Annotated in this window: 51 protein-coding genes (1 of these 51 running past the window's edge); 16 read left to right on the forward strand and 35 right to left on the reverse strand. The window is 39.2% G+C overall.

The features are described from left to right. Positions 1-543: 543 nt before the first annotated feature. Both BM015_RS19930 and BM015_RS19935 read right to left on the reverse strand, forming a co-directional pair. A complete protein-coding gene (locus tag BM015_RS19930; protein WP_090662893.1) occupies positions 544-1,122 on the reverse strand; it encodes a hypothetical protein in 579 nt (192 codons plus the stop codon). Between the two features lie 139 nt (positions 1,123-1,261). Then, a complete protein-coding gene (locus BM015_RS19935) occupies positions 1,262-2,530 on the reverse strand; it encodes a DUF4263 domain-containing protein (RefSeq protein WP_090662895.1) in 1,269 nt (422 codons plus the stop codon). A 232-nt stretch (positions 2,531-2,762) separates the two neighbouring features. Between BM015_RS19935 and BM015_RS19940 the strand changes: the two genes are divergently transcribed. From BM015_RS19940 to BM015_RS19950, 3 genes are all read left to right on the forward strand, one after another. Then, on the forward strand, positions 2,763-3,245 hold the full coding sequence (locus BM015_RS19940) for an Lrp/AsnC family transcriptional regulator (RefSeq protein WP_090662896.1): 483 nt from the start codon (positions 2,763-2,765) through the stop codon (positions 3,243-3,245). A gap of 55 nt (positions 3,246-3,300) precedes the next feature. Then, complete coding sequence (locus BM015_RS19945) at positions 3,301-4,269, forward strand: EamA family transporter (protein WP_090663006.1); 969 nt, start codon at positions 3,301-3,303, stop codon at positions 4,267-4,269. 253 nt (positions 4,270-4,522) lie between these two features. Further along, the gene (locus tag BM015_RS19950) at positions 4,523-5,719 is read left to right on the forward strand and encodes an MFS transporter (protein ID WP_177191976.1); all 1,197 of its coding nucleotides are present in this window, start codon (positions 4,523-4,525) and stop codon (positions 5,717-5,719) included. 256 nt (positions 5,720-5,975) lie between these two features. Here the strand turns inward: BM015_RS19950 and BM015_RS19955 are convergent, their stop codons facing one another. The 18 genes from BM015_RS19955 to mraZ form a co-directional block, all read right to left on the reverse strand. Continuing rightward, on the reverse strand, positions 5,976-6,740 hold the full coding sequence (locus tag BM015_RS19955; protein WP_090662900.1) for a hypothetical protein: 765 nt from the start codon (positions 6,738-6,740) through the stop codon (positions 5,976-5,978). Positions 6,741-6,762: 22 nt separating this feature from the next. Beyond that, entirely contained in the window at positions 6,763-7,197 is a 435-nt protein-coding gene (locus tag BM015_RS19960) for an ABA4-like family protein (protein ID WP_090662902.1), read from the reverse strand. 121 nt (positions 7,198-7,318) lie between these two features. Then, on the reverse strand, positions 7,319-7,888 hold the full coding sequence (locus BM015_RS19965) for a Crp/Fnr family transcriptional regulator (protein WP_090662904.1): 570 nt from the start codon (positions 7,886-7,888) through the stop codon (positions 7,319-7,321). Between the two features lie 133 nt (positions 7,889-8,021). After that, entirely contained in the window at positions 8,022-8,882 is an 861-nt protein-coding gene (locus BM015_RS19970; RefSeq protein ID WP_090662906.1) for a serine hydrolase, read from the reverse strand. 77 nt (positions 8,883-8,959) lie between these two features. Beyond that, a complete protein-coding gene (locus BM015_RS19975) occupies positions 8,960-9,478 on the reverse strand; it encodes an ExbD/TolR family protein (RefSeq protein ID WP_090662908.1) in 519 nt (172 codons plus the stop codon). 399 nt (positions 9,479-9,877) lie between these two features. Continuing rightward, entirely contained in the window at positions 9,878-11,689 is a 1,812-nt protein-coding gene (gene ftsZ / locus BM015_RS19980) for a cell division protein FtsZ (protein ID WP_090663008.1), read from the reverse strand. A gap of 120 nt (positions 11,690-11,809) precedes the next feature. Beyond that, the gene (ftsA, locus tag BM015_RS19985; RefSeq protein WP_245751518.1) at positions 11,810-13,216 is read right to left on the reverse strand and encodes a cell division protein FtsA; all 1,407 of its coding nucleotides are present in this window, start codon (positions 13,214-13,216) and stop codon (positions 11,810-11,812) included. A gap of 196 nt (positions 13,217-13,412) precedes the next feature. Continuing rightward, complete coding sequence (locus BM015_RS19990) at positions 13,413-14,465, reverse strand: cell division protein FtsQ/DivIB (protein ID WP_090662910.1); 1,053 nt, start codon at positions 14,463-14,465, stop codon at positions 13,413-13,415. A 55-nt stretch (positions 14,466-14,520) separates the two neighbouring features. Continuing rightward, positions 14,521-15,918, reverse strand: a complete 1,398-nt coding sequence (murC, locus tag BM015_RS19995; protein WP_090662912.1) for a UDP-N-acetylmuramate--L-alanine ligase — start codon at positions 15,916-15,918, stop codon at positions 14,521-14,523. Positions 15,919-15,922: 4 nt separating this feature from the next. Then, the gene (gene murG, locus BM015_RS20000) at positions 15,923-17,068 is read right to left on the reverse strand and encodes an undecaprenyldiphospho-muramoylpentapeptide beta-N-acetylglucosaminyltransferase (protein ID WP_090662914.1); all 1,146 of its coding nucleotides are present in this window, start codon (positions 17,066-17,068) and stop codon (positions 15,923-15,925) included. Beyond that, positions 17,065-18,411, reverse strand: a complete 1,347-nt coding sequence (locus tag BM015_RS20005; protein WP_245751520.1) for an FtsW/RodA/SpoVE family cell cycle protein — start codon at positions 18,409-18,411, stop codon at positions 17,065-17,067. The genes murG and BM015_RS20005 overlap by 4 nt, the downstream gene beginning before the upstream one ends. A gap of 38 nt (positions 18,412-18,449) precedes the next feature. Further along, positions 18,450-19,790, reverse strand: a complete 1,341-nt coding sequence (gene murD / locus BM015_RS20010; RefSeq protein ID WP_090662916.1) for a UDP-N-acetylmuramoyl-L-alanine--D-glutamate ligase — start codon at positions 19,788-19,790, stop codon at positions 18,450-18,452. Positions 19,791-19,936: 146 nt separating this feature from the next. Continuing rightward, the gene (mraY, locus tag BM015_RS20015) at positions 19,937-21,253 is read right to left on the reverse strand and encodes a phospho-N-acetylmuramoyl-pentapeptide-transferase (protein ID WP_090662918.1); all 1,317 of its coding nucleotides are present in this window, start codon (positions 21,251-21,253) and stop codon (positions 19,937-19,939) included. A gap of 39 nt (positions 21,254-21,292) precedes the next feature. Next, positions 21,293-22,756, reverse strand: coding sequence for a UDP-N-acetylmuramoyl-L-alanyl-D-glutamate--2,6-diaminopimelate ligase (locus BM015_RS20020; RefSeq protein WP_090662919.1), 1,464 nt, complete (start codon positions 22,754-22,756; stop codon positions 21,293-21,295). After that, positions 22,756-24,867, reverse strand: coding sequence for a penicillin-binding transpeptidase domain-containing protein (locus BM015_RS20025; protein ID WP_090662921.1), 2,112 nt, complete (start codon positions 24,865-24,867; stop codon positions 22,756-22,758). Before BM015_RS20025 ends, BM015_RS20020 begins: the two co-directional genes overlap by 1 nt. Positions 24,868-24,902: 35 nt before the next feature. Beyond that, the gene (locus BM015_RS20030) at positions 24,903-25,250 is read right to left on the reverse strand and encodes an FtsL-like putative cell division protein (RefSeq protein WP_245751522.1); all 348 of its coding nucleotides are present in this window, start codon (positions 25,248-25,250) and stop codon (positions 24,903-24,905) included. A 157-nt stretch (positions 25,251-25,407) separates the two neighbouring features. Next, complete coding sequence (gene rsmH, locus BM015_RS20035) at positions 25,408-26,319, reverse strand: 16S rRNA (cytosine(1402)-N(4))-methyltransferase RsmH (RefSeq protein ID WP_090662923.1); 912 nt, start codon at positions 26,317-26,319, stop codon at positions 25,408-25,410. Positions 26,320-26,328: 9 nt separating this feature from the next. Beyond that, positions 26,329-26,781, reverse strand: coding sequence for a division/cell wall cluster transcriptional repressor MraZ (gene mraZ, locus BM015_RS20040; RefSeq protein ID WP_090662925.1), 453 nt, complete (start codon positions 26,779-26,781; stop codon positions 26,329-26,331). A gap of 351 nt (positions 26,782-27,132) precedes the next feature. Here mraZ and BM015_RS20045 point away from each other — a divergent pair, with 351 nt between their 5' ends. Then, positions 27,133-28,383 carry an S-adenosylmethionine:tRNA ribosyltransferase-isomerase gene (locus BM015_RS20045; protein WP_090662927.1) on the forward strand — a complete coding sequence of 417 codons (1,251 nt, stop codon included), beginning with the start codon at positions 27,133-27,135 and terminating at the stop codon, positions 28,381-28,383. On the opposite strand, the gene BM015_RS20050 is transcribed toward BM015_RS20045, so the two are convergent. The 4 genes from BM015_RS20050 to BM015_RS20065 all read right to left on the reverse strand — a co-directional run bounded on the left by BM015_RS20050 (position 28,378) and on the right by BM015_RS20065 (position 32,144). Continuing rightward, positions 28,378-29,253: a lysophospholipid acyltransferase family protein gene (locus tag BM015_RS20050; protein WP_090662929.1), complete on the reverse strand. Its 876-nt coding sequence runs from the start codon at positions 29,251-29,253 to the stop codon at positions 28,378-28,380. The genes BM015_RS20045 and BM015_RS20050 overlap by 6 nt on opposite strands. 16 nt (positions 29,254-29,269) lie before the next feature. After that, complete coding sequence (nadB, locus tag BM015_RS20055; RefSeq protein WP_090662931.1) at positions 29,270-30,877, reverse strand: L-aspartate oxidase; 1,608 nt, start codon at positions 30,875-30,877, stop codon at positions 29,270-29,272. Between the two features lie 144 nt (positions 30,878-31,021). Beyond that, entirely contained in the window at positions 31,022-31,189 is a 168-nt protein-coding gene (locus BM015_RS20060) for a DUF1328 family protein (protein WP_090662933.1), read from the reverse strand. A gap of 142 nt (positions 31,190-31,331) precedes the next feature. Further along, positions 31,332-32,144 (reverse strand): enoyl-ACP reductase FabI, encoded by an 813-nt coding sequence (locus BM015_RS20065; protein WP_090662935.1) that lies wholly within the window; start codon positions 32,142-32,144, stop codon positions 31,332-31,334. Between the two features lie 228 nt (positions 32,145-32,372). On the opposite strand from BM015_RS20065, the gene BM015_RS20070 reads away from it, so the two are divergent. Beyond that, complete coding sequence (locus tag BM015_RS20070; RefSeq protein WP_090662937.1) at positions 32,373-33,083, forward strand: LolA-like protein; 711 nt, start codon at positions 32,373-32,375, stop codon at positions 33,081-33,083. Positions 33,084-33,192: 109 nt separating this feature from the next. Here BM015_RS20070 and BM015_RS20075 read toward each other — a convergent pair whose 3' ends face one another. From BM015_RS20075 to BM015_RS20095, 5 genes are all read right to left on the reverse strand, one after another. Beyond that, on the reverse strand, positions 33,193-34,470 hold the full coding sequence (locus tag BM015_RS20075) for an amidohydrolase family protein (RefSeq protein WP_090662939.1): 1,278 nt from the start codon (positions 34,468-34,470) through the stop codon (positions 33,193-33,195). Between the two features lie 51 nt (positions 34,471-34,521). Continuing rightward, the gene (locus BM015_RS20080; protein WP_090662940.1) at positions 34,522-34,920 is read right to left on the reverse strand and encodes a four helix bundle protein; all 399 of its coding nucleotides are present in this window, start codon (positions 34,918-34,920) and stop codon (positions 34,522-34,524) included. Between the two features lie 72 nt (positions 34,921-34,992). Beyond that, positions 34,993-38,004, reverse strand: a complete 3,012-nt coding sequence (locus tag BM015_RS20085; RefSeq protein ID WP_090662942.1) for an amidohydrolase family protein — start codon at positions 38,002-38,004, stop codon at positions 34,993-34,995. A 225-nt stretch (positions 38,005-38,229) separates the two neighbouring features. Then, positions 38,230-38,727, reverse strand: a complete 498-nt coding sequence (locus tag BM015_RS20090; RefSeq protein WP_090662944.1) for a GNAT family N-acetyltransferase — start codon at positions 38,725-38,727, stop codon at positions 38,230-38,232. A gap of 165 nt (positions 38,728-38,892) precedes the next feature. Then, the gene (locus BM015_RS20095) at positions 38,893-40,008 is read right to left on the reverse strand and encodes a Gfo/Idh/MocA family protein (RefSeq protein WP_090662946.1); all 1,116 of its coding nucleotides are present in this window, start codon (positions 40,006-40,008) and stop codon (positions 38,893-38,895) included. A 180-nt stretch (positions 40,009-40,188) separates the two neighbouring features. On the opposite strand from BM015_RS20095, the gene BM015_RS20100 reads away from it, so the two are divergent. The 6 genes from BM015_RS20100 to murB all read left to right on the forward strand — a co-directional run bounded on the left by BM015_RS20100 (position 40,189) and on the right by murB (position 49,065). Continuing rightward, positions 40,189-40,860: a peptidase M10 gene (locus BM015_RS20100; RefSeq protein WP_090662948.1), complete on the forward strand. Its 672-nt coding sequence runs from the start codon at positions 40,189-40,191 to the stop codon at positions 40,858-40,860. 70 nt (positions 40,861-40,930) lie between these two features. Further along, positions 40,931-41,341 carry a hypothetical protein gene (locus BM015_RS20105; RefSeq protein ID WP_143075931.1) on the forward strand — a complete coding sequence of 137 codons (411 nt, stop codon included), beginning with the start codon at positions 40,931-40,933 and terminating at the stop codon, positions 41,339-41,341. A gap of 181 nt (positions 41,342-41,522) precedes the next feature. Next, on the forward strand, positions 41,523-46,331 hold the full coding sequence (locus BM015_RS20110; protein ID WP_090662952.1) for a PKD domain-containing protein: 4,809 nt from the start codon (positions 41,523-41,525) through the stop codon (positions 46,329-46,331). A gap of 110 nt (positions 46,332-46,441) precedes the next feature. After that, positions 46,442-47,458, forward strand: a complete 1,017-nt coding sequence (locus tag BM015_RS20115; RefSeq protein WP_090662954.1) for a PorP/SprF family type IX secretion system membrane protein — start codon at positions 46,442-46,444, stop codon at positions 47,456-47,458. A 110-nt stretch (positions 47,459-47,568) separates the two neighbouring features. Next, positions 47,569-47,958, forward strand: coding sequence for a T9SS type A sorting domain-containing protein (locus tag BM015_RS20120; protein ID WP_090662956.1), 390 nt, complete (start codon positions 47,569-47,571; stop codon positions 47,956-47,958). Between the two features lie 84 nt (positions 47,959-48,042). After that, positions 48,043-49,065: a UDP-N-acetylmuramate dehydrogenase gene (murB, locus tag BM015_RS20125; protein WP_090662957.1), complete on the forward strand. Its 1,023-nt coding sequence runs from the start codon at positions 48,043-48,045 to the stop codon at positions 49,063-49,065. A gap of 13 nt (positions 49,066-49,078) precedes the next feature. Here the strand turns inward: murB and BM015_RS20130 are convergent, their stop codons facing one another. From BM015_RS20130 to BM015_RS20150, 5 genes are all read right to left on the reverse strand, one after another. Next, complete coding sequence (locus BM015_RS20130) at positions 49,079-49,264, reverse strand: hypothetical protein (protein ID WP_090662959.1); 186 nt, start codon at positions 49,262-49,264, stop codon at positions 49,079-49,081. 86 nt (positions 49,265-49,350) lie between these two features. Further along, entirely contained in the window at positions 49,351-50,073 is a 723-nt protein-coding gene (locus BM015_RS20135) for a DUF4290 domain-containing protein (RefSeq protein WP_090662961.1), read from the reverse strand. Positions 50,074-50,244: 171 nt separating this feature from the next. After that, the gene (locus BM015_RS21995) at positions 50,245-51,036 is read right to left on the reverse strand and encodes a TPM domain-containing protein (protein ID WP_262497268.1); all 792 of its coding nucleotides are present in this window, start codon (positions 51,034-51,036) and stop codon (positions 50,245-50,247) included. 112 nt (positions 51,037-51,148) lie between these two features. Next, positions 51,149-51,610, reverse strand: a complete 462-nt coding sequence (locus BM015_RS20145; RefSeq protein WP_090662962.1) for a TPM domain-containing protein — start codon at positions 51,608-51,610, stop codon at positions 51,149-51,151. Between the two features lie 9 nt (positions 51,611-51,619). Next, complete coding sequence (locus tag BM015_RS20150; RefSeq protein ID WP_090662964.1) at positions 51,620-52,231, reverse strand: LemA family protein; 612 nt, start codon at positions 52,229-52,231, stop codon at positions 51,620-51,622. A gap of 367 nt (positions 52,232-52,598) precedes the next feature. Between BM015_RS20150 and eno the strand changes: the two genes are divergently transcribed. From eno to nth, 4 genes are all read left to right on the forward strand, one after another. After that, on the forward strand, positions 52,599-53,885 hold the full coding sequence (gene eno / locus BM015_RS20155; protein ID WP_090662966.1) for a phosphopyruvate hydratase: 1,287 nt from the start codon (positions 52,599-52,601) through the stop codon (positions 53,883-53,885). 74 nt (positions 53,886-53,959) lie between these two features. Continuing rightward, positions 53,960-54,292, forward strand: a complete 333-nt coding sequence (locus BM015_RS20160) for an FtsB family cell division protein (RefSeq protein ID WP_090662968.1) — start codon at positions 53,960-53,962, stop codon at positions 54,290-54,292. 85 nt (positions 54,293-54,377) lie between these two features. Further along, entirely contained in the window at positions 54,378-54,608 is a 231-nt protein-coding gene (locus BM015_RS20165; protein ID WP_090662969.1) for a hypothetical protein, read from the forward strand. 60 nt (positions 54,609-54,668) lie between these two features. After that, positions 54,669-55,337: an endonuclease III gene (gene nth / locus BM015_RS20170; protein WP_090662971.1), complete on the forward strand. Its 669-nt coding sequence runs from the start codon at positions 54,669-54,671 to the stop codon at positions 55,335-55,337. A gap of 11 nt (positions 55,338-55,348) precedes the next feature. On the opposite strand, the gene BM015_RS20175 is transcribed toward nth, so the two are convergent. Further along, positions 55,349-56,443 carry a histidine kinase gene (locus BM015_RS20175; protein ID WP_090662973.1) on the reverse strand — a complete coding sequence of 365 codons (1,095 nt, stop codon included), beginning with the start codon at positions 56,441-56,443 and terminating at the stop codon, positions 55,349-55,351. Positions 56,444-56,763: 320 nt separating this feature from the next. Here BM015_RS20175 and BM015_RS20180 point away from each other — a divergent pair, with 320 nt between their 5' ends. Next, positions 56,764-57,671, forward strand: partial view of a sensor histidine kinase gene (locus BM015_RS20180; protein ID WP_090662975.1) — the 5' portion only. 166 nt of this gene lie beyond the right edge of the window; 908 of the gene's 1,074 nt are visible here — the first part of the coding sequence; it begins with the start codon at positions 56,764-56,766; its stop codon lies beyond the right edge, outside the window.

Here is a 57,671-nt window from a genome sequence, read left to right on the forward strand (position 1 = left end):
GCGCAGGACTGAATGTGCTTTTTTTCATTTCTTACGTTTTAAAATTAAACTTTACTGTCTACTTTCAAAACGTACTGTTTTTGGGGAAGCTTACAATCCCAACCCTTCTCCAAAGGAAAAGGGCAAGAAAAAAACATAATGTTTTGCATGTTTTATTGCAATTTATGGTCATCATTTTTTCTTTTGGCCGGGCAAGTTTACCTGAGAAAAAATAGTTTCATATTCATCAAAGCGGTGTTTACGAACAGGTTTCACATAAGGTTCAGTAGAGAAATACAGTAATAAGCAGGGGGAAATACCTTTATAGTTCTCAACATATTCGTACCGAACAAGTTCCCCGCTTTTTATTCTCTGCTTAATTTTATTATGATATGGATACACTTATCTCTTTTTTTATTATTGTTTTTAAGTCTTATGTTCTCTCTGCAATTAATAGTTCGCCAAATGTTGCAGTTACACAAAGTAAGAAGCCTCCGCAAAACCAACTGCCGAAACCGGTCTTATTGTGCTGTATGGCACTCTGCATTTAAGTAAACGTCACTTTTAATGTTTTCTCAAATTTTCATCACCCCAAATTCCAAGTCTATTATCGTAAGCGTATTTTTCATCAGCTTTTATTTGTTCAAGAAACATGTCATAAGATTTCTTATCAATAAGTATTTCTGTCGTTCCGTGGTCAATTTTATTGTTTGTGTAAAATTTCTTCATTTCTTCTGACATCTCATTCCATGCCTGCGGCCGGAGCATTGTACTTCCGGGAAAGCAACCGTTTTTAACTAAAGAGTTATTAAGCGTATCTTGGTTGTCAACAACCCAACAATATATTTGTCTGGAGTCAGGATTATTTTGCATTACAGGTCCATCAGATGAAACAGGAATTACAGTTGCATTCGGATGTTTGTTTATCCAATCTGAAATTACGCTGTCCGAATTATCAGTGTGTGGTGTTCTGAAAAAGCCTGACCCAAGTAAGCAATAAGTAACGTGCCTATTTGTATCCTTGGTATTAACTCCAAACATTGAAAAAAAATGAAAATCAGCAAGTTTTAAATCGGAATTATCCTGTCCGAAAGAACTTGTGAAAAAAACAAAAACTGAAAAAATTAATGCTGTTAGTTTCATAAACGTTTAGATTGCAACTCCATAATGTAACACCGGCAACCGCAGAGCTTGTCCGCCGTGGCGGATTCCGTTCAACAGCGCTTTCATTGTTCGTCCTGCGGACGCAACGAATCTTAATTATTGGCGGTAGTACTTTGTCCTAAATGATTTTTAAAATTTTTGTTCGCTCAAAATACTTCACTTGATAATCTAATAACTCGTCATAAGTTATGAAATTAATATGCGTTGCATTCATTTGTTTCATTCGTTTATTAAACACACTAAAATTATTTGTTTTGTCATTCAATCTTCCAATTAAAATATTGTATTCAATGCTGTCGGGAACAAAACCAAAAACTTTTTCAATAGTTGAAAAATATTCATCACTTTCCAAATATTCTTTATAGTCGTTGACTTGAAATATATGAGCAATAATATTGTTATAGGGCTTTGGATGAAATTTTGTTTTTTTTATAAATGCTTCATTTGGAAGTTTTACTTCTAAAATACTTAAATCTGTTTGATGATTAAAATTCGGTTTCAAGCTATAATCTGGCTCAAAATATTCAGCTTCGTTATAGTAAAGTTTTGGTTCATGCCAATGTTTACTATAGTTATCTCTTTTGATTAGAAATGGATACTTATTAAATAACTTATGGAATTTCTTTTCTTCTTTTTTCTTATTGAAACGAACTGATTTTTTCAACTCTTTAATAAATTCATCAATTGCTTTCTCAATTTGTTTGTCATTGTCACTAAGCCAATCGTATTCAAGTTTTCTACAAAATCTTTTAAAGTTTTCAGATAAAATGTTTGTACTTATATCTCTTTTTCGCTCTTCAGAGAAGTAAAAGGTATAATCTATAATTCCTGAATTAAATTTAATTCCTAAGTTGTCAAGTTCATCTAAAACTTTTTTTCTCCACGATTTTACTGCGCTTCTAAAATTTGAAATGGATAAGTGTAATTTATCTAAACCAATATTGTCAACTACATCATAAAAACCATAGTTTGTATAAGCATTCTTGTTTTCATCCTTGTCAACAATTAAAACCATCGGAATAGTACAAAACCGAAAATCAAAATTAGAATATGTTCGTTCTTTGTCTTTAGTGATTGACTGATAAAAATCTGTTGCCTTTTGATTCCAAATGTTATTTTCAGAAATAATTAAGTCAAGCGGAAGTTGATTTCTAATAATTTGATTGTTGATGAAATCTTGTGCCTCGTCATAGGAATAAAAAAAGGCAATGCTGTCTTTCTCGCAAAGTTCTTTAAGATTGTTAGTAATTATCTGGTCGTAATATTTGTTTTTTGAAATGAATATAAGTCTCACATGATGGTGTCTTTGAGTATTACCGTCAACGCAAAGATTTACAAATATTCCACGCAGTTCCAAAAAAAATTCCGCTTGATTTTCAATACTCACCCCTTTCGTTTTTTTGTATTGTCGTTGCGGCAATTAATTTCTATCCTAAAAAATCAGGATGCCATTTTCCAGTTGGAAAACCCTATCCTGAAAATTCAGGATGCTATTCCACAATACCGGCGCCTTATTCCATCAATCTTTTACATTAAATTATTCAGAATATAATTCTAATTTAGAAAAATATATCGAATTTTATTCTGAATATTATTAGCTTTACAGAAAATTTGTCTGAATGGAAGTAATACTGGATGATACCGACATTAAAATACTTAACCTCATCCAGGGCAACGCCCGCATTTCAAACGCCGATCTTGCAAGGGAAGTGAATATGGCGCCGTCGGCAGTATTGGAAAGGGTGAAAAAACTGGAACAGAAAAAGGTGATTAAGCAGTACAATGCAGTTATTAATCCTGTTGCTGTACAGCAAAAATTACTGGCATTTATTTTCATCAAATCCAAAGAAGGGTTTACCTGCTCCACAGAAACGGCTAACAGCCTGGCGGCTATTCCTGAAGTGCAGGAAGTGCACCATATAGCCGGTGAAGATTGTTTCCTGGTTAAGGTGCGTACGGCCGATTCTGCGGGGCTGATGGAACTGATGCGCAACAGCCTGCGGAAAATACCAAACATCCTCTCAACAAAAACTACTATTGTATTGGAAACGGTAAAAGAAGACCACCAGCTTGTAATACAGCAAAAGAATAAAACAGGATAGCAGCGGTATTATGCAGAGCGAGCAATTATATTCATTAACCGAAAGAAGCATTGTTATGAATGCAACCGTAAAAAAAGAAGCATCAACCCTGATGGTTATTATTGCCTTTGCCACGGTTTACCTGGTATGGGGCTCCACTTATTTCTTTATTCAAAAGGCCGTGCACGATATTCCACCATTTATTATGGGCGGCATGCGTTTTTTAATTGCAGGCCTGCTGATGATGGCCTGGTGCATCTATAAAAAAGAAAACCTCGGAAATTTTCATCAAATTAAAATTGCAGCCATAAGCGGCCTTTTATTGTTATTTATAGGCAATGGGGCTGTTATATGGGCTGAACAAAACCTGGCAAGTTCCCTCGTGGCGGTACTGGTGTCTGCAGCGCCAATATGGTTTGTATTGCTCGATAAACCTAAATGGCATGAGAACCTGCGCAGTAAAGAAATCATTATTGGATTGGTGGTAGGTTTCGCAGGCGTTATCCTGCTTTTTAGTGAGCGTGTGTCTGCAGCGCTTTCAACACCGGGCAGCCTCATACAGGTGGCAGGCCTTGCTGTTTTGATTATCGGGTCAATGTGCTGGGCCGGCGGTTCTTTATATGCAAAATATAAAAGCAGCGGCGCTGTAACTGTAAATACTATGTGGCAATTAATTGCTGCCGGTATTGCCTTCTTTATTTTCAGTATTACTACCAATGAATGGAAGGCCTTTGAATGGCAGGAAGTAAGCACGGGCGCATGGCTGTCTGTATTATATCTTATAACAATGGGTTCGTTAGCCGGGTACAGCGCTTATGTTTGGCTACTGGACGTAAGGCCGGCAACGCAGGTGAGCACTTATGCTTATGTGAACCCGGTGGTAGCAGTATTGCTGGGCGTATTATTTGCAGGTGAACATGTAAGCCTGCTGCAGCTTGCAGGCCTTGCTATAATATTAACCAGTGTATTGCTGATTAATCTCGCCAAACAAAAGAAAGAAAAAAAGAAATTAATGCAGCCGCCCCTGGAAGTGAAGGCAGCATGATGTTTCGGCGCCGGGCTTATTAGTTGCCGCGTATTTATTTGCAAGGGCCTTAGTAATATAAAACCCACAAATATCTTACCTGCTAATGGTTATGTTTAACAAAAGCATCTAACAGGAAAATGCTAAATCCACCGGCACACTTGAACATATCTTTTATTTTTTACGTTGCAAAGCACAATTATACTGTACACCATTTCTTTGCTGCACTGGAGCCGGCAATAAGAAAATGGCAGCGTATCATTATTATATTTTTATGCAGAAAGTTCAATACATCAAAGAGCATCATAAACTAAAAGCAACCGTTCTCTCTTACATTTTGGTATCACTGGCAGGCCTGGCTACAGATATTTATTTGCCTTCCATGCCGCACATGGCTACCAGCTTGCATGTTAGCGATCAGCAGGTGCAATTAACCTTATCATCATTTTTAATAAGCTACGGCATTTCCCAGTTCTTTGTTGGCAGCCTGCTGGATATGTATGGGCGATATGTTTTGTCTATGATCTCGCTTGTATTATTTTCAGCCAGTTCCTTTTTAATTGCCGCATCAAACAGCATAGATATAATTATTCTGCTGCGCGTTATTCAAGGCATCACTATTGGGTTTATAGCCGTGGCAAAAAGGGCATTCTTTGTGGATGTGTATGAAGGGGATAAACGCAAATATTATATCAGCATTATTACCATTGTATGGAGCGTGGCGCCGATTGTGGCGCCTTATATAGGCGGCTACCTTGAACATTTTTTTAGCTGGCGTGCCAATTTTTATTTTCTTGGAATATACAGCGGCCTGATATTTATCTGCGAGATTTTTTATTCCGGTGAAACACTGGGCAGTTTCTCAAAATTTAAAATAAAAAACGTGCTCTCTTCTTATAAAGTACTGCTTACTACACCCGCATTCCTCGTGGGAATGGGTATGGCTGGCATTTCCTTTGGCGTAGTAATGATATACGGTTTAAGCGGTGCTTTTATATTGGAGCACAACATGGGTTACAGCCCCGTTGCCGCCGGTTATGCGGCGCTTGTTTTAGGCCTTGCCTGGATGTGCGGCGGCTTTCTTGCCAAAGCCAATCTTCATAAACCATTATTCAAAAAAACGCTCATTGCCACCCTCGTACAAATAATAATGGTGATACTGATGATTGCTGCAGCTTATTTTGGCACCAATATTTATACATTAATTGCTTTTGCCGGGATAATTCATTTTATGAGCGGGTTTAATTTCACCAACTATTTTACCCGTAACCTTACGATGTTCCCAAATATGGCCGGGCTTGCGGCAGGCGTTACTTCAGGCGGCAATTACATTATTACTTCACTGCTTACTTACACAATTGCATGGGTAATACAGGCGCAAAACCAGGAGCAATTGGGTTTCAGCTATGCTATTGCAATAGCTTTAATAATGTTGATATTTATCATTTTTCAAAAAAGGAAGGGAGTGTGATGTTGCAAAACAATGAATGCAACCCATAATTTTTAAATAGCAAATGATAAGTATTAAAAAAGCATATTAAAATAACGTGAGTTCTGGATAATAAGTTTAATTTATTTTGAATATAAAGTTGTTCAATTTTTATTATGAAGGTGAGCCGGCACCTCAACGATAGGAAAGGTGTCACGATTTTCCTGATGGTTGCTATCCGGGAGATTTCTCCTATCGTCGAAATGACGTGCACCTCGTTCCTTATCCCGAACCCACGTTAAAATAATAAAGGAATGCCCATTGCCGCCTGTATAAAAAGTAAAGTTGTAAGAAGGAAATACACAGCCGCAAAAAGCTGAACGCCGCGTTTATTTTTGGCTATAAAAAAACCAAACAGCGGTAATACCTGCAAGGCATGCATGCCGGCAAAATGGGCTATGCGCAAATCTCCATATCGTTTACTCCAGTTTATTACCGGCAAGCCTTCTCCTCCATCGGGCGCACCAACTGTGTGAGCAAGATGCATACCCATTACGCCGCCTTCAAAAGAAAAAATCACAAACAATATTATACCTAAACGAATGCCCCATATATAAGCATTTGAAATAGTAAATTTTTTCTGTTTGAAAAACATGTAACCTATATAACCCGTCCAGGCTGCCAATACAGAAATAGCAGCGCCCATTAATATAAATAACAGCCTGTAAAATATAGTGGTGGTATTAAAATGCGAGAGCCTGCCATTGGCCGCTTGCCAGGTAATTACAAAAAGTTCATACGTCATTACAAGCAGCACCATTTTTGAAAACCTGGTTACTTTATGCTGTGCTATTAAATAGTGCATAATCCACGCCATTGTCCAGCAATAAACAGCAACTGAGATAAAAAATTTGGCCGGCTTTATCCATGCACTTATGCCCAGCACAACAGTACCTGATAACTGTGTCATCAATATGCATATAAATGCCCCGGTAAAAGAAAGTACGCCATACCAATACAATAAAGTATTACGCCTTTTTAGTTCTGCTAAAAACGCTTTCATTTTTATATATTTTTAAAATGATCTAAAAATTCCCCGTGAAGTAGTGCTTTGTCTTTATCAATCTTATGATGAGATATAACAGTAACCCGGCAGGGCCGAACAAGAATGTAAGCAGCATGCAGGGCGCCAACAACCAGTGATTGATATGATAACGAACGCCGTTGCTTTTAATAAACAAGCCTGCAAGCAGGTCAAAAGCCAGGTAATGAACCCAGCCTGCAACAACCAGCTTATCACTTTCAAAAAGTTTCTTTACACCGCTCAGGGAACCAAAGCTTTCTATATCTGCAGGTTTAAACGCTGTAAACATCAGCCAGGTATAAACAAGCCCCATCAGTGTTATGATTATACCCGTTATAAACTTATCGGAAGCCTGCCAGGAAGGAAGAAAAATAAGAATAATCCATCCTGCCATTGCAAGCGTATTTGCTGCTGTAAATATTTGTTCCGGGTGCATAGCTGTAATTTGTTCTACAAATTTCTTTTACATGCAGCTCGTTTTCGTTAACATTTATCAATAAATAACAGCCTGCCAAAAATTTTGCAAATACGATGGAGACACATTGATGCCCGTGATCTCAGCGCTTATTTCTTATGCGGCTTAAATGTTCAGGCGTAATGCCGATAAAGGAAGCAATCATATATTGGGGAACACGCTGAATTAACTGAGGTTCTTCATCAAGCAGGAACTGGTAACGCTGCTCAGGTGTGTGGGCGCGTAAAATGGTGTTGTGTTTTGAAAGCAATAAGTAAAGATATTCAGCAATCTTTCTTCCGAATATTTCAAAAACAGGATATTGTTTATACAGGTTTTGCATGTTGGTAAAAGAAAGGTTTACCAGTTCGCAATCCTCCAAAGCTTCCATGTATTGTGCAGCCGGGGCATTGGTTAAGAAGCTTGCATATTCGCTTATAAATTTATTTTCCGTTATAAAAGCGGTGCATATTTCTTTACCATCTTCAAGGTAAAACAGGCGCATCAGCCCTGTATTAACAAAACATACATGCCGGCATATATCACCCTTTCTTATAAAGAAATCTCCTTTCTTTAAATGCTGAACGGTAAGGCGCTCCTCCATTGCATTCCAGCTTTCATCTGTAATAGCCGGAACAAGTGTTTTGTAATAGGTTTTTATTTGCTGAAACATTTTTCAAAAGATTTGAATTAGCTGTTCCTTCCTGCTTCACTTAAAGAAACGGATCGTTTATACTTTTCTTAACCACATAGGAACATAGCAACAACTTAAGAAAATATATTTAGTATTATGATTTGCTTTAACCTTAATTAAAATGTTTCCATAAAAGTGCGGATAATTTTCTTGTAAGCACCCATGCTTCATTATCGGCATTCCAGCTTGTGTCTTTATTGTTCTTTGTGAAAATAGAAAAGATGTAAGGGTTTTTACAGTTCACATAAAGCACTTCATTGCGGCTTTCATCAACGGCGCCATTTTTATCCGCAGTGAAAATGCCTGCCGGTATTTGGCTAAGCGCTTCTTCATCCCAGTATTGCCTACCGAGCAAACGAAGCATTTTTTCGCTTGCTTCCGTGCTTATGATTTTCTTGTCAACAATATCATTCATAATGGTTGCAATTTCACGCGGCGTGGTTTGTCCCCAGCCATATTGTGAACGGTAAGTTTCCCTGCCCGGTGTTCTGCTGTTTACCCGTGTATTTTTATATCCCAAACTATCAAGCAATGCATTTATGGTTAAGCCGCCCCCGGCAAGGCCCTGCAGCCAAAGGCTTGCACAGTTATCGCTTATGGTCAGCATCAGCATCATTACTTTGCTCAATTCAATGGTGCTGCTGTCTTTAAAGTTTGAAAGAATATCATCGCCTTCACTGTAATATAAAGAGTCGGTATATAACAAGCGTTGATGATAATCCAGTTCACCATGCTGAATCTTGTTCATAATGCCGGCGAGAATTGAAATTTTTACAATGCTGGCGGTTGGGAAAACAGTATCAGCATTTATGCTCACGGTTTTATGATGCTTCAGGTCGTGCACATAAATACCTATATCACCATGAAAATCTTTTATGAGTTCAGTGATTTGTTGCTGCAGCTTAACATCTGTTTTTTGCGCATTTGAAATAAGGCATGTTAATACGAGGGCTAATACAAATATCTTTTTCATGCAAAACGTTTAGATATATCAAATATATAATCCAACGTTTAATTGCAGTGGTTGTAAACGATGCTTTCCTTTATGTTTTATTCATTTACCTTTTTTAATTCTTCATCACTCGCATCCATCAATACATAGGTTCTTATATTGCAGATAAGCATTTCATCAAGAGCACGTACAACATCTGCGTAAGTTGATGCGGGCGTAGGTTTTATTAAAACTACCATACCCGAATCTGTTCCATAATCTTTTCTTACAGCAGCTTTTTTATCAAGAATAGCATCACGCAATACAGTGGTACCGCTGCCAATACTTCTTTCATTATTAAGCTCTGTTCCATTATAAACATACACATCGTTGTTTGCGCCTAACAGTATATTCAATGTTTTATTTTCAGGAATCAATGATGGCGGTGCAGGTTTTGTATCATCAGGCAAAGCAAGTTTCATTGAGGTTGATTGCTGAATGGTTGTTGTAAAAACAAAGAAGGCAATCAACAGGAAACCAAGGTCAACCATGGGTGTAAGATCAACGCGTAAGGAAGTTTTTTTTGTTTTGCGAACACCGGCTTTATGCAGATGTTGAGCGGGTAAAATATCAGCCATAAATTTTTTATTATTGAGATGAAGTTTTTGCAGCTTTCCATAATGAGGTAGATATTATTTGATATGAGGTCAGCATAAGTATACGCCAGATGGCATGGTATGAATGAAACTAATTACAAAATACAAAACGCTTCGGTCGTCATTTCAACGCAGAAGAAATCTCCTGGTATTCAGCCAGCATGAATTTCAGGAGATGTCTCGTTACCTCTACATGACGATGCAAGCCTCTATTTTTATTCTGCACTCACGTTATTTATCATATAACCTTTTGAACTACCAAGGCACAAAGGCTCGAAGCTGCATCAGGTAATCATGCACAGAAACATAGTGATGGGTTAACACATAAAAAAATCCCCCGAAAAATCGGGGGAAGTACAACTAAAACTCTATGCCAATCGCTTAGTCTGGCTTCTTTCCATCAAGAAAAGTATTGATGGTTGAAATTTGTGTGTTATTGTTATCGTCTTTCTTAACTGCTACCTTGCTGTAAAAATCTTCTACCGTAGTAAGCTTATTGTTGCCGAATAATTCAAGGTTGCGGCGCACATAAGCCGGAACATTTTCATATTCATTATTGCCATCCATAGAATTCATATTGTAAGAAAGATTGCGCAGTTTATGTATGCGTTCTTCAGCACGGCGTTTCTGCTCTTCTTCTTCATCATTTGCAGGCAGGTTGAATACAGCCGCCGGTGTTGATTTTACAGGCGTTTCATCTTTTATCACCACATCAAACTCAATTGTTTCTTCTTCAAATAAAGGTTGCTGCTTCGGCTTTTTAACCTCTTCTTTTTTTGGCTCCTCTTTCTTTGCTTCTGCGCGTGTTTCATTCGGCTGCGCATAGATTGAAGCTGGCTTATTTAAGAAACTTGTGGAAGGCTTTGGTTCTTCTGCATGCTTTTCTTCGTACAGCATATTGAGAATGGAAGGCGTTTCTTCCGCTTCTTCTTTTTCCTCGGCTACAGGTTTTACTTCTTCCGTTTTTGTTTCCGGAATTTCAAGTTCAAAATGCAGAGGCGTTTCATCTTTCACATCAAGCACAGGAGATGGCACTACCACGGGCGCCTCATTAACAGGCTCAGATAAAGTGGGTGCATACACGTCTTTTTCCTGAACAGGTTGCGGCTTTGGCGTTTCGGCTTTCTTTTGTCCTTCAACATCCAGCGTTAATATGATCTTTTCTTCTTTCGGTTTCTCCATCTTTTTTGCAGGCATTGTTTCCCTGTGCAATGCAGCCACGGGATCTTTTTGTTCAAAGCCAGTTGCAATTAATGTGATACCGATTTTTCTTTCAAGTGAAGGATCGTAACCCATACCAACAATAACATCAGTTGCTTCACCTGCCTGCATGCGTAAATAACTATTGATGATCTCGAGCTCATCCATTGTGCATTCAAATTCACCTTCAGCACTGTTGATGTTAATCAATATCCATTTAGCGCCACGTATATCATTATCGTTTAATAACGGAGAATTCAATGCTTCTTCAATTGCTTTCTGCGCACGGTTTTCGCCCTCTACAGCAGAACTGCCAAGGATAGCAACACCGCCATTTTTCATTACAGTGCACACATCGGCAAAGTCAACAATAATATGGCCCCGGCTGTTGATAATATCTGTGATACATTTAGCAGCAGTTGCCAATACATTATCAGCTTTGCTAAATGCTTCCTTCATTTTTAGGTTGCCGTATTGCATGCGCAGTTTATCATTGCTGATGATGAGCAATGTGTCAACATAAGGCTGTAATCTTTTAATACCTTCTTCTGCCTGCAATAACCTGCGCGGTCCTTCAAAACCAAACGGCGTTGTAACTATACCAACGGTTAAAATGTTCATATCGCGGCAAACCTGTGCAATGATCGGTGCACCACCGGTTCCTGTTCCGCCACCCATACCAGCGCATATAAATGCCATCTTGGTATTTACTTCAAGAATGCGTTTTATTTCTTCCAGGCTTTCTTCTGTTGCATTGCGGCCAACTTCAGGATTGGCGCCTGCACCAAGGCCTTGTGTTAAATGCGGCCCGAGCTGCACTTTATTTGGCACTTCGCTTTGTTCCAAAGCTTTTGCATCTGTATTACATATAATGAAGTCTGTGCCTTCAATATTTTGGGCATACATAAAATTTACTGCATTGCTGCCGCCGCCTCCAACGCCAAGCACTTTTATAATGGATGATTTTTGCTTTGGCAAATCAAAATGTATCATACGTTTTCGTTTTTTGTGGTTAGTAAGTTTTTTTAAGCTGTAAGCTTTTAGCTGCACGCTGCAAGCTTTTTGAATTTAAATGGTTTGTTTTCGGTTAACGGTTAACGGTCAACTGTCAACTTATTTTATCTCCTTATCATCTTCTTCTTTAAACATATCAATCAAACTGTCTTTGAATTTATCCCAGAAGTTATTTAATCCTTTGCGTTTTGAAGTATCTACTTTTTCTTTCTTCTCTTCTTTTCCATTCACCGGCATATCTTCTTTTTTCAATACTTCAGGCACTTCAACTTTCTTAAAACGGTTATCAAACTCCTTGCGTTTATGTTCATAATCATTATACCCTTTCAGTATTAAACCAATACAGGTTGCATACATTGGTTTCTTTAATTCATCAATATGATTTGGTGCAAGATGCTCGTTGGGATAACCAATACGTGCGCTTATGCCGGTGCAGTATTCTGTAAGCTGAATGAGATGTTTGAGCTGTGAACCGCCGCCCGTTAAAATAATACCACCATTCAATGCACGTGCATCCAATCCAATCTGCTTTATATGATACGTTACAAAATCCAGTATCTCACCCATTCTTGCCTGTATGATAGCCGCAAGGTTCTTCACGCTTATTTCTTTTGGCGCCATACCTTTTATACCAGGAATAGTAATGTAGGCATTAGCCTTTGCTTCGTCGGCCAGAGCAGTGCCGAACTGCACTTTCATAGCTTCAGCCTGCGCCTTCAACACACCCAAACCCATGCGTATATCATTCGTTATATTTTCACCACCAAACGGTATAACGGCAGTGTGTTTTAAAATGCCATCATAAAAAACTGCAAGGTCGCTTGTGCCGCCGCCAATATCCAATATGGCAACACCCGCTTCCATATCAATATCGCTCATTACCGCGCTTGATGAAGCTAATGGCTGCAGCACCAGGTCTTTTGTTTTTAAACTGCTGCGGTCAACAGCGCGATAGATATTGCGTATCGCATTCCTGTCGCCGGTAATGATGTGAAAGTTGGCACCAACTTTCACGCCATTATAACCAACAGGGTCTTTAATGTTTTGATAATTATCCACATGAAAATCCTGTGGTATAACATCAATGATCTGGTCGCCTGCAGGAATAAAAGTCTTGCGCTGGTTTTCTACCAACTGGTCAATTTCCCAGCGGGCAATTTCTGTTTCTGCGTTCTGTCGAACAATGTCGCCGCGTGTTTGCAAACTCTTGATGTGATGGCCCGCAACGCCCACATACACATCACGGATTTCAAGGTCCGGATTGCTTTTTGCGCAGTTGGCCAGCGCCTGCTGAATGGCTTTAATCGTTTGATCAATATTCAGCACCTGGCCATGCTGAACACCGTTACTGTCAGCGCGCCCAAACCCGAGTATTTCCAGCTTGCCATACTCGTTTTTGCGACCAGCGATTGCAGCAATTTTTGTAGTGCCTATATCAAGGCCTACAATAATCGGCATGCCTGTATCGTCGTACGCAGTTTGTGTGCCGCTTGCATTTTGGTTCATAGATTTTGTTTTAGTTGTTTGTTGTTATTAGAAAAAACATCACCCTCGTTCCCACTCCGCAAGTGGAGAAGAATGCCTCTGCTTAAAAGCCATCATTAACCACATTGCAGGTGCCTGAACATCAGGGTATATAAATATTTTTTTAAAGAACTTAATTATATAATGCTTCCAATCCGTTAATCTTTGTCAATGCCGTTCAGCCTTTCTTCTTCATTACAGCTTTAGGCTTTCTTTCCTGTTGTTTTTTACTGCTATTATTGCTGTTTGTTTTCTTCTCTGTTTTTTTATTTGCTTTGACAACCGGCTTCTTTGCCACAGGTTTTCTTTCCGCAACTTTTGAAGCTGTTATTGCAGCAGGTGCATCAACCTTTACAGGCTTTGATATTGGCGCTGTATAAGCTGGATCGCTTAAAGCATTACTAAGTTTTACGTCGCTCTGTTTTAACTGCCACATGGCCCTGGCTGTATCAGAAGGCACAGTATAACCTTCCCCTTTTCTAACTGCCACCACCTGGTCTTTATACTGCACATCAACAACACTGTATTTTTCAAAACCAACCTTGCTGAATACCTGTTTATAAAAAGCCATAAGCCTTATAAACTTTTCATCAAGGTTTTCCGCATTACCGATTTTTATAACCTGGCTGCCAACCACAGGTATGATTTCATAAGTGCGCTGTGATGTAATGTTTATCTGTGCGGTTTGCGCATTCATAAAACTATCGGCAGATATGTGCAATGCGATCTGCTTCACATCATCCAGCACAAGGCTGTCTGGTTTCGATAATATTTTTTTATCGGAAGGGAAAGATGTAAAAACAATCAGCCTTGCCATTGCATTGGCATTTACCGGCAGGCGCATGCCTGAGCTGTCTATATAAAAAGAACTTCCGTTTACTGTAAACACACGTGCCACAGGCTCACGTTCCGTAATTCTAACATGCAGTGTTTGATGGTTATCGAAGAACAGTTCAGCGTCTTTTGTCCATGCATTTTTTTCAAGCGCTGTTTCTGCTGCTTTTAAATCAATATCATCCAAAGCCTTACCTGCATTAATGCCATTGTTGTTAAGCACTTCAACCACATCGGCCTTTTTAATGAATATATTTTTTGTTGCCCCGTCAATACTAATTTCAATATTGCTGCAACCTTTTGAATCTTTTGCTTTCATGGCAGCAACAAGCAGCACTACGCAGCATAAACCCAGCAGCGACCAGCTAATTGTTTTTATTTTCGTTTTTACACTCATTACTGCGTTTATATAAACCTATAAGGTTTTAGAAACCTTATAGGTTTTTTGTTTGTTATAATTCCAAAATTTTTTTTACCGGCTGCACCAATGCATCAATATCCCCGGCGCCGAGCATTATTACCAGTTGTGGTTTATACAACTTTACCCAGTCCAGCATAGCATTTTTATCCAGCAACTGCTTTTGCGGCAACTGCATTTTATCTAATATCAACTGGCTGGTGACACCTTCCATTGGCTTTTCCCGCGCAGGATAAATTGGCAGTAAAACCACTTCGTCAGCGATATCCAAACTTTTTGCAAATTCATCAGCGAAATCATTTGTACGGCTAAACAGGTGCGGCTGAAAGATCACCGTTATCTTTTCTTCCGGAAACAAACTGCGAACACCTGTCAGAGCTGCTTTTACTTCGGCAGGATGATGGCCATAATCATCAATTAAAACATGCTTATTATTCTTTAATGCATACTCAAACCTTCTGTGTATCCCTTTAAAATTTTTAAGCGCTTTCTTTATCTTACTATCATCAATTTCGAGGTATTTGCACACAGTTATGGCAGCAAGGCTGTTTTCTATATTGTGCAAACCACCCATGTGCAATTCCACATCATATAGCTCCCAGTCTTTGCTTATCACATTATATTTATAAGCACCATCTTCCACTTTTATATCATCCGCATACACATCGGCTTCTTTATTATCGTAGCAATAAGTATAATGCGTGGCAGCCGTCAAATCTTCACTCCTGTTCAGTCCATATTTTGAAATAAGACAGCCATCTTTATGTATGCGTTTTGTAAATGCCACAAAAGCATTTTCCACTTCTTCAAGCGTTCCATAGATATCGAGATGATCGGCATCCATCGCTGTTATCACAGCTATATCCGGCGATAATTTCAGGAAGCTCCTGTCGTATTCATCGGCTTCAATCACATCAACATTATTATCGCTGCTCCAGAAATTGGTTTGATAGTTTGCTGCAATGCCACCCAAGAAGGCATTGCAACCATAACCACTGTCACGAAGCATGTGCGCTATCATGGTGGTTACGGTTGTTTTGCCATGTGTTCCCCCTACGCATATATCGTAAGAACTTTCAGTTATCCATTGCAGTACATCGCTCCGTTTAACAACCGTATAATTATTTTCTTTATAATAAACCAATTCTTTGTGTGTTGAAGGAATAGCCGGCGTGTAAACAACCACATCAGCATTTTTCGGAATCATATTTATATCTTCTTCAAAATGCACATCAATATCTTCCGCTTCCAGCTGCTGCGTAAGTGGCGTAACGGTTCTGTCGTAACCTGTAACCATTGCGCCTTTGGTTTTGAAATAACGAGCCAATGCACTCATGCCAATGCCGCCAATGCCTATAAAGTAAACGACAACATCGCCCACATTCCCTGAAGGAGAATTTATAAATTGCTTTATTTTTTGAGGCGCATTCATTTACTTAATTTTTACTACCTGCCAATGTTTTTAATATGGATGTTGCTATTTTTTCATCTGCATTTTTTACTGCGAACACCGCAATATTATTTGCCAATATTTCCTGCTTAGCCTTGTCTTTTGCAAGGTTTGTTATTTCATTAAACAACCTTGTCCTTACCATATCATCTTTCACCATTAATGCAGCATTCCTGTCAACCAGGTATTTTGCATTTACGGTTTGATGATCTTCCGCCGCATAAGGAAAAGGCACAAAAATCACAGGCTTTTTTGCTACACATAATTCTGCAACAGACATAGCTCCTGATCTTGACACAACAAGGTCTGCGGCAGCATAAGCTTTTTCCATTTCATTTATAAAATCGTTTGCCCAAACATTATGTAATGATTTGGCTTTTGAAAGATATTTGGCAGCCGTTGTTTTACCTGTTTGCCATATTACCTGCAGGCCCAAAGGATTAAAATCGCCTATGTGCCGGGCTATTACTTCATTAATACTTCTTGCGCCAAGGCTTCCGCCAATAACCAGCACAGTTGGCTTTTTTCTTTCAAGCCCAAAGAATGCCAGCGCTTCCGTTTTACTGATGTTGCTGCCCGCAATGCTTTTACGCACAGGGTTACCGGTGATCGCAATTTTATCTGCAGGAAAAAATCTTTCCATGCCTTCGTTTGCAACAAAAATTTTAGTAGCATGTTTACCTAATAAGATATTGCTCTTACCCGCAAACGAATTGCTTTCGTGAATAAAAGTTGGGATGCGTTTTCCCTGTGCAGATCTCAATACAGGAAAACTTGAATAACCGCCCACGCCAATTACTGCATCTGGCTTAAAGTTTTTAAGAATGCTCCTTACCTGTAAAAAACTTTTAATGAGCTTAAATGGCAGCCATATATTTTTTATCAAAGAACCTCTTTCAAAACCTGCTATCGTTAATCCCTTAATGTTATAACCAGCCTGCGGCACTTTTTCCATCTCCATTTTTCCACTTGCGCCAACAAACAATATTTCAGCATTGGGCTGCAATTCTTTTATAGCATTGGCAATAGCTATCGCAGGAAAAATATGACCACCCGTGCCTCCACCGGCAATGATGAAACGCCCCCCGGAAAGGGAGCCGGTAACAGCTTCTATATTTTCAACATTACTCATTCTTCAACTTGCTGTTTTGTTTTCGTTTTAATATTATCAACCTCTGCTATACTTACTTTTGGCTGCGGATTTAATTCATCGCCCGCAGGATTAATTTCTATATTTCTTGCTACGCTTAAGATAATCCCGATAGCTGCGCAGGTGAATAAAAATGAGCTTCCGCCCATACTTATTAATGGCAACGTAACACCGGTAACTGGTATAAGGTTTACGCCAACGGCCATGTTTGCAATGGCTTGTATCACCAGCGTAAAACTCAATCCCAGTGCGAGAAAAGCGCCGAATGCATACGGGCATTTTCTAAACACCCTTATACACCTGAACAGGAAAACGAGGTACAGGAATATGATGAACAATCCACCTAATAAACCATATTCTTCTATGATAATAGGATAAATAGAATCGTTATAAGCCTGCGGCAAATAATTACGCTGCCTGCTATTGCCGGGGCCTAGTCCAAATAGCACACCGCCATTGGCTATTGCAATGTTTTGCTGCTGCACCTGGTAAGGAATATCTTCATCTTTTGCATAAATAAAATCCTGTGTGCGCTGCACCCATGTTCCAAACCGGCCCATTGAATTTAATGTTGAAGCGATGGTTTTGTGACTATCACTGCTATTATTATTGTTGCCATCATACGTTGACATAGCAATAGCAACAATTAATAAAACAGGAATAGCAGCAATAAATAAAACAAGCAGTATATGTTTAATATTTACACGGCCAATAAACATCAGCAGCAATGATGTTAACCCGGTTAACATTGCTGTTGAAAGATTGGCAGGCATAATCAGCACACAGATAATTGCAACGGGTATTATTAATGGCAGAAACCCTTTTTTGAAATCTTTAATATCATTTTGTTTGCGGCTGAGCTGCCTTGACAAATACATAAACAAAGCAAGCCTTGCCAGGTCACTTGTTTGAATGGTTAAATTAATAACAGGCAGCCTTATCCAGCGGCTTGCATCGTTCACTTCAACCCCAAAAAATAAAGTATAAACAAGCAGCGGGATAGAGATAAGGTATAACCATAATGCCACCCTTGAATAAATGATATAATTAACCCGGTGCATGAAAAACACAACCAGTACGCCAATTATGATAAATGCAAGCTGCTTGAACAAATACACCGAAGTATTGCCATCGTAATACTTGTAAGCAAGCGAACCTGTTGCACTGTAAACTGCCAGTAAAGAAATAATGGCAAGCAGCACAACAACAGTCCATATATATTTATCGCCCCGTGCACGATGATGCAGATTATTGCCCCATTCACGGCCCATGCCCATGAATGGCTGCATTGCATCTTCTATACTTTTAAATGTTTTATCTATCATACACGTTGTCGTTTGTCACATTCTTCTATTAAGGCAGCTTATAAATTCTTTACCGCTTCCTTAAACTGCCTTCCCCTGTCTTCATAATTTTTAAATAAATCAAAGCTTGCGCAGGCAGGGCTTAATAACACTACATCGCCTTTATCTGCAAAATGAAAAGAAGCATTAACAGCATCTTCTGCACTTGCCGTATCAATAATGGGAGAAACCAATCCATCAAATGCTTTATGAATTTTTGAGTTATCAACCCCCATGCATACAATAGCTTTTACTTTTTCTTTCACCAGGTCTTCAATCAAACCATAATCATTTCCTTTATCCTGGCCGCCAAGAATAAGTATCACCGGCTTTTCCATGCTTTCCAATGCATACCATGTACTGTTTACATTCGTAGCCTTGCTGTCATTTATAAACTCAACGCCACGCACAGTTGCCACTCTTTCCATGCGGTGTTCCAGGCTTTGGAAATCTGTAACAGCTACACGTATCTTCTCTTTTCGTATATCCATTACCATTGCTGCTATGCATGATGCCATAGTGTTATATTGATTATGTTTTCCCTTAAGCGCAAAGTCGTAAACGCTCCATGTGGTGCGCTCATCGTGCAGGCGCAGCGTCATATTATTTCCTTTAATATAGCCGCCTTCGTTTGGTTCATAGTTCATAGAAAAAGGTAGTAAGTTTGTATGTAATGTTATTTGCTTCAGTTTATTGGTAATTACTTCATCATCTGCGTTATAAATAAAGTAATCGTTGCTTGCCGCGTTTAATATTATCCTGAATTTGCTATCTATATAATTTTCAAATTTGTATTCGTATCTGTCGAGATGGTCTTCTGTTATATTCAGCAGCAGCGAAACATCTGCCCTGAAATCTTTTATATCGTCCAGTTGAAATGAACTTATTTCCGCCACGTACAATGGTTTAGGATCCTCAGCCACCTGCCTGGCAAACGAATAACCGATGTTGCCCACCAATGCACAATCCAATCCTGCAGTTTTGCAGATATGATAAATTAATGATGTGGTTGTGCTCTTACCATTGCTGCCTGTAATGGCTATAATTTTTGCATCGCCTTTAAAGCGGTAAGCCAGTTCTATCTCACTTATAACAGGAATTGAATTTGCACGAATGGCTTTTATCAATTCATTTTTTTCAGGAATGCCGGGGCTTTTCACCACTTCATCCGCACTTAATATTTTATGAATTGTATGGCCGCCTTCTTCAAATTCAACCCTGCTTTCACTTAATTGAGTTTTATATCTTTCATTCAGGTATCCGGCGTCACTTAAAAACACGTCATAGCCCTGCTGCTTGCCCAGCAAAGCTGCGCCAACACCGCTTTCGCCACCCCCTAAAATCACCAGCCTGTAAGACATGTTTTTTATTTTTTATTTACCAGCTTTTGTTCTTCACTCATCATGGTTGTGTCACTCCCTTGTACTGCATATCGCTATTCATCTTTCATTTCAAATTATATAAGTGCTTATATAATCTTCAACCTTTCCAAATCCGGCCCAGGTAGCTATCTCACTTTTAATGTTATTATCGATGCTACTACCAGCAGTATGGTTATAATCCAAAACCGCACGGCAATTTTATTCTCATGAAACCCTTTCTTCTGGTAATGATGATGCAGCGGGCTCATTAAAAACACACGCCTGCCTTCTCCATATTTCTTCTTTGTGTATTTGAAATAAGTTACCTGTATTATTACGCTTAAATTTTCAATAAGGAAAACACCGCAGAAAATGGGAATCAATAATTCTTTGCGCACAATTATTGCCAGCGATGCAATAATACCGCCCAATGCAAGGCTGCCTGTATCGCCCATAAACACTTGTGCGGGATATGCATTGTACCATAGAAAACCAATGCATGCGCCCACTAAAGCACCAACGAATATCATCAGCTCGCTCAGGTTGGGGATGTACATAATGTTAAGATAATCGGCGAGCACATAGTTGCCACTCACAAAAACAAATATGCCAAGGCCCGCTCCTATTATAGCACTAACGCCGCCCGCCAAACCATCTAAACCATCCGTAATATTGGCGCCGTTTGAAACTGCCGTTACAATAAATGTTACAATAATGATGTATGGGATCCATGTAAACTTTTCAGCGCTTGGGCTTATCCAGCTTATGAGTTTGCTGTAATTAAACTCATGGCTTTTTACAAACGGGATGGTAGTAATTGGTGTTTTCACTTCAGCAAAACGCCTGGTTACTCCATTTATATTTCGCTCAACTATGTTTGAATCGTTGGCCCTTCTTTCGCCGAGCATTAATGTTGAATCAACAGTTTGTTTGCCTATTAATTCGCGTTCAACCACAACATTATTACTGAAGTATAAAGTGGTGCCTATAATAATACCTAAACCTACCTGGCCTATTATTTTTGAAATGCCGGCAAGGCCATCTGAATCTTTTTTTGAATAAGATTTGCCTGCAGCCAACGCTTTTTTTCTTGATGTTATTTTAAAATAATCATCTAAAAAACCAATAAAACCAAGCCATACCGTGCACAACAACATTAACCGTATATAAGTTTTTTCAAGATCTGCAAATAATAAAGTGGGAACAACAATGGCCAGCAGGATAATAATTCCGCCCATTGTTGGCGTGCCTTTCTTCTGTTGTTCTCCCTGCAAACCCAAATCACGGACTGTTTCACCAATTTGATTTTTACGCAGCAGGTTTATAACCCTTCTTCCATATACCGTTGCAATGATGAGCGAGAACAACACTGCCATCGCTGTTCTGAATGAATTGTATTCAAACAGTCTTGCACCCGAAATATCGTAATGCTCATGCAACCATGTGAAGAAGTAGTATAGCATATAAAAGCTGTCAGCTGATAGCCATTAGCTATTAGCTTTTTATTTTTTCAATAATTCAAACATTTCCCTCAGCACTTCCTTATCATCAAAATGTAATTTTTGCTTGCCGATGACCTGGTATTTCTCATGTCCCTTTCCTGCAAGCAGGATAATATCTTCAGCATTAGCGAAGCTTACTGCTGTTTTAATGGCCTCCTTTCTGTCAACAATTGATATTGATTTCCGCCTGCCCGCACTATTCAAACCTGCTTCCATATCTTTTAATATTTGTGCTGGGTCTTCGCTGCGCGGGTTATCGCTTGTAAAAATGGTGCGGGTGCTTAATGCCGCAGCTATCTCCGCCATTTCCGGACGTTTTGTTTTATCACGATCACCACCGCAGCCTACCACTGTTATAACCTGCTCATCGCCCCTGCGTAATTTTTTTATTGTTGACAATACATTTTCCAACGCATCCGGCGTGTGCGCATAATCAACAATGCCGATTATTTTTTCTTTACTGATGATGTAATCAAACCTTCCTTCAGCGCCGGTGAGGCTGCTTAAAACGAGCAATGCCTTTTCACTTTCTTCACCCAAACAAATAGCAGCGCCATACACTGCCAAAAGATTATAAGCATTGAATTCGCCAATCAAAAGAAAGTGCACTTCTTTATCGTTTACCAGCATTACCAAACCGGTTAATGCATTTTCCAAAATCTTTCCCTTGAAGTCGGCAACGTTCTTTAAACTGTAATAATATTTTTTAGCAGGCGTATTCTGTAACATAACTGTACCGCGCTTTTCATCAAGGTTTGATAAAGCAAAAGCATCGCTGGTAAGGTTATCGAAGAATGATTTTTTTACACGGATGTATTCATCGAATGTTTTATGATAATCGAGATGATCGTGTGTTATATTACTGAAGATGCCACCGGCAAAATGCAGGCCTGTTATACGATGCTGATGAATAGCATGACTGCTGCATTCCATAAATACATGCGTGCAGCTTCCATCAGCCATTTGTTTTAATAAAGCGTTTAAACTTATTGCATCCGGTGTTGTATGGGTTGAAGGAATAATTTCACTGGCAATTTGATTTTGCACCGTGCTTATTAAACCGCATTTATATTCAAGGCTGCTAAACAGCTTAAACAATAATGTTGCTATAGTAGTTTTACCATTTGTTCCGGTAACACCAACCAGCTTCAATTTTTTAGAAGGCTCATCATAAAAATTATGTGCGATATAGGCCACTGCTTCATGCGCATTCTTAACTTGTATATAGGTAACTGCATCGTATAAAAGTGCAGGCAGTTCTTCACACACAATTATAGCAGCGCCGCTATTAATTGACTGCTGAATAAAATCATGGCCATCAACCTTTTCCCCTTTTATGGCGATAAACACAGAACCATTGTGAACCTTGCGTGAATCAATAGTTATGCTATTTACATTCACATCACGGCTGCCATGAATAGCAATGATGCGCACCTTATATAATATGTCTTCCAGCTTCTTCACTAATTCAAATCAAGTTTTATTTGCTGCCCTTTTTCAATAGGCGTCCCTTCGGTTATTGATTGATTGGCTACTTTTCCAACGCCGTTTACTTTTACCACCAGCCCTGCGTCTTCACAGATGTATAAAGCATCTTTTAAACCCAGCCCTTTTAATGCGGGCATATATTTATTACTCAAAGGCATGTTTGTCAGCACAGGTTTATCCTGCTTATTGTACATCTTAGCCAATGTGGTTTTAGCAGAGTCTTTATATGAAATATTTATGGTGGAAAGAATTGATTTAATATCATCTTCATAACCGGCATAACTATAGTTTTCATTATCACCGGCATTTATTGAAGCGAACTTAACATCAGGCTGCGGCGCATTTAAAGTAACCAGCCTGTCGGCAATTTCCCTGAACACGGGGCCTGCAACCAGCGCACCATAAAATTTAGCCGCATGTGGTTTGTTTTTTATTACTACAACACAAGTGTATTGCGGGTTATCAGCAGGAAAATATCCGGCGAACGATGATTGATAAATATGATCCGCATAACCATGTTTTCCATTGGCAACAAGCGCTGTTCCCGTTTTACCGGCAACAGAATAAGTTGCACCTTTAAACAAGCGGAAAGCTGTTGCACCGGAATCTTTACAAACACCAACAAGGCATTCCTGTAATTGTTTTAACGTAACGCTGTCGCATATTGTTTCAATAGAATATGGCTGTTTTTGCTGTATAACATTCCCTTCCTGCATTACACTGTTTAATAAATATGGGCGCATCATTACACCATCATTAGCCACAGCATTATACAACATGCATATATGAAGCGGCGAAACAAGCACATTATAACCAAAGGCCATCCAGGGCAAGGTTGTAGCGCTCCAGTATTTACTGCCGGGCCGGTCAACAAAAGGTGAACGCTCACCATACAAATCAATACCGGTTAACGTATCAAGATGCAATGCTTTTAGATGATTAATAAATTGCGAGGGCTTATTGGCATAGCTTGCATAAGCCAGCTTTGCCATGCCCACATTGGAGCTTAATTCAAAAGCACGTTTTACAGTTACGTTCGTCTGGCCATGTTGCTCACTGTCATAAACCGTTCTCCTGTGTACCTGCCATGTTCCGCCTTCAAGGTTTACGATACTGCCGAGATTAAACTTTTTATCTTCCAGCACAGCAAGCATGGTTGCCAGTTTGAATGTTGAACCAGGTTCACCCGGCGACATGGCGTAATTAAAATCTTCCCAATAAGAGCCATCATTCTGGCGGCCAAGATTGGCAATAGCTTTTATCTTCCCGGTCTTAACTTCCATTACAATAGCGCAACCGTGTTCGGCTTCATTCTGCACCATCATTTTCATCAAAGCGTTTTCTGCAATTTCCTGTATGCGGCTGTCGAGTGTTGTTACAATATCTTTTCCATTCTTTGGTTCAATATCATAATCTTCATTTACAGGCACAGCAACACCGCCGGATATATAACGCACCAAACGCTTGCCAGGCGTGCCTTTCAGCAGTGTATCATAAGTTTGTTCAAGGCCAACCTTCTGCGCATTTTGCCTTTCTAAACCAATTGTTCTGAATGCTAATAGCTGATAAGGATTAAGCCGGATGTTCTGCACTTCGGCTATAAAACCGCTTTTATTTTTACCAAGCCTCACCAGCGGAAAAGTTTTTAGTTGCTGGTATTCATCGAAGCTTACTTTTTTCTTTAAAGCAAAATAACGGGCTTTGCTTTTGTAGCCTTTATTAAGAATGGCTTTATACTGAATTGCTGTTTTATCCTGGAAAAGATTAGCAAGGCATAAGCTTAAAGAGTCAATATTTTCTTTGAACACTTTACCGTTATCCTTGATTAACCCATCGGCTTTGAAGTCAACATAAATATCAAACTGCGGAATGCTGGTGCTGAGCATTTGGCCATCTTCACTATAAATAGTACCGCGTTCAGCATCCACGCTTTCAATGCGGGTGTGCATGCTGTCGCTCATGCCGCGCCAATATGCACCCTGTACCTGCTGAATGTAAAATGCTTTACCAACAATGCAGGCACATATTACAGCTATCACTATAAAACAGAGATAAACACGCCATAATATGTCTTTCTTTATTTCCATGTTTCAGCTATGAGCTATCAGATTTCAGCTATCAGCTATTGTTTTTTTATTGTTACAGAATCGGCCACCAGTTTTACCGGCGGTGTTATGCCGGGCTTTAAACCCAGCGCCGCAGCAGCCTGTGTTACCTGCGATTCACGGCTGCGGAACATTTCCAGGCTTTTCAAATTCTTGTACTCATACTCCATATCTTTCACCTGCTTTTGTGTTATGTTGATGTCGCGGATTGTATTATCCGCCCAATGCCCGTTGGCTATATAAACAATTGCCAGCACTGCCAGGAAGAGTAAAAAACCAAAATGCTTTACTATCCAGGCATAGTTTATCCAACCCTTACCCTGGGCAGTTTGCGTTGTTTCTGTTTTTTTACTGAATAAACCCATTGAATAATTTTGTTTATACTATTTAACCTGTCAGTTTTTTTGCTGAATTATTTGATGCAGTATAAGGGAGTGACACAACCGTGATGCCATCTGCATTGTAGCTGATTACCAAATAATTCCCCTACTACCGGCCTTGCACTTTTAAGCGTTTGGCCGGTTATATTTTTTCTGCAACACGAAGCTTTGCACTGCGCGACCTCGGATTTCGCTTCAATTCTTCTTCGCCTGGCGTTACAGGTTTTTTATACACTGTTTTGAATACCGTTTGTTTTTGTGCCGTACTGAAAGGATTGTTTTCATCTTCGCTTGTGCCTGCCTGTTTAAAGAAGTTTTTTACAATGCGGTCTTCTATGGAGTGGAATGTAATGATGGCAACTCTTGCGTGCGGGAGCAGTACACCGGGTAACTGGCCAAGCATTTCGTTAAGGGCGCCCATTTCGTCGTTCACCTCTATTCTCAGCGCCTGAAAAACCTGTGCGAAATATTTATTGGGATTTCCTTTTACAACAGGCTGCAACATCAACTTAAAAGACGCTATATCTTTTAGCGGCATTGTGCCGCGCTGCTGTACAATATGCCTTGCTAATGTTTTAGAATTGGAAACTTCACCGTACTGTTCGAATAATTTGTGAAGCTGCGGTTCGCTGTACTGCATTAAAACCTGCGCTGCCGTTTTTTCTGTGCGCTTATCCATACGCATGTCCAGCGGGCCGTTGAAACGTGTAGAAAATCCTCTTTCCGCCTCATTGAACTGGAAACTGCTTACACCCAGATCTGCCAGCACCCCGTTTACATTTTCATACTGGTGCAGTTTTAAAAAACGCTGCAAATGGCGAAAGTTATGCGGAACAAAAATGAGGCGCTCATCCGCCTGAATATTTTGCTGCGCATCGGCATCCTGGTCAAAGGCAATCAATCTTCCTGCCTCACTTAACTTTTCAAGAATGCCTTTTGCATGACCACCGCCACCAAAAGTGCAGTCAACGTACACGCCGTTTGGCTGAATGTTAAGCGCATCAATTGCCTCATTGAATAAAACAGGAACATGATACGATGATTCAGGCTGCATATAACTGTTTTAAAAGTTTATGCCGGCTGTAACATCTGAGGCAAGGCTTGCGAAAGCGTCAGATGAAAAATCTTCAAAGAGCTTTTTATACTTACCGGAATCCCAAATTTTTATTTTATCAATGTCGGAGGCGAGCAAAATATCTTTCCCCAGCCCTGCATACTCCCTCAACGAAGGCGGCAGCAAAATTCTTCCCGCACTATCCAGCTCAACATAACTGGCGCCGCCAACAAACAATGTCCTGAATTGGCTTACCTTCGGATTGAATTCATTCAGCTTTTTAATTTTCTCTTCAATGGTCTCCCAGCTTTTTTGTGGATATAGCAACAAACATTTTTCAAAACCACGGCTGATTACCATAGTGGTGGTTCCTTCCGGCATTTGTTTTTTCAACCCGCCGGGGAGAAGGAAGCGCCCTTTGGCATCAATTGTTGCTTCATATTCACCCAGAAAACCAGCCATTTAGAGAATTTAAAGAACGAATGTATAAAATAATGACACAAAATAACACTTTTTCCCACTTTTATTTGAAATTTGGGCTTTTGATATTTTTCCACATATTTATTTCAGCCTGAAATTCAGTTGCAGCAATGCTTTCAGCGGCTTTTTACTAAAATTTTCAGCGGCTTATGTGCAGATACGGTGGATAAACTGTGGCTGAAGATGGCTTGATTGTGATTTTAGAATTTTGAACGCCGCAATCTTATTGTATTGAATAGATAAATTACTTCGTGCAACTTTGCGCCTTCCTGTTTTGTGGTTTAGATATTTGAACCACGAAGACGCTAAGGCACAAAGCAAACACAAAGAAGAATGAGCATTTCCCCGAAACAGTTACAGATAAAAGATTTTGATTACGATTTACCGGATGAAAAAATAGCCAAACATCCGCTGGCGAAAAGAGACGCCAGTAAATTGCTCATATATAAAAACGGAGAAATAAAGACAGATAACTTCATCCATCTTTCCAATTACCTGCCAGAAGGTTCACTCATCATTTTTAATAATACAAAAGTGGTTGAAGCAAGATTGTTGTTTAAAAAAACGACCGGTACAACCATTGAAATTTTTTGCCTTGAACCGGCTGATGATTATGCAGACATCACAACAGCCATGCTGCAGCATAAGAAAGTTTTATGGAAATGTTTAATAGGCAATGCGAAGAAATGGAAAGATGAAATTCTCGTAAAGAAGATTTTGCATAACGGGAAAGAAATTGAATTAAGTGTAAAAAAAATAAGCAGGCAGGGAGAGAATTTTATTATTGAATTTTCATGGAATGATGAACAGTTAAGCTTTGCGGAAATATTGCATACTGGCGGTGTAATTCCATTGCCACCTTACATGCACCGTGATGCGGATGATGAAGATAAAAAGCGCTATCAAACAGTTTATGCAAAGCACGACGGCTCCGTTGCAGCGCCTACAGCGGGTTTGCATTTTACAGGTAATGTTTTTGAAAGATTATCAGCAAAAAATATTCAACGGGATTTTGTAACACTGCATGTGGGCGCAGGCACGTTCAAACCTGTAAAAACAGAGACAATTGAAGCACATGAAATGCATTCGGAGTTCTTTGAAGTAAGTGTTGAATTGATTGAGAAACTCATTAATGCATCAAATCAAAACATTATTGCGGTTGGAACGACAAGTTTGAGAACATTGGAAAGCCTCTATTGGATGGGAGTGAAAATCAGTCAACAGTCAACAGTCAATGGTCAACAGAATATTACTATTGATGATATAACTATTCATCAATGGGATGTATATGAGTTGAATGATGAAAACATTTCTTTTGAAGATGCATTGCATGCTTTACTTGAATGGATGAAAGCAAACAATCTTAATAAGCTTATTGCCAAAACGCAAATCATTATTGCACCGCCTTATAAGTTGAAAGTTGCAGATATTTTAATTACTAATTTTCATCAGCCTAAATCAACATTATTGTTATTGGTGGCAGCCGTTATTGGCAACGATTGGAAGAAAGTATATGATTATGCATTGAACAATAATTTCCGATTTCTCAGTTATGGCGATAGCTGTTTGTTTTTTGCATTATAGAGCCCGGTGTTTTGCAGGGTCGAATGTGCGCTTCCAGCGACGGTGTGTCCATAAATAATTTTCAGGTTGTTCGCGAATATTCTCCTCAATTAAATCTCTTGTTCGTTTTGTAATCTCTCCTTCAGTTAACAGTCGGGGGTTTGCAGTTATTTCAATTAAATCAGCATGATAATAGCCGCGTTTTATCTTTTTAAATTTTGCATAAACACACACACTATTATTTAACCGGGCCGTTTTTTCAGGGCCGGTAACAAATGGCACCATCTTTCCAAAAAAGGGCAACCAGTAAGCGAGGTTATAATGACCGGCATTTTGATCGGCCACAAATACCAGGCATGATTGTTCTTTACTATAAGGTTTAAAATCTTTAAGAAAAGAAGTAGCGCCAATCATTTTTGCATTGAAGCGTGTACGCAGTTTAATAAATACTTTATCCATTGCTTTGTTGGCAATCGGCATATAAACAACCAGTACAGAAAATTTTGAAGCAAGGCTTACAGAAAGGTTTGCATATTCCCAGTTAAAAAAATGACCAAGATGCAACTGCACATTTTTTCCTTCCTTATAATACTTATCCAGGAATGCATAATCCCATGTCATGCGCTTTTCCAACTGCGCAGGTGAAAGGCTGAAGAGTTTTATCACTTCAATAAAATTATCGGTAAAATTTTTATAGAAGCTTTTTGCAATAAGCCTTCTTTCTTCGTTTGTTTTTTTAGGAAAAGCAATAGCAAGATTGGAAAGCACTACCGCTTTTCTGTACCCGATTATATAGTAAATAAGCAAGTAGGCTAAATAACTTATACCGTATAACATCCAAAAGGGAAGCAATGAAATAAGATATAGAAATCCGTAAAGAACGTAGTACATTAAAGAAAGATAATACTTACAAAATTATATTTTGCAATAGATTGCTTTTGTTTGGATGATCCGTATTGTAATGCAGGCCGCGGCTTTCTTTTCTAAACTCAGCACTTTTTACAATCAAATAGCCAACCGAAATAAGATTGCGTAACTCGCACAACTGCGGTGAAACTTTTGTTGATTTGTATAAGGCTTCCGTCTCAGTAAATAACAAATCAAGCCGCTTCATGGCGCGGTCAAGGCGCACGTCGTTTCGAACGATGCCCACATAATCGCTCATTATTTGCTGCAGTTCTTTCAGGCTTTGCGTAATCAGGATCATTTCTTTCGGCTCCGAAGTGCCAAGTGTATTCCAATCCGGAACGGCGCTTTCCAAATCTTCAAAAAATTTAAGGCCGTTTATTTTTTCAACAGTATTTAAATAAGCACGGTGACCAAACACCATTGCTTCTAAAAGACTATTACTTGCCAATCGATTGGCGCCATGCAAACCGGTGCTGGCACATTCGCCACAGGCATATAAATTAAGAATAGAGGTTCGCGCCCATTCATCGGTTTTAATGCCACCGCAACTATAATGCGCCGCCGGTGCAACGGGTATCATTTGCTTCGACACATCAATCCCAATACTTAAACATTTTTCATAAATGTTGGGAAAATGATGAATGAATTTTTCCATATCCATGTGGCGGCAATCAAGATACACGTGTTCCGTACCTGTAATCTTCATTTCATTATCTATGGCACGGGCAACAATATCACGGGGCGCAAGGTCTTTTCTTGCATCATAGCGTTCCATAAATGCTTCTTCATTTTTATTGCGAAGAATGCCGCCATCTCCACGCACAGCTTCCGTGATAAGGAATGAAGGAGAAACACCGGATTCATATAATGCTGTTGGATGAAATTGGATAAACTCCATATTTTCTACCCTTCCCTTTGCGCGATAAACCATTGCAATGCCATCGCCGGTTGCTATTTTAGGATTTGTTGTTGTGCGGTACACCTGCCCGCAACCACCGGATGCAAGCACCGTTATTGGCGCTAATATTTTTTCGATGTGATTGGTGTTAATATTCAAAACATATACGCCATAACAGGTGATATCTGTTGTGGATTTTGTAACGAGGTAACCAAGATGATGTTGGGTTATTATATCAACTACAAAACAATAATTGATAAACCTTATGTTAGGAAACTTCTTTACTTCCTTTAATAAAGCGCGTTCCATTTCCCTTCCCGTTACATCTTTATGATGAAGAATGCGGTTTTCGCTGTGACCGCCTTCACGGCCCAAAGTATATTCACCGGTTTCATCTTTATCGAAACGGGCGCCGTAGCCAATTATCTCGCGAATACGTTCCGGGCCTTCTTTTACAACAATCTCAACAACGTGTTCGTTACATAAGCCATCACCAGCGATTAAAGTATCATCAATATGTTTATCGAAGCTGTCGTTCTCATCATCCCAAACGCCGGCCACACCACCTTGCGCATATTTAGTGTTGGTTTCATCGGCAGTGGTTTTTGTAAGAACGATAATTTCTTTTTCAGGAAAAGCTTTTGCCATTTTAATAGAGTAGGTTAACCCGGCAATGCCTGAACCAATAACAAGAAAATCTGTTTGCATAGAGTGCAAAGAAACAATGATTATCTTTTTGAAATAAAAAACAGTTTAAATTGATGCCAGGCGCACATTCATTTGCGACAATTCTGCAAATAAAAAAGCGCAGGCTTTTATAAAGACCTGCGCTCACAATAAATTCGATGGCCGCTAAACGTCTGTGCTTCTTCTGCCAAATATCAACGATAAAATAAACAGCACTATAAACAGGAAAAACAAAAATTTGGCTATACCTGCTGCGCCTGCTGCGATACCACCAAAACCAAATATTGCAGCTATTATAGCTACAACCAGAAATATTAATGTCCAACGTAACATAGTATTAAATTTTAATGATGAACAATGCATACATTAAATAAAATACCATGCCATCTTATTTTTTCCTTTAAAAAAATGATTGCAGCGATTAATCCGGCATTATGAGGAATAAAATTCCACATAATGTACATGGCTGCGTACATTATTTTTCCATTTGATCAATAACCTGTTGTGTAACGCCGGTAAAGCTGAAGCCGCCATCATGAAACAGGTTTTGCATGGTCACCATTTTTGCATAATCGCTAAAAAGCAAGGTGCAATAGTTAGCGCAATCTTCCCCGGATGCATTACCCAGCGGGCTCATTTTTTCGGCATAAGCCATAAAGCCATCAAAGCCTTTTACACCGCTGCCGGCTGTTGTTTTGGTAGGTGACTGGGATATTGTATTTACACGTACCTTTTTCTTTATACCATAATAATAGCCAAAGCTGCGGGTAACGCTTTCAAGCAATGCTTTTGCATCGGCCATTTCATTGTAATCGGGGAATACGCGCTGTGCAGCAATGTAGGTAAGCGCAACCACACTGGCGCCTTCGTTCAATGCATCCAAATCCCATGCAGTGCGTAAAACACGGTGCAGGCTCATGGCTGAAATATCCAGCGTTTTCTGATTGAAGTTATAATCGATTTCTGTATAAGCTTTCCCTTTGCGCACATTAAGGCTCATACCAATTGAATGCAGAATAAAATCAATACCGCCGCCAAAATGTTTCATGCTTTCTTCAAACAGCTTTTTCAGATCATCCATATTTACCACATCGGCAGGAATAACAGGTGCATTACCGCATTCAGCAGAAAGTTTATTTATTTCACCCATGCGTAAAGCAATAGGTGCATTGGTTAAAACAAGCTGAGCGCCTTCGCGGTAGCAGGCCTGCGCAGTTTTCCAGGCAATGCTTTGTTCGTTCAATGCACCGAAAATGATGCCTTTCTTTCCTTTTAGTAAATTATACATGACTTTAATTTAAAGTGATAAAAGTAAATTAATTCGCAACCTGAATTGCCTGCAAATAAACAAACTGTTTAAAATATACCGGTGCATTTTGGTTTTGTTGTTGAAATAAAATTATCCGGGTATGCATTTAATTCATTGTTTTAGCGGCCTGAAAATAAATACCAACATTTTTTTACTCCCTATCTTTTTTTGCCTGAATTTTATTTTTACATATTTAAAACAAATACAATGAAAACTTCAGTTCTTACTTTAATTGCAATTGCTTTTTTAACCTGTGCAAAAGCACAAACAGCCGATGAGATTATTGCCAAACATATTGATGCTATTGGCGGAAAAGATAAACTGGCCCAGGTAAATTCTGTGTATATGGAAAGCACTTCAGAGATTATGGGCAATGAATCTGCTACAAAAACATCTGTTGTAAATGGTAAAGGTTACAGGAATGAATCTGACTTCAACGGTCAAAGCCTTGTTCAGGTTATAACAGATAAAGGAGGATGGATGATTAATCCTTTTGCGGGCTCAACAGATGCTGTGGCTTTTTCAGATGATCAGTTCCAGGCTTCTTCCGACCAGGTGTATATTGATCCTTTGTTTAACTATGCAGCCAATGGCGCAAAAGTTGAATTGCAGGGCCAGGAAAAAGTTGGCGATATAAATGCCTATAAAATTAAATACACCAATAAATACAATTCTGACATTACTTACTATATAGATCCTTCAACATGGTATGTAATCCAGGCCGTAAAAAAAGGAGAGGCGATGGGCCAGGCCATAACGATAACGGTAACGCCTTCCGATTATAAAAAAACAGATTTTGGCGTTGTTTTTCCAAATAAAACACACCTGGATATGGAGCAGTTTGCTTTAGATGTAACGGTAAATAAACTTGAAGTAAACAAAGAAATCGATCCGGCCATTTTCGATATGCCTAAATAAAGCTGTTTAAACCAGGCATGAAATAATGCCGTAAAATTAAAAGAGGAAGTTTGCGTTGCACTTACTTCCTCTTTTTTGTTATGCTGACCAGATACGCTAAACAAAAACATTATTTGCTTATGCCATATTTCGTTTTATAACGTTCGTATAATTGTTTTTGTTTATTATCAAGGTTTATTTGCCGGCCTTGTATAAAAGCATACCCGATATTGCTCGACTTTGCATCCAGCACATCGCCATCGCTTACAATAATATTGGCATCTTTACCAGCTTCAAGCGAGCCGGTTTTATTATCAATACCTAAAATTTTAGCAGCATTTAATGTTATGGCCTGCACCGCCTGTTCTCTTGTTAAGCCAAACCCAACCGCCACGCCTGCGTTGAACATAAGGTTCCGGCCACGGTTCATTTCATCAAAATCATTAATGCAATACAATACGCCTGCCTGCTGTAATTGATAAGGCAGTTTTGCATACGTATCCACATCATCATCCTGCATTATGGGCAGCGTATGCATCTGATTAAGTATAACGCCAATATTATTTTGCTTTAGATAACCGGTGATTTTATTAGCTTCTGTGCCGCCAACAATTACCGTTTTAAAACCAAATTCCTTTGCAAACTCAATGGCAATCATCATTTCATTTACCATTTCGCAATGCACAAAAAAGATTTGGGTTTTATTAAACAAACCATTTACTGCTTCAAATTTTATATTGGTAACGGTGTGGGCAGGTTCAGCAAGATAGGCTTTTGCTTCGCGGAAGAAAGTGCGCACTTCATCAATTTGATCGTATGCTTTTTTTAAGATATCGGCGGCATCCGCACTTCTCCGGCCAGGCATAAGTGAAGGCATACGAAAATGAATGCCATTATCCTTTTGATAGGCTGCATCTTCCCAATTCCATCCGTCTAATTGCATAACAGATGAAGTGCCGCTGATAATGCCACCATCAGGAACAATGTTTGCAAGCAAAACGCCATTACTTCTAACGGTATTGATAATTTTTGAATCGGTATTATAAGCAACCAATGAATGCACGCCGGGATTTAATTCACCCAGTTCATATTCATCGTGCTCAGAACGTATTGCGCCTATTTCATTCAGGCCAATCTGGCTGTCGCTTAAAATAAAACCGGGATAAATTTGCTTGCCGGTGCAATCAATAATTTTTGCATCGCTTACATCAGCAGATTTACCAACTCCCGTAATCTTTCCCTTTGCAAAAACAATTGTGCCATCTTCAATTACCTGCCCATTGCCAATATGAATAGTGGCATGCATTAAAGCAATTGCCTGTGTTTGTGCCGGCGCAGGTAAAACGTTTGATTGCGCAGTAACTTTTATGATGATAGTTAAAGAAAGTATGGTGAAAATATTTTTCATGTTTATTTAGTTTGAATGTTTACGAGTTCACATGTTCACAAGTTCTTATGCTCATCTCTCAGACCTGAACTTAGTTCCCTTTAATTCGCTCGTTTGTAAATAGTCAATTAGTTTTTGAAGTAAAACAATTATTTCCTTTGCGTGTTTATAAAGTAAATAAAATTCATACTGGTTTAAATATTTTCTATCCAATGCCCTGTAAAGCCGAGAACGGAATTCGCCGCATGAACCTTTTGAAATATATAAAAACTGAATAAACTCACGGTTTCCGCTACGCTCAAATCCCTCAGCAATATTATCCATAATTGAACCTGAAGAACCTTCAATCTGATCAATCAATCTATAACTGTGTTTGAATTTTCCATCATCAATCAATTCGCCTGCAAGCCTGCAAAGTTCTCTTGCCCTTTGCCAGGAAATAATATCTTCAAAACATTTTATGGTTGCCATATTATAAAGTTTGATAGTTTACGGCTCAGTCAACTTGTAAACCTGTGAACACGTGAACTTGTGAACTAAAAATCAAAACCCTCCAACCATCGCCCCCACCCTGTCTTCTTCGCATTCATTTATCTGATCAAATGTTCTTGTGGCAGGTTGTGTTTTGGCACCTTCTTTTTTTGCAGTAAGCATTTTTTGAATAAGCCTGTTTCTTTCATTTGCAATATAAATGCGCATGGTTGAATCCCGTTGCCTGTCGTAATATTCAATACCATCAACAAACGTTTTTTGTGCAGTTGCATATACACTCAACGGGTTATCATTCCATAAAACAAGGTCTGCATCTTTGCCAACTTTAATGCTGCCCACACGGTCTGCAACATGCAGCATAATGGCAGGGTTTAATGTGCACATTTTAAATGCCTGCTCCGGTGTTATACCGCCATATTTAATGGTTTTTGCTGCCTCCTGGTTCAGGTGGCGAGCCATCTCAGCATCATCACTATTTATGGCAACCGTTAAACCAACATCCGTCATTAAAGCAGCATTGTAAGGAATAGCATCCTGCACTTCAGCTTTATACGCCCACCAGTCGCTGAAAGTGGATGCATAAGCACCATGAGCTTTTAATTTATCCGCCACTTTATATCCTTCAAGAATATGCGTGAAGGTGTTCACCTTAAAGTGAAATGAATCGGCAACATGCATCAGCATATTTATTTCGCTTTGCACATAAGAATGACAGGTTATAAACCTTTTTGCATTAAGTATTTCTACCAATGCATCCAGCTCCAAATCTTTTCTTTTACCGGCGCCTTGTTTTTCATAATCTTCAGCCCGGATAAAAGCATCAGTTAAAACCTGTTCGACGCCCATGCGCGTATTGGGGAAACGGCTGTTGGTGGGGGAATAAGAGCGCTTTACATTTTCTCCTAAAGCAAACTTTATAAAGCCATCCCAGTTTTCAAATTTCATTTCTTCTGCATCTTTACCCCATCTTAATTTTATTAGCTGCGTTTGGCCGCCGATGGTGTTACAGCTTCCATGTAAAATATGTGAAGATGTTACTCCATCTGAAAGCTGGCGGTAAATCTGTATATCTTCCGGGTCTATTACATCGCCCACACGCACTTCTGCCGTTACAGATTGTGAGCACTCATTGATGCCGCCTGTTGCTGCAATATGCGAATGCTCATCAATGATGCCCGGTGATAAATACATACCGGTGGCATCAATTTGTTTTGCACCTGCAGCGGAAAGATTTTTACCAACAGCAGCAATCTTTCCGCCTTTAATTAACACATCCGTGTTTTGCAAAATGCCATCGGCTTCGTTAGTCCACACCGTTGCATTTTTAATTAAAACATCTTCCTGTTTGGGCATAGTTGTAAAACCATAACCAACAAACGGATATAGTACACTTGTATCAATTAAATCTTTTTTCTTTTTTGGTTTAGCAGTATCAGGTTTTTCAATGTATGGCGATGATGCAACCATATTCCATGCCACCGTATTACCATAAGCATCATAACCGGAACCATTCCATGCATTATTATTAATGATGCCGGCGAGGAAATTGTTTTTGGAACTATCCGCTTTAGCGCTCCATCTTAAATTAACCGAGTTATTGATGATGCTTAATTTAATGTCGGTTTTAGTTGTATCGCCTGCAGGCTTAATAGTGGCAGAAAGCTTATCAGGCCTGCCTTCCACAGCCACATCATACTGCCTGTTATTATTATTTTGCTTAATGGTAAGTTTATAATTGCCGCGATAATCGTTCCATCCTTTATCTGTTATAATAAACTTCTTACCCAAAATCCAGTTTTGGAGAAAGACTGTTTTTTCATCAAATACAGGGCCTGTGGTAATAATGAAATCAGCAAGTTTGCCGGCTTCTATACTTCCTATTTTATCGTAAGCGCCAATTAATGTGGCGGGCGTTTTAGTTAAAGCATCCAATGCTTTTGATTCACTCAATCCATTATCAATTGCTTTACGAAGATTATCCAAAAATTCACCGGGAGCAGTACCGCTGGCTGTAAGCGTAAAATTTAGACCTGCTTTATCAAACATCCCCGGTTCAAGCGGCGCCATTTCCCAATGCTTCATTACGCCTAATGCAACAAGGCTTGTGGCATTTGGGTCTTCCACATCAATAGCTTTTGGAAAGTTTAGTGGCAGAATGAAATTTGCTTTTGTAGCTTTCATTTCAGCCATGCGCTGGTATTCATTGCCCCCGCCTTTAATAATATATTGCACGCCAAATTCACCGGCAATTTTTGCTGCACGCAATACATTCCATTTTTCACCAGCATCAAAAATTTGTGGTAATGATTGATTATCGTTCCAGGCTTGTAAAGAAAGATTGGTGCCTTCGCTGGTTGACTTTTCCCTGTCTTCAGGCTTAAGATTTTTATACCATGCAGCATCAAGATAAGTTTGCCGTAATAAAGCAACCGCGCCCATTAACGACGTTGGATAATCCTGCGTGGAACTGCCTTTGCTGAACGAATAAAAAGCCGCCGCTTTTTCTTTCAGCATATTAAAATTTTCTTTTTCATCGCTTAACGTAACAAGCGTGCCTGTGCCGCGTGCAATGCCATCCTGCAAATGTGAAAGCACAACGCCAAAGCCTATGCTGCGCATGTCTTTAGCTTTCTCATTATTTACAGCATATACTTTATAGGCATCCGTTTCAGGGCGAATGGCCTGGTTCCATCCGTAAGCGCCTTTGGTATCGCTTACCGGCTGCACAGTGTAGCCACGGCGTTGCGCAGGTTGTGTTGCCGTTGTAATGCCATAATCGCTAATAAGATCGATGAACGAAGGATAAATGTATTTACCCTTGCAATCAATACTTGCAGCATCTTTTGGCACAGCGAGGTTGTTGCCAACAGCAATTATTTTTCCTTCTTTAATAATGAGTGTTGCATCTTTTAAAGTTGTTTTGGAATCCTTAATAATGGTAGCATGTGTAAAGGCAACATAGCCTTGCCGGTAATCATGTATGCCATTAACCGGAAAGGTTTCCTGCGCTTGTGCTACTGAAATAATACAACAAAAAAAGAAGAGCAGTTTGGTTCTTTTCATGAGTGAAATTCAGATTTTACTAAAAGAGTAAAATTAACAGGTTACACTTTATAACAAAAGGGTTTGTTGTAAAAACAAAAGATGATACAAATATTATGGTCAGGCTAATGGTGAGTTGTGGGTAGTGAATGGTGGGTAAATCCTGTGAAGCATTTATTATTGATAACACATCTGAAATGCATATAACTTTTACGCTTCAGCCATACTGCTGACGTGGGTTGGCGGCTATTGCCCAGCAAAATTTGAATTGATCATCCATATATTACAGCCGGTATGCCCTGAATTGCCTAAGGGTTTATCCATTTTTATGAAGCCATATTTTTCATATATGCTTACTGCTTTTGAGAACTGCGGAAGGCTTTCAATATAAAGTTTTGTATAGTTCATTTCTTTGGCTGATTGAAAACATTGCAGCATTAATTGCTTGCCGATGCCCTTGCCCCGTATTTTGTTTGAAAGATAAAATTTAACCAGCTCGGCGCAATCTTTATCAAGGCCCTCGGTTGGATAAACGCCGCAGCAACCCAGCACCTCTCCATCAACCGCTGCCACCCAAAGCACTGAACGCGGCGTTTGAAATAATGCATATAAATCATCTGTAGTAGGATCGGTGTAAACCGTACCAAACGTGGGCGCTTTAAATTCATTAAACACTTCCCTTATCATTGCTGCAAGGGCAGCATTGTCGGATTCTTTTACTTTCCTTATACGAATGTCAGCCATTTTTTTTAATAGGTACTCAATTTAAGGAATTGCTCAATATTCAATACGCAATAATCAATGTGTAATCACAAGGCACCCGCAAAATAATTATTGAATATTGAGCATTGAACATTGATTATTTTAAAAACCGAGGTCAATTAAAGAATATCAATACATACTCTTTAATTAAACAATCATTATCTTCTCTCCTGTTGCGGCAGCTTTATAAATAGCATCTATCACTTTCATATCTTTTAATCCTTCTTCACCCGTTATGTGCGATGGCAAAGGTTTATTCTCCAACAGCAATTTGCTTATGCCATCCATTTGGGCAGCCTGCTGGTTTATATCCGGAAAATGCAATTCACCATTGCTGGTTCTGCCTTTGAAAGGACCGTAACTTATGCCCGGGCTTAACTCAAACTGGCCATCATCTGCTGATGCAAAAAAACGATCAACGTTACAATTATATGTACTTGTGCAATTGCTTACGAGGCCGCTTGGAAAATTAAGCTGCCACATAATAGATGCTTCCACTTCTGCAAATAATTGCTTATCCGTTACAGGGCCAAATTGCGCAGTAACAGAAAGCGGTTCTTCACCTGAAACATAGCGGCTGCTTTGCAAACAATAAATACCAACATTCATTAAAGGGCCGCCGCCTGACATAGCTTTTTTTAAACGCCATTCATTAGGATCGAAGGTACGATAACCAAGCGAAGCTTCAATTAAACGTACCTGCCCGAAAACTTTTTCCTGCCCTAATCTTTTCATCTCAAGATTATAGGGTTCATAATGCAGGCGGTAACCAATGGCTAACTGAACCCCTGCATTTTTACAGGCTTCTATCATTTCTTCACAATCAGCGGCATTTAATGCCATTGGCTTTTCGCATATAATATGCTTGCCTGCTTTTGCCGCACGAATTGTATATTCTTTATGCATTGAATTAGGCAATACGATATACACAAGGTCTATATCCTTATTATTTTTTATGTTATCAAAATTCTGGTAGTTGTAAATATTTTTATCAGGTATATCGTATTGTTTTTTCCAGGCTTCCGCTTTTGAAGGCGTGCCTGTTATTATGCCTGCAAGTTTGCAGTATTCAGCATCCTGGAATCCATCGGCAAGAATGGATGCATAACGGCCAAGGCCGCATAAAGCAATGTTGAGTCTTTTACCGGTATATTTTGAATCTGCATTTGACAATAATAATGAAGGCACAGCAACAGCAGCTGTTGATGCCGTAACAGCAAGCCCGGTGTTTAATAAAAAGGATCGCCGTGAGAGTTTTTTCATACGTTGGTTTTAAATGCAGCTAAACTAACCGCAACAAACCTGAAAAAATTTATAAAATAATATGAGCGGCAATTAATTATGTAGCAAATAAACCCGTACACTTGTTAGCCTGTTAAGGAAAAATCTACAATACAAATATCTGCGGGCAATGGTTTTATTAACTGCATTAAAAAGAAAACAATGGGTGAAGCTGAAGTTGATATAAATAATAAAATACTTACAATCCGTTCGCACATTATCACGTATGGAAATGCCTCTGATGCTGCTGTAACCGAACTGATACGCAGCGAAATTGAGACAATGTGGAATGAACCTCGGGCAATTGTGCATGTAAATAAAAAGCCTTTACGCGTTGTATTTTTCATAACGGCTGAATGGAAGCCCGGTATTGATATGGATGAAATTATCATGAATACTGATAGCCGCAATAATTATTTCCGTATAGAAAATTTTGCACACGGCAATATTTCTTTTGTAGATGACATTGGCTGCAACACCGGTTATTTTTTATTGGAAAATTTATATGCAGGTTCCACCACTGCAGCACATGAATATGGCCATACGCTCGGGCTCCTGCACCCTGAAGATATTGATATAAGAGGAAAAGGCGTGCCCGGCATCATGTATCCACGTGGCACACTCGTGGATGCACAATATCAATATGACCCATCCAAACCTGCGGGCGTAAAAGGTGGTACTATGTACCCTATTTATCGAAAGGTTTTTCAAAATGATATTGATAATCTTAAGCTCCACAAGCTGAGGCTTAAAAACGACAGGGATATTGTTGGCAGGTTTACCAATGTATATCATCACGATCACGGGCGGCAAGACCTTTCTTCATTTGCATAACAGAGCCATTTCCGGCACGTTCAGGCTAATCTGGTACAGTTATAGTATAGCTGTAAGAAAAGATAACGATATGTTTGACAAAATTCTTGAGCTTGTAAAAGAACATTTTGAGAATAATCCCGAAATCAAATCAAAGCTTACAGATGAACAAAAAGATGCTGTGGCAACAGAAGTTGCAACCCATTTAACGACAGGCCTTACCAATCATGAAGCCCTGCCCGGAGGCACAGGCGGAATACTTTCCATGCTGGAAAATGCGGGGTCGGCTGATAATCCTCTTACAAACGCAATGGAAAGTGGCCTCATCAACAGCCTTGCCTGTAAGTTTGGATTATCGCATGCTGTAACGGGCGCCATTGCAGAAGCATTGCCTGGTCTATTACAAAAATTTGCTTTAAGAGCAAAAGATCCAAATGATAAAAACATAACCACTACGGATATAACAAGGCCCATAAACGATAAAACCATTCCGGCAATTTAATTAGCCGCGAAAGGGCGATTTGTATTATTTACACATTAAGTATTAAATAAGGTGTAATAAAACTGATTGAAATTAATTTTTTTTAAAATATATACTTTTTTGAATGATAAATTTTTAAAAAAAATTTAGCAGAAAAAGATTTAGGATTTTTATTTTTCGCTAAGTTGCACCGCCCCGAAAAATGAATAAGCCGACTAAATTTTTACTAATTTTAGTTGCGCTGTGTTTTTATGTAAAAACCAACGCGCAACTACATGCCGATTTCACGTCCAGTCTTTCAGGAGGATGTTCTCCCCTTGTAGTTGATTTTACCGATATTTCATCCGGTGATCCCACATTATGGTATTGGGATTTAGGTAATGGCATTATATCCACCAATCAAAATCCAAGCGCTGTTTATGTAACGCCCGGTTCATATACTGTTAAACTGCACATTCAAAACTCACAGGGCGAAGATTCAATTATTAAAACAAATTATGTAATCGTTTACGATAACCCAACCGCCGAATTTAGCGGAACACCAACGGAAGGATGTGTTCCTTTTGAAGCCGGGTTTAAAGATTTAAGCACGCCCGGTTCAGGCTCAATTGAATCATGGACATGGGATTTTGGCGACGGGGTTATATCAAATGAACAAAACCCGGTTCATAAATATACGATTGTTGACAGTTTTGATGTAACGCTTACCGTTACCAACAGCTATGGTTGCCGCCAGTTTATAAATAAGCCGGCATATATTGTTGCCAATGGTTTAATCCAGGCGAAATTTACTTACGATTATAACAGCGCCTGCACAGAGCCGGTTACTGTAAAGTTCAGTAATACCTCAGAGGCAACACAGGAATTGAGTTACCAATGGGATTTTGGCGATGGCAGTTCACCAAGCACTGAAAAAGATCCTCAACACACTTATTTAAGCACCGGAGATTTTACCGTAACCCTCGTGGCTTCCAATAATATTGGTTGCACAAGCACTTATGTGCAGCATATTACGATTGGAAAATCAAAGTCTGATTTTACTTATACAACAGCATGCCTTGGTGAGCCAATAACTTTTACAGATTCTTCGTCCTTAAAACCGTTAAGTGAAAAGTGGAGTTTTGGCGATGGCGCCACAGCAGCTGGAGACACAGCAACGCATACTTACTCAAAACAAGGCAGCTACACTGTAAAACTGGTGGCTGATTTTGGCGGGTGTAAAGCTTCCGTTCAAAAAACCATATCTATACTGGCTGAACCTGAAGCAGATTTTGATGTTGTTGGAAATGCCTATAATTGCAGTTACCCGGCAACAATCAGCTTCAGCAATAAATCAAAAAATGCAAAGTATTATAAATGGATATTTGGCAACAACGCTGCCAGCGATGATGAGAATGCATCCTACACTTATACCAAACCGGGTAAATATACCGTTACATTAATTGCCTTTAATGCCAATGGCTGTTCAGATACCATAGTAAAGCCTGGCTTTATCCAGATTGGCGCCCCGCAAATAAAGAATATTAAAAACCTGCCTTTCAAAGGCTGCGCCCCGCAAACGCTTACTTTAACGCCGGTAATTGATACTGGTTATACAATATCATCTTATGCATGGGATTTTGGGGATGGAACTACGTCAAACATGGCAATACCAGTGCATGAATATAAGCAGGCTGGCGTTTACAACGTAAGGCTGATTATTACATCGAAAGAAGGCTGCTCAGACACTTTATTAATAAATAATGCAGTTTCACTAAGTGTTAAGCCTGATGCTGATTTTACAGCCGCCCCCACTGATGCCTGTGCTTCAAAAACTATTCAGTTTACCAATAATTCAACGGGATCTGTTTCAGAATGGATATGGGATTTTGGCGATAATTCAACTTCAACCCAGCAAAATCCTTCGCATAATTATGGAGATTCGGGGTATTTTGATGTAACGCTTATCACCGGCCAGTATAAATGTTATGATACAATTATAAAAAAAGCATATATCCATATAAATCCACCTGTGGCCAGGTATGAAATTATTTATGATTGCAATAATCCCTTTAATTACAGTTTTAAAGATGGTTCAACAGGCGCACAAACATGGCGGTGGGATTTTGGCGACGGGCAGACTTCTTCAGCGCAAAACCCTTCGCACACATATAGCTCAAAGGGCACATACAACGTAACGTTGACCGTGTCAAACGGCGCCTGTGAACACACTACCATCAGCACCGTCCGGGTTGTGGATGAACATCCTGTAGTTCAATATAATTTCGTTTCATCCAATACATGCAAGTATGATTCACTTCGCTTTTCTGTAACCAATTATGATGCAACCGGCATACAAAATTATCAATGGAATTTTGGTGATGGCAGCAAAGTAAATAAGGGCAGGAATGACAGCATTGTTTATCATTCTTACAATACTTCAGGCACTTATGCGCCTTACCTGGTTGTAACAGACGTGAATAAATGTGTTGACACAATACAAAATAATATTTCTGTAAAAGTTACCGGGCCAACAGCGGCATTTACCAATAAAAAGGGCGATTGCCTTAATTCAACTATATCCTTTGAAGATGCTTCAGCACCAGAACCCGGCAACAGCCTGAAAACCTGGATATGGAATTACGGGGATAACACGAAACCAGATACCTTAACCGGCGGGCCTTTCAGCCATACATATACTGCGAAAGGCAATTTTAATGTTTGGCTTAAAGTGATAGATAACAATAATTGTTATGATACGGCCACTTATAACAAACTAAGCATAACGCAGCCTGTTGCAGCTTTTGGAGTAAGCGATACCATCAGTTGCTCAAACAACTCCATAAAATTTGTTGATTCCAGTGAAGGCACTGCCATGCAGTATTCCTGGGATTTTGGTGATGGCGCTACATCAAAGCTTCAATCGCCTTTACATAAGTATGCCTATAACAATACATATAATGTAAAACTTGTAGTAAAAGATAAAAATGGCTGCGCCGATTCTTTATTCAAACCGCAATATATAACCGTTGCTGATGCAACCGCAGGCTTCTCTTTAACCGATAGCCTTTTTGTGTGCCCCCCGGCTTTTGTTGACCCGTCCAATTCATCCAAAAGCTATAAAAGTATTTCATGGGATTTTGGAGATGGCAATACATCTGGAGAAACAACGCCACAGCATTACTATACAAGGGCAGGCATATATCATCTCACATTAACTGTTTACGGATATGGTACCTGCACAGACACAATGACAAAAAGAATTATTGTAAAAGGCCCGAAAGCAACCTATAACTATGCACCACTTACAGGCTGTGATGCCATTGCAGCCAGGTTTTCAGCCAAAGGTGAAAACGTAGCCAAATACACATGGGATTTTGGTAACGGGGAAGTGCTGAATACTAAAAACACGCTGGTGCAATACAGCTATATAAAGGCGGGTAAATATTTACCGAAGCTTGTTATTGAAGATACAAGCGGTTGCCGTGTGGCTATTATAAATAAAGACACTATTACAGTTGCTTCTGCAAATGCAAAGTTCAATACCGAACGTATGGCAGGTGTGTGCGATTCTTCTTTATTTGATTTTAAGAATGCAAGCAATGCGGCTTATGATAACATAACCGCCTATAAATGGAAGTTTGGCGATGGTGATTCTGCAATGGAATCGCATCCAAAACATTATTATAATGCCGAAGGACGTTATAATGCATTGCTGCATATTACAACCCGCCTTGGCTGCACATCAGAATTTAAATTACCGTTAGATATTAAGATTGATGCATCGCCCGAAATATCTGCAGTTATCCCGGCAAGCACCTGTGTAAATGATGGTATTTCAATTTCCGCAACCGCTAATGCAGGTTCTCCGGCAATTAATGCATGGCGATGGGACTTAGATGACGGCAGCCAGCTTAATACCAGCAATGCCACGCATACTTATACGGATGCCGGCACCTACAATGTGGCTGTTTCAGCCACAACCAAAGCTGGCTGTTCCGATACAGTTATTCAAAAACTCCTTGTAGCACCGCTTCCTTCCACAGATGCGGGAAATAATGTTATTATCTGCCGCGATCAGTCGGTGAAGCTGCAGGCTTCAGGAGCTGATAATTATGTATGGAGATCAAGCGCCGTTCTTTCCTGCCAGGATTGTGCAGCACCCAATGCATCGCCCGGAAGAAATACAACTTTTTATGTAACGGGCATCAGCAGGTATGGCTGCAAAGCATCCGATTCTGTTACGGTTGAAGTAAAACAGCCTACTGCTATTAAAGCAAGTGCGCCGGATACGGTTTGCGCGGGCACCATTGTTAATCTAATCGCATCGGGCGCCGAAACCTATAAATGGGGACCGGCTGATCTGGTTAAGAACAGTACGGATTCTATAACATCATCTGCGCCAACATCATCCGTAACTTTTACAGTGGTCGGCTCAGACAGCCAGGGATGTTTTTCAGATACAGCTTCCTTCTACGTGAATGTTTTTCCTATACCAACCATTCAGTTAACGGATTCTGTTATCAATCTTACCGGGGGAAACAGTTACCAGGTTAATGCCACAGGCTCGCCCGACATAACAAAATGGTTATGGAAGCCCGCCATAAACATTTCATGCACCAATTGCCCCAACCCGGTAATAAGCCCGAAACAATCTACATTTTATACGGTAAATGCATCAAATGTTGCCGGTTGTTTTACAGAAAAGATTGTAAGGGCAAACGTTTTGTGTAATGGTGAAAATAACCTGTTCATTCCAAATACATTCTCTCCAAACAATGATGGCGTGAACGATTATTTCTATCCGAGGGGAAAAGGTTTAATGACGATAAAGTCTATAAGAATATTTAACCGTTTGGGAGCACAGGTATTTGAACGCAGCAATTTTCCTGCAAACCAGCAATCGTATGGCTGGGACGGAAAATATGCAGGCAAAGCCTTGCAACCAGATGTATATGTTTACATAGTTGAGATTAGCTGCGAGAATGGCCAAAAGATAAGTTCGAAAGGAAATGTGACTTTATTACGCTGATTTTTTGAAGAAGGACTAACATAAATCTGTTTAAAATCCAATATCCAATTAATATGTATTGTAAGAATGCTTATTCTGAATGCATTATTGCGGCAGTAAAAAAAATATCGATGCAAGCGCTGGCATTGTATTGTTGTTGCTGCACGTTAAACGCTAATGCCCAGGACCCCCATTTTTCCCAGTTTTTTGAAGCGCCTTTATTGCGCAATCCATCGCTTGCCGGATTGTTTGCAGGCGATATACGGTTGCAAGCCGTTTACCGAAATCAATGGCAAAGCGTAACAACGCCTTATCAAACGTCTTCGGTAAATTTTGAGTATAAGCAACCGATAGGCCGCGGCAATGATTTTATTACCACTGGAGCGCAGGTATTGTTTGACAAGGCCGGCGTTACAAATTTTACTACTACCAATATTTATCCTGCGTTAAACTATCACAAATCGCTCAACGATTCAAAAAGCAAATACCTTTCATTGGGCATAATGGGTGGTTATGTTCAAAGGAGGATTGACCGCAGCAAAATAACAACCAACAACCAGTTTGACGGCAACGGCTACAACCCGGCTTTAAACGATGGTGAAACGCTTACCAAATTCAGCTACCACTACTGGGATGGAAGCATTGGCCTTTCATTCAATTCATCTATTGCAAACAGTGAAAGAGATTATTATTTTATTGGCGTGGCATATCATCATTTCAACAGACCTGTTAATTCCTTTTATACCAATCCGCCGGTTGAATTAAACCCCAAGCTCGTGCTTTCGGGCGGCGTGCATTTTTCTGTAAATGATTATTCGGACATTATTATACAGGGTGATTATTCAAACCAGGGCAACTATAATGAGGCAATTGGTGGTTTTACATATAGCAGGAAACTGGGCGATGATTATGAAGACCCACTTTATCTTATTCATCTCGGCGCATATATGCGCTGGAAAGATGCGATAATACCGGTAGTAAAGCTTGATTATCTTCCTTTTTCTGTAGCGGTAAGCTACGATGTAAATATTTCACAACTTAAAACAGTGAGCCAATACAGGGGCGGATTTGAAGTATCGCTTACTTATGCAGGTTTCCTGGACCGGGACAATTCAACAAAAAATGCGGTGTTATGCCCAAGATTTTAAAGAAGGAATTGCGGTTTAGTATTAAAGAAATGCAAAATTTTTGAATAAGCCGCTAAAATGGGCGGCAATTTGGTCAATATATTTATTAGCTATAATTTTATTGTAAGAATATGAATAAAATCTCTACACAGCAACCTTTAAAACGTTTAATACATTTTGTGCCGGTAGCAATAACCTGTGCTGTTTTACTTTTATGTTCCAATGTAGTAAACGCTGTAAGCCCGCCTGTTAGTATAAACGTTCAGGCAAAAAATGTTAAATGTTACCCCAACCCGGCTATATCCTTTATAAACTTTGAAGTTTCGCAGAAATACGTGAATAAAAATTACGCACTGCAGGTTTTTAGTTTTACGGGTAAAAAAATGTACGAAACCACATTAACGGCATCTAAACTTACACTCACATTTACAAACGATTATTATCGCGGTATCTATGTATATCAGTTAAGGGATGCCAGCGGCAAAATTGTAGAAACGGGTAAATTCCAGATAAACAAATAAATAAATCACTGAAATATTTTTCTGAACGCCTGGCCAAAGCAAGCCGGGCTTTTTTATTTTTGGTTTGAAATAAAGCCGCCTATCTTGAATTTACTTGAAAATATTTCGCTCAAACCATATAATACTTTTGGCATTAATGCAACAACCCGTTTTTTTTCAGGTTTTTATGCTATTGATGACTTAAAAGAGCTGCTGCTTTTTCAGAAGCAGCAAAAACTAAAAAGCTTAATACTTGGCGGTGGCAGCAATGTGCTTTTTACCAAAGACATTAACGGAATAGTTTTAAAAAATGAATTAAGAGGAATAGAATTGGTAAAAGAAGACATGAACCATTTCTATATAAAAGCAGCCGCGGGCGAAAACTGGCACCAGTTTGTTATGCATTGCATCGAAAAGAATTATGCCGGCCTTGAAAACCTGAGCCTTATCCCGGGAAACGTTGGCGCATCGCCCATGCAGAATATTGGCGCTTATGGTGTGGAAATAAAAGATGTATTCGAAAGCCTGGAAGCCTTGCATATAAAAGATCTTTCAACCAGAACTTTCAGCGCCAATGATTGTGGATTTGGTTACCGCGAAAGTGTTTTTAAAAAGCAATATAAAGATGAATATATAATCCTGAATGTTACTTTCAGGCTGAACAAACAACCTGTTTTTAATACATCTTATGGCGCTATTGAACAGGAGCTTGAAAAGATGAATGTTCGTGAATTATCTATTAAAGCTATATCACAGGCTGTAATCAATATCCGCAGCAGCAAACTGCCCGATCCTGCAAAAATTGGAAACGCAGGAAGCTTTTTTAAAAACCCGATAATCTCATCAAAACAATTTGAAACATTGCAGCAAACAAACGCAGGTATGCCGCATTTTGCAGTTGATGATGCTCACGTAAAAATTCCTGCTGCCTGGCTTATTGAACAATGCGGGTGGAAAGGATACCGCGAAGGCGATGCTGGTGTGCATGTGCATCAACCGCTTGTGGTGGTAAACTATGGTAACGCAACCGGTGATGAGATTTATGAACTCTCCAATAAAATTATAACCAGTGTTAAAGCCAGGTTTGAAATTAAACTTGAGCGCGAGGTAAACATTATTTCAATCTAAAAGAGTTGCTTTATCAGTCTTCAGGGCCGGCAGTATTTTTTGTTTGGTTTTTAGCGGCCTTACTCTTTTGATAATTCATTTGTTCTTCGTGGTTGTAAACTTCTTCTTTATAACCTTTGTCTTTTGCAGTAAAAGGCCTCGTATTCGTTTTATTAGCTGATGTACTTTTTTTAGCGGCCTGCTTTATGGTTTTCTTCATAGCTGTATTTTATATAATCTTATACAAATATTAAACCCGCTTTGCAAGCGGGTTTAATATTATAGTTATCAGAAGGAAGAAAATTTTTATTTAAAACGCTTTTTAAAATTCTGATTACGGCTATTGCTGTTACCGTTATTATTGCGGTTACGGTTATTATTGCCATTATTACGGTTACGGTTATCACCGCGGTTATTGCCATTACGGCTTCCAAAATTTTGCCTTCTTCCATTATTACCTCTGCCATAATCATCACGTTCAAAAGCCGGGGGGCGGTGTTTTATATAAGGCGTATTACTAAACTCAAGCTGCCCGCCTGTCATTTCATTCAGCTCGGTACGAATAGCATCATCGTGCACGAGTTCTTTATGCCAGTTGCTGTAAGCAAGTTTCATGTAATAGGCAATAGCGTTAGCAAAGCCTTCCTTCTTTTCAGCATCTTCTTCATTAAGTGCCTTATCAATAATGATTTCGAGGTTTTTACCAAGATGAGAAAATTTGGGATAGCGTTTTGGATAAGGCAGCGGATCTGGCTTCTGTTTGTAAGTTTCCCTTTGCGGAATAGGATAAGGACTGTCAACATCCAGTTTAAAATCGCTTATAAAAAACAGGTGGTCCCATAATTTATGCCTGAAGTCTTCCACATTTTTCAAGTGAGGATTTAAAAAACCCATCAGTTCAATCAGCACCTGGGCCTGTTGTTGTCTTTTCTCCCTGTCTTCGATAGTTAGCAGGTATTCCACCATTTTTTGTATATGGCGGCCATATTCACGCATACTCATTTTATTGCGTGTAGTATTGTATTCCATTAAAGTAAAAATATTAGTCGGCAAATGTAATTTAATCAGCTAATCATGCAACCTGCAAATTCTTATTGCCATGTTATAAAAAGGGTTACCGTTTCAATCAGCAGTAAAAGTAAAGCTGCAAAGTTATAGCCATTTGAGCAATTTTCATTAACCAGTTTTCGGCAGTTAAATTTACCAGCCGCCACTGGCGCCGCCACCGCCACTGCTTCCACCGCCAAAACCACCGAAGCCTCCACCTCCAAATCCGCCTCCACCAAAACCACCACTGCCTCTGCCCCAGCTTCCGCCGCCGGGAAAAATAGTTGGGATTATCCATGGATTAAACCCTCTGCGGCTCATCATGCCGCCACCACGGCCACCACCTCTTCCCCTGCCTATGATAAAGAAAATAATTATAAGAATTATGATGAAACCGATTATGTTACCACCATCATTATCATCATCATCTTTGGTTTTACCGCGTTCTTTATATTCGCCTGCAGCAGCTTTTTCCAGAGAATTTATTGCTTCATCAATACCCCTGTAATAATCGCCGTTCCTGAAATTCGGGGTAATATCGTTATTTATAATATCACTTGACTGCAAATCAGTTATAGCACCTTCCAAGCCATACCCTACTTCTATCCTTATCTTCCTGTCTTCTTTTGAGATGAGCAGTAAAATACCATTATTATGCTTTGAACCGCCTATACCCCATTCACGAAAAAGCTTAACAGCATAATCTTCTATCGGCACATCATTCAGGCTGTTAATGGTTACAACGGCTATCTGGTTACTGGTTGTATCATTAAAAGCAACCAGTTTTTGTTCCAGGATATGCGCCTGTTCGGGAGAAAGTAAATTAGCGTTATCAACAACTAATCTCGGTGGGTTTGGCGCCTTTAAAACCTCCTGCGCACTAAGATTAATTGTGATAAAAGCAAAAAATAATATGTATAAAAAACGTTTCATTATAATCTTCAAATAGATAGGTTTTTTTAGATATAAAACCGCGGGATTATAAAATATGCAGCACAAAGCAGTGATATAACATGCTTATTTAAAGCTTGATTGGCCTGGGAGACAACCTTTATTCTTATCTTCCAAACACAATATCATCCGGCAATTCGTTTTTATCGGTTGAAGCATCGTAAGGGAAATGCGTTTTAAGTAATTGCCCTGTTTTGAGAATTACTTCAGCAATGCCTTCTGCAATATGATCTTTTTTAAACTCGCTGACCATGCCTTTTACCGCATCGTTCCAAAACTGCTGGCCGGCCTTATTATAAATGCCCTCATCTGCAAAAACGGCAAACTGGTGGTGCACCGTTGCTATATACACCAGCACCGCATTGCGGTTTACCGTTTCATTCATTTTAAGCTGGAAAAAAATTTCTGCGGCACGGTCAAGCGGGTCAACAAAGCGGCACTTGCTTTCAATAAACAAACGCACTTCACCGTTTGTTTGCTGCTCAGCCTCGCGAATGGCATTGAGAATTTTTGTTTGTTCTTCCTGCGAAAAAAATTTTTGCTGCTTAGATTTAAATAAAGAAAACATTAGCAACAATTATTTTTTATCAAAATCTACAGATGGAGCTTTTTCCGCACCGGCATCGGCCTGGAAAGGTTGTTTGGGCGTAAATCCAAACCATCCTGCATAAAAGTTATTCGGAAATGTTCTGATAGTGGTATTATATTCCTGCACAGCCGTATTAAAATCGTTTCTTGCCACTTTAATGCGATTTTCGGTGCCTTCCAATTGTACCTGCAAACCGCGAAATGCATCATTAGCCCTTAGGTTAGGATAATTTTCCGTAACCACCAATAACCTTCCAAGCGCCTGTGACAATTGTCCCTGGGCCTGTTGAAATTCCTGTAGTTTTTCAGGTGTAAGATCATTGGGATCCACTTTTATCTGTGTGGCAGAAGCCCTTGCTTTAATAACATTTTCAAGCGTTGTTTGTTCAAAATTAGCTTCACCTTTTACAGTGCTAACAAGGTTAGGTATTAAATCACTGCGACGCTGATATTCACTTTGAACATTTGCAAATTTTGCTTTTACGTTCTCATCAAGCGCCACGCCTTTTTTCTGGAAAGAGATCGAACCACAACCAACGCACCCCCCAACAAGAACAATTAATCCTAAGATTACTATAAGAGCCAAATTTTTTGTTTTCATTACTGATTGAATTTTTGTTAAAGATAGTTATCAAAATAAATACCTCTTATTCAATTTATGACGAGACGTCATTACATTATTTTGATACAAAGCTGCAATTTGGCTGCAATAGCTTATAATATTACTTCAAAGCATGTAAAACACTTATTGCACCGGCATTTTCTTTATTGATGAACGGTATTCATCAGCTTTTATCTTTATGAACAGCCCATCATTTTAAATTCCGACAACAGTTTTTCATTTCACAATAAGATTGTTTCTTTGCAACGCTTAAAACCAACAAGTACAGGTTTGTACAAAAGTATCAACCGCTATGCGGCTTTCCGGGATACATCCTGTTCGGACAAATCAAAATAAAATTAATATTATGAGCAGCATTGTAAAAATTCATGCAAGACAAATTCTTGACAGCCGCGGCAATCCTACCGTTGAAGCTGATGTTATAACCGAAGCAGGCTTTTTAGGCCGTGCAGCTGTGCCAAGCGGCGCCTCAACAGGTATTCATGAAGCGGTGGAACTGCGTGATGACGATGCCAAAGTTTACACCGGGAAAGGTGTTTTAAAAGCTGTATCAAATGTAAATACAATCATCGCCGATAAACTTGCTGGTTTTGAAGTGAGTGATCAAACGGGCCTTGATGCCAGGCTGATAGAGATTGACGGCACCGAAAATAAAAGCAAATTAGGTGCAAATGCCACGCTTGCCGTTTCGATGGCTGCTGCAAGAGCCGCCGCGCAGGAAGCCGGCCTGCCACTATACCGTTATATAGGCGGCACTAATGCGCACATTCTTCCCATGCCTTTAATGAATATTTTAAACGGCGGCGTTCATGCTGATAATAAAATAGATTACCAGGAATATATGATCGTGCCTATGGGCGCTGATAGTTTCAGCGAAGGCCTGCGCTGGGGCGTTGAAATCTTTCATAAACTGAAAAGCGTTTTAAAGAAAAAAGGCTACAGCACCAACGTGGGTGATGAAGGTGGTTTTGCACCGGATATTCAAAGCAATGAAGAAGCCATTGAAACTGTGTTGCAGGCAATTGAAGATGCAGGTTATAAAGCAGGTTCGCAAATTGGTATTGCATTAGATGCAGCAAGCAGCGAAATGATGAAAGATGGTAAAAACTATACTTTTTATAAAAGCTCAAAGAAAGTAATCACCAGCGACGAAATGGTGGCTTACTGGACAGAATGGGTGAATAAATATCCCATCATTTCTATTGAAGACGGCATGGCCGAAGAAGACTGGGACGGCTGGAAAAAATTAACAGATGCCATTGGCAATAAAGTTCAGTTGGTTGGTGATGATTTATTCGTAACCAATACTAAAATTTTACAACGCGGTATTGATAATGGCATCGCCAATAGCATTCTTATTAAGGTAAACCAGATTGGCACCATTACAGAAACCATTAATGCTGTTCAGCTTGCCCAAACAAATGGTTACACAACCATTATGAGCCACCGCAGCGGCGAAACAGAAGATACAACCATTGCCGATTTAGCCGTTGCATTAAACTGCGGCCAGATTAAAACCGGTTCTGCTTCACGCACTGACCGTATGGCTAAATACAACCAGTTATTGCGTATTGAAGAAGAATTGGGTAAAAGCGGCATTTACCCGAAAGGAAAAATTAAGTTCGCCAAATAATTATTCACATATTCACACGTTAGTATTAATCGTTGACAGAAGTTGTAATTTTATTCTGTCAACGATTTTTTGTTATGGGAACAGTAAAAAGTACAATCAGGCTTTTCAAAAACAAATATCTTATTGTTTTAACAGCGTTTGCCATTTTAATGCTGTTTATAGACCATAATGATATTTTCCAACAACTGGAACGCCGCAAACAATTGAACGAACTGCTTGCCAGCAAAGCATTTTACGAGAAAAAAATAGAGCAAACCAAAAAGAATCTCTCCGATCTTCAGCATAACGCTGCAGCACTTGAAAAATATGCCAGGGAAAAATATTATTTAAAAAAGGATAATGAAGACCTCTTTATAGTGCCTTCCACATCGGGTGAGCAAAAAAATAACGGGGCGAACAATAATTAGAACATTACAGCCGTTTAATCAATAGTTCTTATCGAGTACCTGTAAGAAAACTGGTAATAAATTCGTTCACCAAAAAATTTGAGCTATGCCAAATTTTACACCTGAAGACTTATTGTTATACCTGGCTGGAGAGTTGAATGAAGCGCAAAGCAAAACCGTTGAGGAAGAGTTAAAGACAAACTGGGTTTTGCGCGAAAAATTTAATGTGCTGAAAGAAGCAGGCAAACGTGTTGATACTATGAAGCTGCAGTCTCCCGCAAAACAAACGTTGCAAAATATTATGCGCTATGCCATGCGCAAGCCGGTGAAGGCATAAATTTAACTGTTGAAAAAAATCTGTTCATGACTAATTTCGCTGCCACGAACAGATTTTTTTATGACACGTAAAGAGCGATTTCAGTTTTGTATTAATTATTTTGAAGAGCATTTCCCCATTGCCGAAACTGAACTGGAATATAAAAACCCTTACCAATTATTAGTGGCTGTAATTCTTTCTGCCCAATGCACCGACAAACGCGTAAACCTTACTACACCCGCCATCTTTCAAAAATATCCTTCTGCCAAAGAATTATCCGAAGCAAGCTTTGAAGAGCTTTTTCCTTATATAAAAAGCATTTCTTATCCTAACAATAAAACAAAACATTTAATAGGCATGGCGCAAATGCTTATAAATAATTTTGGCGGCGAAGTGCCTATGACGGTGGAGGAATTAATGAAGCTGCCGGGTGTTGGGCGCAAAACCGCCAATGTAATTACTTCGGTTGTAGATAAGCAGCCAAACATGGCTGTGGATACGCATGTGTTTCGTGTAGCCGCAAGAATTGGGTTAACGGTGAATGCGAAGACACCATTGGCAACAGAAAAACAATTGATTGCTTTTATTCCAAAAGAGCTTATTCATAAAGCGCATCACTGGCTTATTTTGCATGGCAGGTATATATGCGTGGCAAGAAACCCCAAATGCGGCGAATGCGGTTTAAAACCCGCATGCAAATATTATAATACTGTTATTAAGAAAAAAATTGCAGAAAAAACTAAGCTTTAATTGCTTCGCTATCAGTTCACCGCTTTTTTTAATTTAATATTCAGGTCAATAAAAATCTTTTCAGTTTCTATCATCATTTTAAGCTCATGGCTTTCAGGATAGATGAGTTTTAATCTCTTGGAAATATTTTGCAAAATCACGTTACGGCCATTGGTAAGTGATGATGTTTCTATTGGTTTTGTCCAGGCGAGCTTTACATTAATTTCTTCATTCCGTACAGAAATAATTATGTTGAGCAAAGGATCTTTAATAGTATAGCTGCACAGTTGTTTAAAAGCATTTTCAACAAGCGGCAGAATTATAAACGGTGCAATGGTTTCATTGGCAAACGAACCATGCACCGAACAGTTTACACGAATCTCTTTTTCGGCAGTTAGTTTTTCAAGGTCAATATACTGCTGCAACAATTCAATTTCTTTTCGCAGCGGTACTTTCGATGATGTATTCTCATATAAAATATACAACAGCAGGTGCCTTATTTTTTTCATGGATTGCGCAGCCACCAACGGCCGTTCGTTAGCAATTATTTCCATGCGGGTTAAAAGATCGGTAAGAAAAGCCGGTTGAATAGCTTTCTCTTCATCTGGCTTAAGTTTCAGCTTCTCCTGTTCAAGCAGGTCAAGCTCCTGTTGTTTTATATAATAGAGCTTGCCAAGTTTAATGGAAGCGGCCACACAGCCTTCCATATTTATCTGGCTGAACAAAAGAAAAAAATCAGACGGATAAAGTTTATAACTGCCAACTTCCAGCTTCATACCAAACAAGCCCCTTATGTGCGGCACTATATATTTTGCATTCAGGTAATAAAAAAGTATGAAGGCGAGACTTGCTAAAAGCCATAGAAACAACATACCTGCATACCTGCCTTTATGCAGGAATTTTGGGAACAGGTAATAAATAATAAAATAACAGAAACACATATCCAGCGGTGTGGTTTCTGCCACTTCAACAAATGCTGCAAAAAAACTTTTTCCAAACCCCCATTTTGGCTCCATCACTATAGCCGACATGAGCGCATAATATACTATCCACAAAAACCAAAACACAGCATGCCTGCTTAAGCGATAGTTTGGATTATTTGAAAAGATAAAAGGATGAATCTTCATCTGCTATAAAAATTGGGTATGGTAAAGTAAATTGAATTTTTAATCAGCTTCTAAAAAAAGTACAGGTGGTAAAAACCACCCGTAGTTGTCTAAAATGAGAAAAAAAATTCAATCCTTATGCCTCAAACTTATAATACCGGCACTTGTAAAATTTCTTAAACATTACCAAAGCATGATTTTTTTATACCGAAGCCTGCGTTTATCAACTTTAAGTTGTCCTACAAAAGAACGGTAGCTCAATTATTAATTATCGCCGCTTGTAACTATTAACTTTTTAATTACGTTATCTTAAATAAATATTACGTTACTAATAAGCTAAAATGGACACCGCTGCATCTATATTATTTTCTGCAAAGCCAGGAACCTTCATAAAAAAAAACCTGGCTGTAAAGCTTATAGCAGTGCCTGTGCTGGCGGTATTAATTGTAAACATTTCGAAAATAATAACCAATAACCGCTATAGCTTTTTACAATTGTCGCTTATATACACTTACTTCATCAGCCTGGCATGGCTTATATGGGAAGGTAATGTGCGGTTGCTGCTATTTCTTAAAGCCAGTTTCAGGCTGCCATCAAAAGAATATTATAAAACAGTTCTTGCTTTATATAGTTTTATTATTTTATATACAAGCTTTATTGCAACAGGCGGCCTTTTTTTGTGGCTTAATTTTTCAAAGGAAGATTATTCATCTTATGGAAAAATTTTTCCTGCCGTTATCATTATAGTTATTACGGCTTTGTTTATTGCTAATCTTTATGAGATGTTTTATCTTAAAGCCCAACAGCAGGATATAGAGAAAAGGGCAGAGCAGTTAAACATAGCCAAAACACATGCAGAGCTTGTTGCGCTAAAAAACCAGATAGACCCGCATTTTCTTTTTAACTCACTTAATACTTTATCTTATCTTATTTCATCAGACCCGCAAAACGCCCGTTTATATAACGATACGCTGGCAAAAGTTTACCGCTATATTTTAGTGAGCCGGGAAAGAAACCTCGTATCAGCAGCAGATGAACTGGAATTTCTAAGCAACTTTTTTTATTTACTGAAAATAAGGTTTGACAAAGCTGTAAATATGGTTATTGAAATAAAAAGCATGTCAACTGAAGAAGTTTTTCTTCCGCCTATTTCATTGCAGATTTTATTGGAAAATGCCATAAAGCATAATGAAGTCAGCTGCACAAACCCGCTTTTGATAAATGTAATCCTCTCATCAAATTATATAAT

Source organism: Parafilimonas terrae, from assembly GCF_900115755.1.
GTDB lineage: Bacteria > Bacteroidota > Bacteroidia > Chitinophagales > Chitinophagaceae > Parafilimonas > Parafilimonas terrae.

Bases quoted from the DNA above. Each gene is read 5' to 3' on its own strand.
- BM015_RS20150 (WP_090662964.1), bottom strand. From the start codon at position 52,231: ATGAAAACAAAAAATTTGGCTCTTATAGTAATCTTAGGATTAATTGTT.
- BM015_RS20165 (WP_090662969.1), top strand. From the start codon at position 54,378: ATGCCAAATTTTACACCTGAAGACTTATTGTTATACCTGGCTGGAGAG.
- BM015_RS20130 (WP_090662959.1), bottom strand. From the start codon at position 49,264: ATGAAGAAAACCATAAAGCAGGCCGCTAAAAAAAGTACATCAGCTAAT.
- BM015_RS19950 (WP_177191976.1), top strand. From the start codon at position 4,523: ATGCAGAAAGTTCAATACATCAAAGAGCATCATAAACTAAAAGCAACC.
- BM015_RS20060 (WP_090662933.1), bottom strand. From the start codon at position 31,189: ATGTTACGTTGGACATTAATATTTCTGGTTGTAGCTATAATAGCTGCA.
- BM015_RS20110 (WP_090662952.1), top strand. From the start codon at position 41,523: ATGAATAAGCCGACTAAATTTTTACTAATTTTAGTTGCGCTGTGTTTT.
- BM015_RS20095 (WP_090662946.1), bottom strand. From the start codon at position 40,008: ATGAAAAAACTCTCACGGCGATCCTTTTTATTAAACACCGGGCTTGCT.
- BM015_RS20065 (WP_090662935.1), bottom strand. From the start codon at position 32,144: ATGTATAATTTACTAAAAGGAAAGAAAGGCATCATTTTCGGTGCATTG.
- mraZ (WP_090662925.1), bottom strand. From the start codon at position 26,781: ATGGCTGGTTTTCTGGGTGAATATGAAGCAACAATTGATGCCAAAGGG.
- BM015_RS20160 (WP_090662968.1), top strand. From the start codon at position 53,960: ATGGGAACAGTAAAAAGTACAATCAGGCTTTTCAAAAACAAATATCTT.
- BM015_RS20115 (WP_090662954.1), top strand. From the start codon at position 46,442: ATGCAAGCGCTGGCATTGTATTGTTGTTGCTGCACGTTAAACGCTAAT.
- BM015_RS20030 (WP_245751522.1), bottom strand. From the start codon at position 25,250: ATGGGTTTATTCAGTAAAAAAACAGAAACAACGCAAACTGCCCAGGGT.
- BM015_RS20070 (WP_090662937.1), top strand. From the start codon at position 32,373: ATGAAAACTTCAGTTCTTACTTTAATTGCAATTGCTTTTTTAACCTGT.
- BM015_RS20080 (WP_090662940.1), bottom strand. From the start codon at position 34,920: ATGGCAACCATAAAATGTTTTGAAGATATTATTTCCTGGCAAAGGGCA.
- BM015_RS20175 (WP_090662973.1), bottom strand. From the start codon at position 56,443: ATGAAGATTCATCCTTTTATCTTTTCAAATAATCCAAACTATCGCTTA.
- ftsZ (WP_090663008.1), bottom strand. From the start codon at position 11,689: ATGATACATTTTGATTTGCCAAAGCAAAAATCATCCATTATAAAAGTG.
- murC (WP_090662912.1), bottom strand. From the start codon at position 15,918: ATGAATGCGCCTCAAAAAATAAAGCAATTTATAAATTCTCCTTCAGGG.
- BM015_RS19945 (WP_090663006.1), top strand. From the start codon at position 3,301: ATGAATGCAACCGTAAAAAAAGAAGCATCAACCCTGATGGTTATTATT.
- BM015_RS20075 (WP_090662939.1), bottom strand. From the start codon at position 34,470: ATGAAAAATATTTTCACCATACTTTCTTTAACTATCATCATAAAAGTT.
- ftsA (WP_245751518.1), bottom strand. From the start codon at position 13,216: ATGAACCAAAATGCAAGCGGCACACAAACTGCGTACGACGATACAGGC.
- eno (WP_090662966.1), top strand. From the start codon at position 52,599: ATGAGCAGCATTGTAAAAATTCATGCAAGACAAATTCTTGACAGCCGC.
- BM015_RS20050 (WP_090662929.1), bottom strand. From the start codon at position 29,253: ATGTACTACGTTCTTTACGGATTTCTATATCTTATTTCATTGCTTCCC.
- BM015_RS20100 (WP_090662948.1), top strand. From the start codon at position 40,189: ATGGGTGAAGCTGAAGTTGATATAAATAATAAAATACTTACAATCCGT.
- BM015_RS20105 (WP_143075931.1), top strand. From the start codon at position 40,931: ATGTTTGACAAAATTCTTGAGCTTGTAAAAGAACATTTTGAGAATAAT.
- BM015_RS19975 (WP_090662908.1), bottom strand. From the start codon at position 9,478: ATGGCTGATATTTTACCCGCTCAACATCTGCATAAAGCCGGTGTTCGC.
- BM015_RS20045 (WP_090662927.1), top strand. From the start codon at position 27,133: ATGAGCATTTCCCCGAAACAGTTACAGATAAAAGATTTTGATTACGAT.
- BM015_RS19970 (WP_090662906.1), bottom strand. From the start codon at position 8,882: ATGAAAAAGATATTTGTATTAGCCCTCGTATTAACATGCCTTATTTCA.
- BM015_RS20145 (WP_090662962.1), bottom strand. From the start codon at position 51,610: ATGTTTTCTTTATTTAAATCTAAGCAGCAAAAATTTTTTTCGCAGGAA.
- murG (WP_090662914.1), bottom strand. From the start codon at position 17,068: ATGAGTAATGTTGAAAATATAGAAGCTGTTACCGGCTCCCTTTCCGGG.
- rsmH (WP_090662923.1), bottom strand. From the start codon at position 26,319: ATGCAGCCTGAATCATCGTATCATGTTCCTGTTTTATTCAATGAGGCA.
- BM015_RS20135 (WP_090662961.1), bottom strand. From the start codon at position 50,073: ATGGAATACAATACTACACGCAATAAAATGAGTATGCGTGAATATGGC.
- BM015_RS20025 (WP_090662921.1), bottom strand. From the start codon at position 24,867: ATGGAAATAAAGAAAGACATATTATGGCGTGTTTATCTCTGTTTTATA.
- BM015_RS20120 (WP_090662956.1), top strand. From the start codon at position 47,569: ATGAATAAAATCTCTACACAGCAACCTTTAAAACGTTTAATACATTTT.
- BM015_RS20090 (WP_090662944.1), bottom strand. From the start codon at position 38,727: ATGGCTGACATTCGTATAAGGAAAGTAAAAGAATCCGACAATGCTGCC.
- murD (WP_090662916.1), bottom strand. From the start codon at position 19,790: ATGTCTTACAGGCTGGTGATTTTAGGGGGTGGCGAAAGCGGTGTTGGC.
- BM015_RS19990 (WP_090662910.1), bottom strand. From the start codon at position 14,465: ATGAGTGTAAAAACGAAAATAAAAACAATTAGCTGGTCGCTGCTGGGT.
- BM015_RS19940 (WP_090662896.1), top strand. From the start codon at position 2,763: ATGGAAGTAATACTGGATGATACCGACATTAAAATACTTAACCTCATC.
- BM015_RS19955 (WP_090662900.1), bottom strand. From the start codon at position 6,740: ATGAAAGCGTTTTTAGCAGAACTAAAAAGGCGTAATACTTTATTGTAT.
- BM015_RS19965 (WP_090662904.1), bottom strand. From the start codon at position 7,888: ATGTTTCAGCAAATAAAAACCTATTACAAAACACTTGTTCCGGCTATT.
- BM015_RS20085 (WP_090662942.1), bottom strand. From the start codon at position 38,004: ATGAAAAGAACCAAACTGCTCTTCTTTTTTTGTTGTATTATTTCAGTA.
- mraY (WP_090662918.1), bottom strand. From the start codon at position 21,253: ATGCTATACTACTTCTTCACATGGTTGCATGAGCATTACGATATTTCG.
- nadB (WP_090662931.1), bottom strand. From the start codon at position 30,877: ATGCAAACAGATTTTCTTGTTATTGGTTCAGGCATTGCCGGGTTAACC.
- nth (WP_090662971.1), top strand. From the start codon at position 54,669: ATGACACGTAAAGAGCGATTTCAGTTTTGTATTAATTATTTTGAAGAG.
- BM015_RS20005 (WP_245751520.1), bottom strand. From the start codon at position 18,411: ATGATAGATAAAACATTTAAAAGTATAGAAGATGCAATGCAGCCATTC.
- BM015_RS19930 (WP_090662893.1), bottom strand. From the start codon at position 1,122: ATGAAACTAACAGCATTAATTTTTTCAGTTTTTGTTTTTTTCACAAGT.
- BM015_RS19960 (WP_090662902.1), bottom strand. From the start codon at position 7,197: ATGCACCCGGAACAAATATTTACAGCAGCAAATACGCTTGCAATGGCA.